53 protein-coding genes, 1 tRNA gene and 3 pseudogenes (2 of these 57 cut by a window edge) are annotated in these 57671 nt (G+C 55.7%); 22 read left to right on the top strand and 35 right to left on the bottom strand.

Translation table 11 applies throughout. The features are described 5' to 3' along the window. The 12 genes from AC0L6A_RS00550 to AC0L6A_RS00495 form a co-directional block, all read right to left on the bottom strand. Positions 1–427, bottom strand: the 5' portion of a protein-coding gene (locus AC0L6A_RS00550; protein ID WP_473291514.1) for a PP2C family protein-serine/threonine phosphatase. 359 nt of this gene lie to the left of the window's left edge; only the first 427 of its 786 coding nucleotides appear in the window; it begins with the start codon at positions 425–427; its stop codon lies off the left edge, out of view. A gap of 3 nt (positions 428–430) precedes the next feature. Continuing rightward, positions 431–1321 carry an FHA domain-containing protein gene (locus AC0L6A_RS00545; protein ID WP_473291512.1) on the bottom strand — a complete coding sequence of 297 codons (891 nt, stop codon included), beginning with the start codon at positions 1319–1321 and terminating at the stop codon, positions 431–433. Between the two features lie 197 nt (positions 1322–1518). Further along, complete coding sequence (locus AC0L6A_RS00540) at positions 1519–3579, bottom strand: serine/threonine protein kinase (RefSeq protein ID WP_473291511.1); 2061 nt, start codon at positions 3577–3579, stop codon at positions 1519–1521. 316 nt (positions 3580–3895) lie between these two features. Further along, on the bottom strand, positions 3896–5170 hold the full coding sequence (locus AC0L6A_RS00535) for a dynamin family protein (protein WP_473291510.1): 1275 nt from the start codon (positions 5168–5170) through the stop codon (positions 3896–3898). After that, positions 5167–6735 (bottom strand): P-loop NTPase family protein, encoded by a 1569-nt coding sequence (locus AC0L6A_RS00530; RefSeq protein WP_473291508.1) that lies wholly within the window; start codon positions 6733–6735, stop codon positions 5167–5169. The genes AC0L6A_RS00535 and AC0L6A_RS00530 overlap by 4 nt, the downstream gene beginning before the upstream one ends. After that, on the bottom strand, positions 6683–7159 hold the full coding sequence (locus tag AC0L6A_RS00525) for a dynamin family protein (protein ID WP_473291507.1): 477 nt from the start codon (positions 7157–7159) through the stop codon (positions 6683–6685). The genes AC0L6A_RS00530 and AC0L6A_RS00525 overlap by 53 nt, the downstream gene beginning before the upstream one ends. A gap of 133 nt (positions 7160–7292) precedes the next feature. Further along, the gene (locus tag AC0L6A_RS00520; RefSeq protein WP_473291506.1) at positions 7293–8108 is read right to left on the bottom strand and encodes a hypothetical protein; all 816 of its coding nucleotides are present in this window, start codon (positions 8106–8108) and stop codon (positions 7293–7295) included. 18 nt (positions 8109–8126) lie between these two features. Further along, positions 8127–8561, bottom strand: coding sequence for a hypothetical protein (locus tag AC0L6A_RS00515; RefSeq protein ID WP_473291504.1), 435 nt, complete (start codon positions 8559–8561; stop codon positions 8127–8129). Beyond that, positions 8561–9370 (bottom strand): hypothetical protein, encoded by an 810-nt coding sequence (locus AC0L6A_RS00510; protein WP_473291503.1) that lies wholly within the window; start codon positions 9368–9370, stop codon positions 8561–8563. The genes AC0L6A_RS00515 and AC0L6A_RS00510 overlap by 1 nt, the downstream gene beginning before the upstream one ends. Further along, positions 9315–10181, bottom strand: a complete 867-nt coding sequence (locus AC0L6A_RS00505; RefSeq protein ID WP_473291501.1) for a dynamin family protein — start codon at positions 10179–10181, stop codon at positions 9315–9317. Before AC0L6A_RS00505 ends, AC0L6A_RS00510 begins: the two co-directional genes overlap by 56 nt. Before the next feature lie 5 nt (positions 10182–10186). Beyond that, positions 10187–12199, bottom strand: coding sequence for a dynamin family protein (locus AC0L6A_RS00500; protein WP_473291500.1), 2013 nt, complete (start codon positions 12197–12199; stop codon positions 10187–10189). 3 nt (positions 12200–12202) lie between these two features. Then, complete coding sequence (locus AC0L6A_RS00495; RefSeq protein WP_473291499.1) at positions 12203–12589, bottom strand: hypothetical protein; 387 nt, start codon at positions 12587–12589, stop codon at positions 12203–12205. Between the two features lie 648 nt (positions 12590–13237). Between AC0L6A_RS00495 and AC0L6A_RS00490 the strand changes: the two genes are divergently transcribed. Beyond that, on the top strand, positions 13238–13681 hold the full coding sequence (locus tag AC0L6A_RS00490) for a c-type cytochrome (protein WP_473291497.1): 444 nt from the start codon (positions 13238–13240) through the stop codon (positions 13679–13681). 61 nt (positions 13682–13742) lie between these two features. Here the strand turns inward: AC0L6A_RS00490 and AC0L6A_RS00485 are convergent. Further along, positions 13743–13819: transfer RNA gene (locus AC0L6A_RS00485), tRNA-Pro, on the bottom strand. Between the two features lie 133 nt (positions 13820–13952). Between AC0L6A_RS00485 and AC0L6A_RS00480 the strand changes: the two genes are divergently transcribed. Continuing rightward, on the top strand, positions 13953–15548 hold the full coding sequence (locus tag AC0L6A_RS00480; protein ID WP_473291496.1) for a Na/Pi cotransporter family protein: 1596 nt from the start codon (positions 13953–13955) through the stop codon (positions 15546–15548). On the opposite strand, the gene leuB is transcribed toward AC0L6A_RS00480, so the two are convergent. From leuB to leuC, 6 genes are all read right to left on the bottom strand, one after another. Continuing rightward, entirely contained in the window at positions 15545–16648 is a 1104-nt protein-coding gene (gene leuB / locus AC0L6A_RS00475; RefSeq protein WP_473291494.1) for a 3-isopropylmalate dehydrogenase, read from the bottom strand. The genes AC0L6A_RS00480 and leuB overlap by 4 nt on opposite strands. Before the next feature lie 75 nt (positions 16649–16723). Further along, complete coding sequence (locus AC0L6A_RS00470; protein WP_473291493.1) at positions 16724–17800, bottom strand: endonuclease/exonuclease/phosphatase family protein; 1077 nt, start codon at positions 17798–17800, stop codon at positions 16724–16726. Beyond that, positions 17797–18675, bottom strand: a complete 879-nt coding sequence (locus tag AC0L6A_RS00465; RefSeq protein ID WP_473291491.1) for a hypothetical protein — start codon at positions 18673–18675, stop codon at positions 17797–17799. The genes AC0L6A_RS00470 and AC0L6A_RS00465 overlap by 4 nt, the downstream gene beginning before the upstream one ends. A gap of 217 nt (positions 18676–18892) precedes the next feature. Then, positions 18893–19498 (bottom strand): 3-isopropylmalate dehydratase small subunit, encoded by a 606-nt coding sequence (gene leuD, locus AC0L6A_RS00460; protein ID WP_473291490.1) that lies wholly within the window; start codon positions 19496–19498, stop codon positions 18893–18895. Continuing rightward, positions 19485–19949, bottom strand: coding sequence for a hypothetical protein (locus AC0L6A_RS00455; RefSeq protein WP_473291489.1), 465 nt, complete (start codon positions 19947–19949; stop codon positions 19485–19487). The genes leuD and AC0L6A_RS00455 overlap by 14 nt, the downstream gene beginning before the upstream one ends. Before the next feature lie 22 nt (positions 19950–19971). Further along, on the bottom strand, positions 19972–21381 hold the full coding sequence (leuC, locus tag AC0L6A_RS00450; protein ID WP_473291488.1) for a 3-isopropylmalate dehydratase large subunit: 1410 nt from the start codon (positions 21379–21381) through the stop codon (positions 19972–19974). A 256-nt stretch (positions 21382–21637) separates the two neighbouring features. On the opposite strand from leuC, the gene AC0L6A_RS00445 reads away from it, so the two are divergent. From AC0L6A_RS00445 to AC0L6A_RS00400, 10 genes and pseudogenes are all read left to right on the top strand, one after another. After that, positions 21638–22996, top strand: coding sequence for a mechanosensitive ion channel family protein (locus AC0L6A_RS00445; protein WP_473291486.1), 1359 nt, complete (start codon positions 21638–21640; stop codon positions 22994–22996). A gap of 176 nt (positions 22997–23172) precedes the next feature. Continuing rightward, positions 23173–23538: a ribosome silencing factor gene (rsfS, locus tag AC0L6A_RS00440; protein WP_473291484.1), complete on the top strand. Its 366-nt coding sequence runs from the start codon at positions 23173–23175 to the stop codon at positions 23536–23538. A gap of 14 nt (positions 23539–23552) precedes the next feature. Then, on the top strand, positions 23553–24023 hold the full coding sequence (rlmH, locus tag AC0L6A_RS00435; protein ID WP_473291483.1) for a 23S rRNA (pseudouridine(1915)-N(3))-methyltransferase RlmH: 471 nt from the start codon (positions 23553–23555) through the stop codon (positions 24021–24023). 73 nt (positions 24024–24096) lie between these two features. Beyond that, a pseudogene (gpmI, locus tag AC0L6A_RS00430) lies at positions 24097–25618 on the top strand (2,3-bisphosphoglycerate-independent phosphoglycerate mutase). A 2-nt stretch (positions 25619–25620) separates the two neighbouring features. Beyond that, positions 25621–26784: a murein hydrolase activator EnvC family protein gene (locus AC0L6A_RS00425; protein ID WP_473291481.1), complete on the top strand. Its 1164-nt coding sequence runs from the start codon at positions 25621–25623 to the stop codon at positions 26782–26784. A gap of 4 nt (positions 26785–26788) precedes the next feature. Continuing rightward, positions 26789–28123, top strand: coding sequence for a S41 family peptidase (locus AC0L6A_RS00420; RefSeq protein WP_473291479.1), 1335 nt, complete (start codon positions 26789–26791; stop codon positions 28121–28123). Positions 28124–28232: 109 nt separating this feature from the next. Further along, a complete protein-coding gene (locus AC0L6A_RS00415; RefSeq protein ID WP_473291477.1) occupies positions 28233–28727 on the top strand; it encodes an RNA pyrophosphohydrolase in 495 nt (164 codons plus the stop codon). Next, on the top strand, positions 28727–29218 hold the full coding sequence (locus tag AC0L6A_RS00410) for a hypothetical protein (RefSeq protein WP_473291475.1): 492 nt from the start codon (positions 28727–28729) through the stop codon (positions 29216–29218). Before AC0L6A_RS00415 ends, AC0L6A_RS00410 begins: the two co-directional genes overlap by 1 nt. An 80-nt stretch (positions 29219–29298) precedes the next feature. Beyond that, positions 29299–29991, top strand: coding sequence for a ribulose-phosphate 3-epimerase (rpe, locus tag AC0L6A_RS00405; protein WP_473291473.1), 693 nt, complete (start codon positions 29299–29301; stop codon positions 29989–29991). Between the two features lie 72 nt (positions 29992–30063). Next, positions 30064–31012 (top strand): annotated as a pseudogene (locus AC0L6A_RS00400) (MBL fold metallo-hydrolase). A 6-nt stretch (positions 31013–31018) separates the two neighbouring features. On the opposite strand, the gene AC0L6A_RS00395 reads toward AC0L6A_RS00400, so the two are convergent. The 3 genes from AC0L6A_RS00395 to dapE are packed head-to-tail and all read right to left on the bottom strand — an operon-like array spanning position 31019 to position 35607. Next, positions 31019–32170 carry a lytic murein transglycosylase gene (locus AC0L6A_RS00395; protein WP_473291472.1) on the bottom strand — a complete coding sequence of 384 codons (1152 nt, stop codon included), beginning with the start codon at positions 32168–32170 and terminating at the stop codon, positions 31019–31021. Between the two features lie 27 nt (positions 32171–32197). Further along, positions 32198–34453, bottom strand: a complete 2256-nt coding sequence (rnr, locus tag AC0L6A_RS00390) for a ribonuclease R (RefSeq protein ID WP_473291470.1) — start codon at positions 34451–34453, stop codon at positions 32198–32200. Next, positions 34450–35607, bottom strand: coding sequence for a succinyl-diaminopimelate desuccinylase (gene dapE, locus AC0L6A_RS00385; RefSeq protein ID WP_473291469.1), 1158 nt, complete (start codon positions 35605–35607; stop codon positions 34450–34452). The genes rnr and dapE overlap by 4 nt, the downstream gene beginning before the upstream one ends. A gap of 163 nt (positions 35608–35770) precedes the next feature. Between dapE and AC0L6A_RS00380 the strand changes: the two genes are divergently transcribed. After that, positions 35771–36352, top strand: a complete 582-nt coding sequence (locus AC0L6A_RS00380; protein WP_473291467.1) for a hypothetical protein — start codon at positions 35771–35773, stop codon at positions 36350–36352. 5 nt (positions 36353–36357) lie between these two features. Here the strand turns inward: AC0L6A_RS00380 and AC0L6A_RS00375 are convergent, their stop codons facing one another. Next, positions 36358–36993: an HAD hydrolase-like protein gene (locus AC0L6A_RS00375; protein WP_473291466.1), complete on the bottom strand. Its 636-nt coding sequence runs from the start codon at positions 36991–36993 to the stop codon at positions 36358–36360. A gap of 2 nt (positions 36994–36995) precedes the next feature. Further along, complete coding sequence (locus AC0L6A_RS00370; RefSeq protein WP_246928314.1) at positions 36996–37334, bottom strand: hypothetical protein; 339 nt, start codon at positions 37332–37334, stop codon at positions 36996–36998. 109 nt (positions 37335–37443) lie between these two features. Here AC0L6A_RS00370 and AC0L6A_RS00365 point away from each other — a divergent pair, with 109 nt between their 5' ends. Together AC0L6A_RS00365 and AC0L6A_RS00360 are read left to right on the top strand one after the other, a co-directional pair. Continuing rightward, on the top strand, positions 37444–38514 hold the full coding sequence (locus AC0L6A_RS00365; RefSeq protein WP_473291464.1) for a transporter substrate-binding domain-containing protein: 1071 nt from the start codon (positions 37444–37446) through the stop codon (positions 38512–38514). 102 nt (positions 38515–38616) lie between these two features. After that, a complete protein-coding gene (locus tag AC0L6A_RS00360; RefSeq protein ID WP_473291463.1) occupies positions 38617–38904 on the top strand; it encodes a DUF6525 family protein in 288 nt (95 codons plus the stop codon). Here the strand turns inward: AC0L6A_RS00360 and dapD are convergent. After that, complete coding sequence (dapD, locus tag AC0L6A_RS00355; RefSeq protein ID WP_473291462.1) at positions 38882–39709, bottom strand: 2,3,4,5-tetrahydropyridine-2,6-dicarboxylate N-succinyltransferase; 828 nt, start codon at positions 39707–39709, stop codon at positions 38882–38884. The genes AC0L6A_RS00360 and dapD overlap by 23 nt on opposite strands. 215 nt (positions 39710–39924) lie before the next feature. Here dapD and AC0L6A_RS00350 point away from each other — a divergent pair, with 215 nt between their 5' ends. Continuing rightward, complete coding sequence (locus AC0L6A_RS00350) at positions 39925–40767, top strand: LOG family protein (protein WP_246928310.1); 843 nt, start codon at positions 39925–39927, stop codon at positions 40765–40767. A gap of 55 nt (positions 40768–40822) precedes the next feature. Here the strand turns inward: AC0L6A_RS00350 and AC0L6A_RS00345 are convergent, their stop codons facing one another. The 3 genes from AC0L6A_RS00345 to AC0L6A_RS00335 all read right to left on the bottom strand — a co-directional run bounded on the left by AC0L6A_RS00345 (position 40823) and on the right by AC0L6A_RS00335 (position 43870). Then, positions 40823–41773: a Hint domain-containing protein gene (locus tag AC0L6A_RS00345; RefSeq protein WP_473291460.1), complete on the bottom strand. Its 951-nt coding sequence runs from the start codon at positions 41771–41773 to the stop codon at positions 40823–40825. Positions 41774–42044: 271 nt separating this feature from the next. Further along, positions 42045–43235, bottom strand: a complete 1191-nt coding sequence (gene rlmN / locus AC0L6A_RS00340) for a dual-specificity RNA methyltransferase RlmN (protein ID WP_473291458.1) — start codon at positions 43233–43235, stop codon at positions 42045–42047. Positions 43236–43342: 107 nt separating this feature from the next. Continuing rightward, a complete protein-coding gene (locus AC0L6A_RS00335) occupies positions 43343–43870 on the bottom strand; it encodes an invasion associated locus B family protein (protein ID WP_473291457.1) in 528 nt (175 codons plus the stop codon). A 183-nt stretch (positions 43871–44053) separates the two neighbouring features. On the opposite strand from AC0L6A_RS00335, the gene AC0L6A_RS00330 reads away from it, so the two are divergent. Beyond that, a complete protein-coding gene (locus tag AC0L6A_RS00330) occupies positions 44054–45058 on the top strand; it encodes an asparaginase (protein ID WP_473291455.1) in 1005 nt (334 codons plus the stop codon). Between the two features lie 6 nt (positions 45059–45064). Here AC0L6A_RS00330 and AC0L6A_RS00325 read toward each other — a convergent pair whose 3' ends face one another. Next, entirely contained in the window at positions 45065–45823 is a 759-nt protein-coding gene (locus tag AC0L6A_RS00325; RefSeq protein WP_473291454.1) for a TSUP family transporter, read from the bottom strand. Beyond that, positions 45816–46694 (bottom strand): phosphoserine phosphatase SerB, encoded by an 879-nt coding sequence (serB, locus tag AC0L6A_RS00320; protein WP_473291452.1) that lies wholly within the window; start codon positions 46692–46694, stop codon positions 45816–45818. The genes AC0L6A_RS00325 and serB overlap by 8 nt, the downstream gene beginning before the upstream one ends. A gap of 263 nt (positions 46695–46957) precedes the next feature. On the opposite strand from serB, the gene AC0L6A_RS00315 reads away from it, so the two are divergent. From AC0L6A_RS00315 to AC0L6A_RS00305, 3 genes are all read left to right on the top strand, one after another. Continuing rightward, entirely contained in the window at positions 46958–48103 is a 1146-nt protein-coding gene (locus AC0L6A_RS00315; RefSeq protein ID WP_473291450.1) for a phosphoserine transaminase, read from the top strand. A gap of 63 nt (positions 48104–48166) precedes the next feature. After that, entirely contained in the window at positions 48167–49759 is a 1593-nt protein-coding gene (gene serA, locus AC0L6A_RS00310; protein WP_473291449.1) for a phosphoglycerate dehydrogenase, read from the top strand. A 95-nt stretch (positions 49760–49854) separates the two neighbouring features. After that, complete coding sequence (locus tag AC0L6A_RS00305; protein ID WP_473291448.1) at positions 49855–50610, top strand: metallophosphoesterase; 756 nt, start codon at positions 49855–49857, stop codon at positions 50608–50610. A gap of 26 nt (positions 50611–50636) precedes the next feature. Here the strand turns inward: AC0L6A_RS00305 and AC0L6A_RS00300 are convergent, their stop codons facing one another. The 3 genes and pseudogenes from AC0L6A_RS00300 to AC0L6A_RS00290 all read right to left on the bottom strand — a co-directional run bounded on the left by AC0L6A_RS00300 (position 50637) and on the right by AC0L6A_RS00290 (position 54987). Then, entirely contained in the window at positions 50637–51641 is a 1005-nt protein-coding gene (locus tag AC0L6A_RS00300) for a sterol desaturase family protein (RefSeq protein WP_473291447.1), read from the bottom strand. Positions 51642–51945: 304 nt separating this feature from the next. Next, positions 51946–54091 (bottom strand): annotated as a pseudogene (gene pnp, locus AC0L6A_RS00295) (polyribonucleotide nucleotidyltransferase). A 179-nt stretch (positions 54092–54270) separates the two neighbouring features. Next, positions 54271–54987: a sterol desaturase family protein gene (locus tag AC0L6A_RS00290; RefSeq protein ID WP_473291446.1), complete on the bottom strand. Its 717-nt coding sequence runs from the start codon at positions 54985–54987 to the stop codon at positions 54271–54273. Between the two features lie 211 nt (positions 54988–55198). Here AC0L6A_RS00290 and AC0L6A_RS00285 point away from each other — a divergent pair, with 211 nt between their 5' ends. Beyond that, a complete protein-coding gene (locus AC0L6A_RS00285; RefSeq protein WP_473291445.1) occupies positions 55199–55885 on the top strand; it encodes an SGNH/GDSL hydrolase family protein in 687 nt (228 codons plus the stop codon). Between the two features lie 64 nt (positions 55886–55949). Here AC0L6A_RS00285 and rpsO read toward each other — a convergent pair whose 3' ends face one another. After that, positions 55950–56219 (bottom strand): 30S ribosomal protein S15, encoded by a 270-nt coding sequence (rpsO, locus tag AC0L6A_RS00280; RefSeq protein WP_246928466.1) that lies wholly within the window; start codon positions 56217–56219, stop codon positions 55950–55952. Between the two features lie 130 nt (positions 56220–56349). Then, entirely contained in the window at positions 56350–56667 is a 318-nt protein-coding gene (locus AC0L6A_RS00275; RefSeq protein ID WP_473291443.1) for a DUF5665 domain-containing protein, read from the bottom strand. A gap of 182 nt (positions 56668–56849) precedes the next feature. On the opposite strand from AC0L6A_RS00275, the gene AC0L6A_RS00270 reads away from it, so the two are divergent. Next, positions 56850–57671 carry the 5' portion of a calcium-binding protein gene (locus AC0L6A_RS00270; RefSeq protein ID WP_473291441.1) on the top strand. Its footprint extends 231 nt past the window's final position, so 822 of the gene's 1053 nt are visible here — the first part of the coding sequence; the start codon lies at positions 56850–56852; its stop codon lies beyond the right edge, outside the window.

Raw genomic sequence — 57671 nt, 5'->3', positions numbered from 1 at the left:
TGATCCGCATCATGAAACCATTGCGGCACAGGTAAAGCGGGGAATCCCCGACCGACACCCAATGAAGGTGCTTACCGCGCAATAGGACACCCAGCAATGTTGACCCCATTTGAAGGTCGGTCCCATTCTTATGAAGATAATCAGCAACTGCATCATTCGCGCGCAGAGCCACTTGGGTCAGATTCTCGGCCGCATTGCTGTCATCGAGATCTGGGCTTTCAAGTATTTCATCCAACTCAGATTGCCACGTGGCCTTCACGAGTCCCGAGGCAACATCGCCCGCGTCGTGACCGCCCATGCCATCTGCAATAACGACATACCCCGCATCAATCGCATCAAAGAAACGCGCTGCAATGGCGTCTTCTTGCGTGTCGCGCTTGCCCTGATCGGCCACCAAGGCGATGTCATATGCAGGATTGGCTAACATCTATCAGCCGTTCTGCCAGTCGAAGTTTTCGTCGCAGAACGAAACGAAACGCAGGGTCGTATCGCTGATGCGAATTTTGTCACCGGTCGAAAGGGCAACGGTGCTGAGGACGGGTCCGCCATTCAGACGCACAAGGTTGGCTTTACCACCATGTCCCAGATAACAGCTCTGATCTTCCGAATTATATGCCACCACAGCATGACCCGCACGAGAGATGCCGTTATCCCCGAAATCTAGCTGAACCGCTTGATCATCGTTGCGGCCGATCTGGGCAAGACCCTCGGCCAGAGAGAAACTTGTGCCGCGACCCGGTCCATCGGTGATCACCAACCATCCAACGGGGAACGTATTCTGGGCGACCACCTGTTTGGAAGCGGGTGCTGCTTCCATGCTGTCTTGAGCAAGGTTTTCGGGGCGTTCGAAGCCAAGGAAGGTGGTTTTCACACGTTCGCTGCGGTTCTGAGAGGCCTCGGCGGGTGCAGCTTCGGGTGCTGGGTCTTCGTCCACCTTGGGCGCTTCGGTCAGGGCGATGTCTGCGTCAACATCGGGCAGATCTTCTATCTGAACGGTTTTGACGACCTCGTTCATTACGGCCACGTCAGCGTCTTCTGATTTGACTGTGTTAAGCTGCTCAGCTTCGTCGGCCATTTCGATCGGGGCAATGTCTTCAACGCTGATTTCTTCGACCGGAATTTCGTCTTCGACCGGTACTTCAAGCTCCGTTTCAGTGTCGGAGGTTTGGTTGCCGCCGGCTAGAACTTGACGCAGTGCAGTCAGATCCGCGATGGGCTCTTCTGCGACTTCATCACGCTCTTCTTCATGAGTCTCGTCTTTGTTCGCGTGTTTAGCGCTACCTTCGAGAAGCCGACTTAACGGACTTTTATACTTAAACATGGCAACTTCACCTTTCACTACACGCCAAGACACTTGCCTTGGCACATGACCGATCATTCCATCCGGGCCATTCGCCCGGGTAGAGTTTGATTTGGATACTCAGTTACTTGCTACTTTCTGCGGCGGGTCCAACGACCGCCCGAACCGAACAAAGGTTCACAGAATACGCTTTCTGGCAGATGGACTTTTGAACAGTGTCAGGATCCCCCAGCGAGTTGCATGGTGGTCTGAACCTCTTTGCCGTTCCGCAACACGGTCAGGCGGGCTTGGGACACGCCATCAGCAACAAGGGTTTCAAGAATACGATCAAGGCTTTCAGCCTCGTTGATTGATTGCTCGGTCACGGCTTCAGCAAGCAGAACATCGCCTAGCTGCAACCCATCTGTCATTTCTGCCGGGACGCGGGTGACTTCTACATTCCACCCATCATTTGCGTTCTTACGCGCAGAAAGACCGACGCCATTTTCAAGCCCAGAAATGCGCACCGCTGGCAGAGCCAGAAGGCCATTTTGCGCTCGTGTGGCGCCGTTGGGGCGATAGCGTGCGACGGCGCGGATGTGACCATCCGGTTCGACCTTAAGCTTTTCCAGCGCGCGTGCCGCAATGCTGGAGCTGTTGGAAACGGGCTGTCCGTTGACGGCGAAGATCACGGTGCCACGGCTTACCCAGTCGCCAATGATCGACATGTCGCGTTTGGGATCAACACCGGTGATCACGACCGCGCTGCCGGTGGACAGTCGACGAACGCTGGTGGCGAATGGAATTTCTACATCCCAGTGTGCGAATGAAACCTGCTTCTCTTGCAGATTTACCGGCTCCGATGACGTGACAACTACCGGGGCCTCGGTGACAACAGGTTCTGCTTCCACTTCGGGTGCGGCGGCGGCAGCTGATTCTGCGATTTCAACTTCAACTGGCGACTCTGTTGCCGTCACGGCGGGTTCTTCGGTTGGAGCGGGTTCGATCGTGGGCACAAGAGCAACCGGAGCGGTTTCTGCTGCGGCGATCTCGGTCGCAGGGGTGACCTCGACGTCGCCCGATCCCTTCATGGCGAAGTATCCACCTGCACCAAGTGCAAGCAAGGCAACCACGCCAATGATTGCTTTGCTACCACCGCCAGAACTGCTTTTCACAACAGTCACGGCCGGGTCGCGTTCTGGCTCTGGTTGAGTGAGGCCTTCGGATCGGGCGGCCGTTGTAAGGTCACCTTCGCTGGCCAACAGAGCAGATACGATTGCCTCGGCATCTTCGCCGCTTTTGTTGGTTTCATCCGGGCGTTCCAATGCCACGATGACCGAGCTGGGACGATAACCGAATTCTTCAAATACCACGGCCGGTCCGCGGAACATCCGAAGCCATTCAAGGGCTGATTGGACGCGGTTGACGACGTGAACTTCCATCGCCTTGTCCAGTGCTTCAAGGAAGCCATCTGGATAGTCTGCGAAGCGACCGGTCAGGGGTACATAAGGGTCTTCCTGGCCCGCATTGAATGCATCTTGCCGGGTTTTCCCGTCGATCGGACGTTCACCGCTGATCGCGTGATAAAGCGTTGCCGCCAACACATATAGGTCGCTGGTCGTGTCTTGATCTGCGCCGCGCGCATAGAACTCATGAGGTGAGTACCCGTCCTTGATCACACGCAACGTCAAAAGGGCAGCAGAACGGTTTGCAGCTTGTTCGCGTGCTGCACCAAAGTCGATTAAAATGGGCTCGCCGTATTCGTCGATCAGGATATTGTCCGGCGAAATATCGCGATGAAGCATCCCGTTGTCGTGAATGAATGACACCGCCGACAGCATCTTTTCGGTGACTTTTACGATGAAGTCCGGTGTTACGTTGTTCCGATTATCCTGAACATAATCAAGAAGATCGCCACCATTGATCAGATCCATCGCGATATAGGCGGTCTGGTTGTCCTCGAACACCTGATGCACGTTTACGATATTGGGATGCACCAGTCGGGCATGGTTGCGCGCTTCTTGAATGAACAAGTCGATGATCGAAAGAAGATCTTCTGCAAACGCAGGGTCCGAGGCTTCGACATTACCATCAACACGGTGGCACAAAGCGCCGGGAAAGCATTCTTTGATAACGACATTCCGATCCAGACTGTCGCGTGCAAGGTAGGTTATCCCGAACCCGCCATTGTTCAGGAAGCGAAGGATTTCATACTGACCACGCAGCAGTTTTTCACCCGGCTGCAATGCTGAAATCTGGGGATTTTCTATATCCCGTCCCGAGGCCTGATTCTGGCTCATTTGGTTTTACCTGCGTCTCACATTTCGACAGAGGGTCTTCTAACCAACGAACCAATTCAACACGGTAAACTCAACCTCTGATGCCCCTGAAGTTAGACTTAGGAATTGGGACCAAACTGTGGCACCCCCATGACTTACGTATGACTCCGGGCGACAAAGCGGCTGGTATGCTGGCTTTGTTGCTAAAACGAAGAAGATCAGCAGGAAAATCTGCGCAATATTTGGCTGAGAATCGGGTTAACTCTGAAATCGCTTGTTGGTGGACGGGCAGGAGTCACATAAGTGATTCTACAGGGTCATTCCCCTTTGGCGGGTGTTAAGTATCCGCCTTGTGTGTTCCTGCCCAAGACAGGTTGTCGCTGAGCTGTGCAAGAACATTCAAAACTGCCTCGGATGCGTTTGGCGTGTCTTCGAATTGCATAAGTGTCAGCAAGTCGGACGCGTTTTCGAACTCTCCCACGATCCAGTCGGCCGAGCCATCAATGTTCTGGCCGGGCTCCAATTTCATGGTGAACTCATCGACCATCTCCTGACAGACGCGTAACAGTTCCGTTGCTTCAAGTTTGGGCTCTTCTCGCAACTGCGCTTGAAGATCGCGCAACATGATCTTCCATTCGTCAAGAATGGGATTCTCTAAAACTGGATCGTCTTCTGACGCGATGGGCGACGGGACCGGCTTTGCCGCTTCAGGTTCTGGGGCATCCGTTTTCGTTCCACCCAACGCAGCAAGCGCCGGAGTCAGGGTTTCATCCAGATATTTACGGGCTTTCTCAATGTCCCGTGTTTTTCGCGTCGCAGCCAGATCCAAAATCCTATGCGCCAGGTCTTCGCCGCCGCAAGATGCCCATAATTCGAAATCTGGTTCAGGCTCCTGCTCCATCGCCTTCACAGCGACAGGGGTACCGATAGATACGACGGCCTGAAACATGTCTCCGCTATCGCTTTCCAGCTTCGGAAGTAAGCGGGGCAGGGTTTCCTCAACCACCGGCAAGTCCGAATGCGTCACGGCCAGTAAGCTGTTTTCCTGCAGCTCTTCCGAGACATGCGACCACAGGAAGCGTTCTGTCTCTCGCCAGGCATTCGTGCCGTTCGTACACCAGATTGCACAATCGACGAATTTCAGCAGATCGAGTGTTTGCTTGTAGCTTTCATCCAACGCGCCCGATCCAGGCAGGTCGAACAGAACCATTTCTTGCAAGGCTTCAGCGGGCAACCCGATCGAGATGAAGTCGGGTTCGTATTTGGCGGCTTTTTCAAGATCGATCCCGTCAAAAGTCGTCGGCTGTTTTGCCCACCAACCGACCGTGGTTTCCAATTCGGTCGCGTATTTCACGATGACCAAAGGAAGTTTCAGATGCTGTGGGCCAGTTGGCAACACGTCCGCGCCCGCCAGCATGTTTGCCAAGCTGGATTTTCCAGCACCAAATTCACCAGCAAACCCAATAGTCACGGCACTGGTCAACTGGTCGAGATGGCTTTGCGCCTGCGCCCGCATCGCGTCCAGCGGGGCGGATTTCGGCGCGGCCTCGGTCTGGGACAGAAACGTTTCCAACTGCTGTATGACAGCATCTGCTTCTGGGAAATTGATCACGTTGCCGCCTCGAGTCGCTGTTCTGGTTCGCTCCCCTCTTGGAACAACTCTTCCAGCTCATTTGCAACCCTCTTGGCGTTTTCCAGTGCATCATGCGCCGCGGGACGTGAGGCTTCGGCCCCCAAATCCATTTCCTCGAAGCGAACGGCAAGAACGGCAAGGTGGTGGTCAATGACCGAATCCAAGCGCTGCTTCAGATCAGAATGGAAACGCCCAGCCAGTTCTTCTGCGATGCTCAAAAACTCACGTGTGATCAGATTCGCGGCGCGTGCGACAACGGATTTTTGTTTCAGAAGGCGTGCCAACCATGACACGCGCAGTTCAACGGTTATCCCGCGTGTCAGGGCGCTTGTGTCAGGTCTGTACCAGCGTAGGGCGCTTGCATCTACGTTCAGCTCGCCGTCCGAATTTCCATCGCCAAGATTCTGAAGTGCCGTGTTGGATTGCAAATCGAGCGCATAAAGCTCGTTCAACATGCTTTGTCGTTGGTCATGTGCTGCATCCAGAAGCTGTTCGCGCATGGTTTGGCGCAACTGTCCAAACTCAAGTTCGGTTGCGCCACCGGGATTTAGCAACGGCGACTTTCCGTCTGGACCCTGAACTACTTTGGCAACCAAGGCCTGAACCGTTTCAACCAATTGCTCACGCAACTGTTCAGCGCAATGATCAGCATCGGCTGCCAGTTTATCCTGGGTGTCCAGAACCATTCTGGTCAGTTGGGAAAGTGCGCCACTGTCGGTCTGTTTGGCGAAGTGTTCATCAATCGTGTCGTCGTCGACGAGTTTTAGATGGACCCGGCGGCGTTCCAGCTCGCTTGTTGCGAAGTTGCGGAGTTGCTTTCCCGCGATCAAAAGGCGCTCATCTCGTGGTCCCTCGGACACTTCGCGAATAACATGACTGCGAAGATCCGGCAGGCCTGACGCAATCATCGCAGCAAGGCGCAATGCGCTTTCAGAGGCCCCCTTCTTCTGAGACTTCTTCAGTCTCTCGATCCCTTCAAGGAAACGCTGCATTTTGCGAGGGTGGGCTTTGAGCCATGCCAGAATCTGGTCGTGGTCAACACCGGTGCTGTCGCCGGTCAACGCATAATGCGCCCACTGAGCGCTGCCCATAATCACGGTCAGTTTGGTGCTATCCAAAGTGCGTTCAAGCCCTGCGCGGACTTCGGCATGCACGTTTGCGGCGTCTTCAATCCCGCGGTTCAGCTCGTCTACCCGGTTCACGAACACAACCATCTGTCCCAGTTCAAGCGCTTGCATCAACCGCAGAAGTTTCAGGTCGGCCTGAGACAAAGCCTGATGCGCGGACAGAACCACCACGAAGAAATCGGCATTGCGCAGAAACTGGAGCGAAATCTCTTCACGGATCAACAGCGGGTCGTTGATGCCGGGGGTGTCGGTGACAGTCAGCGGAAAGGGAAACAGACCTTGCTCGAAGAAGACCTCGGCCTTACGCGTCAGATCGCTGTAATAAGGGGCGTTTTTGTTGGCCTTCGCCGGAAGTTCGTCAGGATCAGTGCCAGCACTGACGTAACGGGCCAGATCGTCCTGCGTAAGATCGCTCAAAATCGTGCGCAGTTCCAAGCAGTTCTTCATATTGCGCACCAAGCCGCTTTTGGGCGCGCGTTTTCATGGCCTCGATCTGTTCTTCGATGATCTGCCGTTTATAATCGTCTTCGACATCCGGCAGCATGTCACGAATTTCGTCCCCTTCGGTCAGAAGCGCTTGCCATTGTGCATTGTCGAAGAAGTGAATAAGACCACCTGCTTCACGTCCCGAGGGGTGTCCGAAATGCATATCGGTTACGACGGTGGTCCAGGGATTAACATCAGATGGCAGAAAATTTGCTTGCCCGGTGAAGCCGTTGATCAACCGTGATTTCCCGGCCTTGATCTGACCAACAAAGGCGATGCCCGGTTTCAGCGATTTAAGGTCTGAAAGGATTCGCGCAATAAACGGCTGCGTTTCATCGCTAACCGATTCTATCATTCTTTCGGCTAACCGAATTAAATCCTGTCGACGGACCTCATCCATTAATTGGCTTCCACCCCTGATTCAAAGAATCTCCATCCCCGTGCGCCGTTCGTAATAATTTGAGGCGCTGAAGTATTCAGCTAAAATTCTACTTTGCAGTCAATGATTTCCACATCTGAACCACCGCTCCCAGCCTTCGTGTGTGATGTACTGCCATCGCCGTTGCATCAATATCACGGCAAATAGTCAAACTTGGCGTGTCTTCCCCCCAGGACCGCATGATCACCATCTGAGGTGAAGTCTCTGGACGTCCATTTTCAACGTCCCATGCGGCAAGATCGTCTATCAATTGCCCAACGGCATCCAGATTTTGGGTCAGCACGCCATCTGGCCCGCCAACGGCAGTGTTGTTATGGCCGATCAGAATTCTTTGATCGGTGATTTTTCTGACTTCCAAATGGAACTTGGCCGCCAGTCCACTTTCTTCAGTTGATGCGTGAGGTTCTTCGTCAACGGGATCAACGTCAGGCGCAGCCTCTTCGTGAAAAAGCTCCATCGCATCAAAGGCGGCTTCAATTTCGGTGGTTAGGATGCCGGTCGCGGCAACCTCGTCCGAGTTGTCGGGCGGGGTGCTGTGCAGTTTCAAACCAGTACCCGAGCAGATCATCGCCAGAATTTGCGAGACATGTTCTGCCGTGGTTTCTGGTGTGTTGGATTGCACCCCATCCATAGCCGTATCGGACATGGATGTGACACGCCCGTTGCTTACCAATAGCGTCACGGCGTCTTCTTCATCATTGCTGATGCGGATCACCCGGGGCAGGATGGTGGCGTGGACATTGCTGATGGCAGCCATACAACGGGTTTCAGTCGACCTTTGGATCAATTGGATGCTTTGATCGCCCCGCGCAACGGTGTTATCTGCGATGTCGCCTAGCCGAGAAAGAATATCGATCTGTTCCATTGCCATCCCCATCCGCGCCTAGACCGAAGCGGAAATTGCGTTCAGATTTGCCGCGGACTTGGCAAGCGCGAGCCCAACATTTGTGTCGCTTTCAGAAACGAAACAGACCACGTGATCAGGCTGATCCTGTCGTCTGAGAAGTAAGTAAAGCCGCCCACCCGAATAGATCGCGATCTCGCCAAACCCCGTTTTTGAGGTGCCGTCGCCGTCGGACAACAGCTCTTCAAATGTGCGCACACCTTGTCCCAAAATCAGGTTGGCGACCGATGTCGACAGGGTTTCAAGCGCATCCATGCTGTCCTGATCCCGCCCTTGAAGTCCCAACAGGAACCCAGTTTGCATGTCGACATAGCCCGCCGCCAAACAGTTCGGGACGGTTTGCATCGCGGCCAAAAGGGTTTCATCAAGCGAAAGCGCCTTGCCTGATGGGGTGTCATTGTGAAGCAATTGCATCACAGAACGTGCCAGACTGTATCGGCCTCTGCGGTTTCATCACCCAGGGCTTGAAGCCCGTCCTCTGATTGGCGCGCATGATGCTCGCGTGCCTTTTCATCGAAGGTCTTCAGGAAGGCCTGAAATGCGTCCAAAAGCTCCGAAGTGTCGCTGGTATCGTCCAGCGAAGTGAGATGTTCAGACCATGCATCGACAGCGCTCAAAGGTGTTGTCTCGGGCAAGCTGAACAAAGCTTGGCCCGCGGACCTCCCAATCGGTTCAACTACCGAACTTTCGTCTGGGGTTTCTTTCTGCTCGATCTCGGTTTCTGCCGGGAAATCGATGTCTTGTTCTTCTTCTGTCACAAGCCCACTGATTGATGCGATCAGGGCGTCAGAATCTTGTTCTTGGTCCGCTGCCGTATCTTCATCATTCGGGGCTTCATGGGCAGTCGCAATGGTTTCGTCTACTTCAGCGTCAGCCTCAATGGGCGCTTCGTCTGCTACGCCTTCAAGGATGTCAGCCGTTTCTTCGTGCTCTGGGATTTCGGCGATCTCGGCCTCATCCATCTCTGGCTCATCGGAAACGTCAAAGACCGATTTCAGATCCCGCGCATCATCGTCAATTTGACTGTCCTCGTGAACCTGCGCACGCAGTTTGTTTGCCTCATCCGCGTCGATCCTTTCTCGGGGCTCTTGGTCATCGCGGCGACTGACATCACGACGAGGACGCGCTGGGCGAATGCGGATCACATTGGTATCGTCCTCGGGCGTTTCACCATCCGTGACAGACAGGACCGGCGGAACTCCAGACTCGGGCGGAAGCGTCATCGCCGCCAAGCTGCAATGCATCTGAACTTGTTTCCAGACTTGTTCCGTCCTTTTGATAACGCGACAGCATTCCAGCGCGCGCGTCCATTATGTCGGCTGTGATGGCCAAGAAACTGTCCACCAGCTTGTCGCCGCCACTGCTGGCCCAAAGACCTGCGTGCTCCGGTTTGTCCCGCGCAGTGATTGCATCCCGGGCGGAAATCATGATGGCATTGCGGAACAGATCGCCAGCTTCGCGATCAATGCGGCGCAGGACCTTGGCTTGATCGTTCTGATTTAGCGCATCCGAGCGTGTGACCAACAAAAGGGAGTTCTGGCGAAGCCGCTCTGGCAGTGAAACCCAGGTCGCGCGTTCTGTTTCGCGCCAAGCTTGGGTCGAATGTGTGCACCACAAAACGCCATTGGCCTGACCCACAGCGCGTCGCCAAACATCGGTCGAGATCTTTGGATCTGAAATGCCGGGCGTATCGATCAGGTCAACCGCCTCAAGAATGTCAGCTTCAAGATAGACGCGCACGAAATGCGCACCTTGGACGCCAACATCACCGATCCGGTCCAACTCAATGGGTTCGCGACTGCCGTCCAGCATTTGCACATATGAGGGCTTGCTGCCCCACGAAAACCAAATGGGTGGTAACTGTGTCGCCGTAACCTGAGTGGGCAGCGTGTTATTCTTCAGTAGAAAGTTCAGAAGCGTCGATTTGCCCGCACTGAATTCCCCCATCAAAGCGAAGACGGGTTTGCGATGTGACCATCGCTTCAAGCGTGTCCATTGATCAGCAGAGACGATACGTGAGTTGGTTTCAGTCATACGAGTTACGCAGCCTCGGTTCCCAGATCTTTCAAGATATCACCCAACAGTTCGTCCGGCGATTTGGTGGATTGCTGACCTGCTGTTTTAATGGCGTCATCGTCCAGCTGCGCCTTCGCAGATTTCGAGATGCCCAATAGGGTTTCTTGCTGTTCCACCATGAATTCAGCCAAAGCTGCGCGGACATTTTCAAGCACCGCTGCAATCTGATTTTCTTCGATGTCTTTGGTGATCGAACTTGCTTCAGATGCGACAAGACGCGTGTAGTCTGCCGCATAACTCGCGACGCCTTTTCGGCGCTGCCACCAACGACGCCACCATGTGCTTTGCAAATCCAATGCAATCGTCCGACCGATTGCGAGGGGCGGTGGTACGTTTGGGACAATCGGGGGTTCTATGGCGAACTCGCCCAGATGCTGGCCCAAAAGCTTGCGATATACGGTTTCAATGTCATGAGCCGCGGACTGATACAGCGCGCCGACTTCTTTGCGCATGGATCGCGCAAAGTTGAAATATGCAGATTTCTGAAGGGCACGGAACCCGGCGGGGTCGTATTGCCACGTACCCTCTTCGCCATTCTTTTCCAGATGCTCAATCAACGATGCAGTTGCGCGTTTCACGAAGTTCTCTTCGGTCCGCGCCAGTCGTTGCATAACCGTATCCCGTAGCGATGCAGTCAGTTCTGCAGCGCGGCTTTCGTAGTCTGCTGCGACCGTCTTGATAGCATCCTCTGGGGTTTTGCCATCAAGGTCATAGACCATTGTTCCCGTATCGGTCAGCGTTTTCGCCACCGAGGTCGCGCGGATTTGGCTGGCCATGTTGCGGGCGCGGTTGCGAACACGGTTGCACAGGCGGGTACCTGCTCCTTCGGCGATCCGCTCGTTCATTGCAAGCAGCAGATCTGGAAGGCCAGACAGGGCCCAAATTTTCTCTAGCGAAACATCCTCCGGGTCGAAACCGGCTGCGACGTATAGCTTGTTCAGGGATAGTGCAGCATCTTCGGACAGAAGATCAGAATTGCCTGTAAGGGCGGCTTCGGCCCAGATGGCGCTTCCGAAGATCACGCTGGCATCGGAGCCAATGCTGCTTTGCTTCAGCATTTCGTTTACGCGATCGCGGATCTCGGGAACTTCGTTGACCGGGTCATGCAGTTCGTCGATGCGGTTGATGAATAGAATGATCTGGCGGTTCTCAAACTGAGAGATCATGCGCATCAACGCAAGGTCCATTGTGGTCAGTGCCTGACTTGCCGCCATGACAACCACGCAGACTTCCGACCCGCGCAGACTGCGCAGAGTAATCTGCTCGCGCACCATGAAGGTATCGTTCACCCCGGGCGTGTCGCTTAGGTTCAACGAAATCGGATACTCGGGAATGTCCAAATACAGCTCAGCGGTTTTGGTCACATCTGCGAACCGTCCGCTTTCCGCACTGATATCTGGATCATCCTCGTCGCCCATGCAGACATAGCGCTGCACCAGATCGTCGTCGAAATAGTCATACGAGTGGCTCTGGCCCATGATCAGATCGAAATGCTTGCCCAGCCGTTCTTCGGACCGGGCCTTCATTGTTTCGACCTGACGGCGGATGTCGTCCATTTCGTCATCCGCCCCAGCACGATTGGCCAGTTCACCTAGACGTCCGCCCCCGGCTGTCAGGTTCTGCCACTCGTCATGATCGAAGAAAGTAAATTTTGCTTTGGTGTCGCCTGGCGTGCGCGTGTTGACGTGCAGCGTTGTGGCAACGGATGTCCACGGGTTCACATCGGATGGCAACAGCCCCGGTCGTCCCGCCAGAACATTAACAAGCGAGGATTTCCCCGCCTTCACCTGTCCAACGAAAGTAACGTTGGCCGTAAACTCTTCCATCCGCGTGGTCAGTTTGGCAAGTCGGGCCGAACTGCGCGCATCCGCAATGGCTGTCAGTTGATCAATGGTCGCGTTCAGGCTGCTGAACGCATCGTTCAACGGCTCAAGCGCCTCATTGCCAGTGGCAAGGAGATGGACGTTTCGGGTCACGTCTTAGCCCTCCGTACCGTTCAGGGCCACCATCAGGTTGAATTCGTCATCAACGGGTCCCGTCGGCAATGTCGAAGGTGCGTCGATTAGCTCGATCAATTCGATCACGTCACGGATCAGTTTCGTCTCGGGCAGCGTCCGTTCAAGAAGAACTTCCGGGACATCAGCAAAGACACAAACGGATTGAAACCGTTCGCCGTTCTCAAGCTTCGCGACCTGCTCGCCATTTGGGAAGCCATCAGCTTTGTCTTCTGGCAACTGCATGTGGGCGTTTGCAAGCATGTAGTGCTCGTCGCCCTTTGTCATCAGAGAGATGCCAAAGCCGATCCCTGGATAGGCTGAACTTAGATACTGTAAGCGTTCACTAAGTTCACGTCTCAGGACGAACACAGCGTGTTTTTGAATATCTACAATATTGGACAAAGCGTTCACGGTTAGGGCCTTTGGTTTGGGTAGAGTGGGATACCGGACAGACCTCTGAAACAGAGAGGACAAGGACTCATTAACGCAACACCTAACGAACTTGACCCAGAACGGGGCGGTAATTAGACCCAAATGAGGGTTCTTGGTGTCTCAAGTGTGGCGCAAATGAGGCAGCCCAATAATCGCTTACATTTCCACTGTTAAGAGAAATTAACGATTTTGCATATGAACAAAGAAATTTACGCTTTTGTCGGCGTTTCGCGTCCTGCGACCTCGATTCCCGTTCGATTTCTTGTGCGCCCGGTGATTCTTTCCGGGGCATTCGAATCGCATGCCAACGCAATAGGTATCAAGAATATATAGATAAATTCCGAACTATCTTAGCGGCCTGTGTCAGTCTTCACCGAACGGGGTGCCGCCATGAGCGAAACGAACGATGTATAGTGAACGAAAAACCCACGTAGGATTCATCACCGAAAGCGTTCCGCAAAGGTCGGCTCTCGGAGAGATAAACAACCTATAGATGCGTAAATTTTCGCCATTTGATCTGTGACAAACGAGGCGGTTTAAACCTCGGGTAGGTATCTCGGGAATCTTACAATCGAGGTCTTCCCAATGACAAAGATGCTCCGCTTTTTGGCTGCTTTTCTTCTGGCCCCCACGTTTGCCCTCGCGCAAGGCGATCCGGTTCGGGGTGCGAAGATGTTCAACCGATGCTCTTCTTGCCACGCTATCATAAGCCCCGAAGGTGAGGTGTTGATGAAAGGCGGGATTACTGGACCAAACTTGTATGGAGTCATCGGGCGTAAGGCTGGTACCGAAGGTGACTACCTAAATGGGAGCGCGCGTTTGCCAATTGGAATGTTCACGGATGACATGATCCGCGCGGGCGAACAGGGCTTGGTTTGGACGCCAGAAAACCTGATCGAATACACAAAAGACCCAATCGGTTTCATTCGCGTTTATCTGAATGACCCCAAAGCGCGACCAAACATGTCAGTCAAACTTCGCAAAGGTGCGGATGATATCATTGCCTTCATTGCGACGTTCTCGGGATAGAAATCACGAAGGCACCCGTGTGTCCGAAACAACAAAAGGCCCCGTTTGGGGCCTTTGCATTTGGTCGGGCTGAGAGGATTCGAACCTCCGACCCCCTGCTCCCGAAGCAGGTGCGCTACCAGGCTGCGCTACAGCCCGACCGTGGCGGGTGAACTATACCTCGAGGGGCCAGTTTGCAAGCGCCTTTTCCCATGCTGGGGGCAATCCCGTACCGCTTGTGAAGCGCATCGTATTGCGACAAACTAGGGCAGAATTGAGCTGGGGCAAAAGCGTGCAGATCTACTATGCCATCGGTGGCATCGGAATGTTTCTGGTCGGGATGGAAATCCTGACGAATGCCCTTCGCGATGCGGCAGGTTCTAACCTGCGCCGTTTGCTTGCCCAGTTTACCACCACACCCTTGCGCGGCGTCATCACCGGAGCACTGGGCACAGCAGTGATTCAATCGTCCAGCGCGACAACTGTGTTGACGGTTGGGTTCGTCGGGGCCGGGTTGCTGACCATGGTTCAAGCGCTGGGCATTATCTACGGTGCCAACATCGGAACAACGGCAACTGGCTGGCTGGTGTCGCTGGTCGGGTTCAAGCTTGATCTGGAAATTGCGGCGATGGTGCTTCTTTTGCCCGCGAGCCTTCTGGATCTGCTGGGCAAAAGCATGTGGAAACGCGTCGGGCGCGGGCTTGCAGGGCTCTGTCTTTTGATCATCGGGCTTGAACTGATGCAGACCGGCCTTGGCGGGTTCAAAGAAACAGTCACACCGGACATTTTACCGGGCAATGGAATATGGGGGCTGCTGTTTCTGGTAGGGGTCGGGTTGGTGATGACCATCGTCATGCAATCTTCCAGTGCCGCTATGGCTTTGGCCTTGGTCCTTCTGCAAGGCGGCGCGATCGAGCTGGTTCAAGCCGCGGCCCTTGTGATCGGGATGAATATTGGCACAACCTTTACGGCCATTCTGGCGTCGGTCGGGGGCTCTCTGCCAATGCGCCAAACGGCCATCGCCAACCTGATCTTCAACTGTGTGACTGCCGCGTTTGCTTTTCCCTTTCTTCTGCTCATCCTCCCATTGTTGGGCTGGGTGGCTGAAAGCTTTGATGCGCTGACCGCACTGTTGGTTTTTCACACCGGATTCAACCTGATTGGTGCGGCGGCTTTCCTGCCCATGACCAAACGGTTTGCCGCCATGGTTTCATATCTGGTGCCCGACAAGGGCGAAGGCAGGCTTATCGCTTTGGATCGCAGTTTGCTTGCGGATACGGACGCAGCGCTGGTGGCGGCTCAGGGGGCAAGCGACAAGATTGCTGCCCGGCTGTTCTCGGCTCTAGGGCGTGCGATGCAGGTTGAACCCGACTACCGCGGCATATCCGCTTTGGTGCCCTACCAAGAAGCACTGGCCGAGCTTTCCGAGTTTCTGTCCCACATCCATCCCGAACTGGACAATCGGGTCGAGGAAGAGACCTATTCAGCGCTGTTGCATCAGACCGATCACATGTCACGACTGATCAATCGCGCAAGCCAGACCACACATGTTGGTGAGCTGCTGGAAGATCACGTCCTGCGGCGTCCCACTTTGGCTGTTGGGGCCGCGCTTAGGCGATTTACGGAAGAAACCCAAAGCACAGCCGATGCCGAACGTCTTTCACGGCTTCACGCGGTTGTTCGTCACAGAAAAGATAAGCACCGTCGCGGACTATTGCTGGGCGAACATGCTGGGATTTATGATCTGCAAGAGGTCTTTGCGCATACAGATGCGATGCGTTGGCTTGATCGAAGCCTGCATCATGCCGAACGCGTGGCGCATTATCAGTCGGTCGCGCGGCAGGGGTTCCCCTCGGCCCCCGAAAAGGCCGAAGGGGAAAATTCTTAAAGGCTGGCGTCCAGCGCCGCGATCACCGCATCACCCATTTCCGATGTCGTCGCAGGGGTCGCACCCGGTTCGTTCAGAAGGTCACCTGTGCGGGTGCCATCGGCCAGAACCTTCTCAACCGCAGTTTCCAGGCGGTCGGCTTCCGCGCCCATGTCGAAGCTGTAACGCAGCGCCATGGCGAAGCTTAGGATACAGGCGCAGGGGTTGGCTTTGCCTTGGCCTGTGATGTCCGGCGCTGAACCGTGTACGGGTTCATACATGGCTTTCGGGCGACCATTTGCCATCGGAGCCCCAAGCGAGGCCGAAGGCAGCATACCGAGCGATCCGGTCAGCATGGCGGCACAATCCGAAAGGATGTCGCCAAACAGGTTGTCGGTATAGATCACGTCAAACTGTTTGGGTGCGCGTACCAACTGCATAGCGCCGTTGTCGGCATACATGTGGGACAGCTCAACCTCGGGGTATTCCTTGCCTACACGTTCAACAACTTCACGCCAGAGGATGCCCGATTCCATCACGTTGGCTTTTTCCATCGAGCACAATTTCTTGCCGCGCTTCATCGCCAGTTCGAAGGCGGCTCGTGCGCCGCGTTCAATCTCGCTTTCGGTGTAGCGCTGGGTGTTGATGCCCACACGCTCGTTACCTTCTTCAAAGATGCCGCGCGGCTCTCCAAAGTAAACGCCCGAGGTCAGCTCGCGTACGATCATGATGTCCAGACCGGACACGATGTCTTTCTTCAGGGAAGAAAAGTCGGCCAGCGCGTCAAAACACTGGGCTGGGCGCAGGTTGGCAAACAGGTCCATTTCCTTGCGCAGGCGCAAAAGGCCGCGTTCCGGCTTTACCGAGAAGTCCAGATCGTCGTATTTCGGGCCGCCAACAGCACCCAACAAAACGGCGTCAACTTCTTGGGCTTTCGCCATCGTCTCGTCCGCCAAAGGCACGCCGTGTTTGTCATAGGCTGCACCGCCGACAAGATCCTCGCTTACGTCGAAGGTCACGCCACGCTTGTCACCGATCCAGTCGATTACTTTACGCACTTCGGCCATCACTTCCTGGCCGATACCGTCACCGGGCAGAATTAGCAGAGAGGGGTTTGTCATAGGGGCATTCCTTGCACTGAATTCGTCGCAAATGGGCCTAGCCTGCCGGGCGCTCAGGGTCAAGAAAACAACGGTCTAAAAGTCGATATCGACCCAGACAAGCCGGTGGCGCGATGCAGTTTCCACAGTTTGTGCGAAAGGGTCGTCTGGTGCGGGCCAGATCACACCGCTGTCAGTCACGTGGAAACGAGCGTCTGGCAAAACATAGCTGACCCGCAAATTGCCCGGTTTGCCATCAGGCCAGTCGACAGTATCAAGCGATGGGTCGGCCAAATGATCCTGATCGGCCGCCGCAGCACCCCCGGCGCTTTGTGGAGTTGGGTCTTGAAGCTGCGGGTAAGTCAGAAGTGCTTTGATCGCTTCATGTCGCCCATCGCCATCCATCGGGTCCAGATTGGAATTGCCTGCAGTGATCACTGGAGCTGTGGGGGCTGCGAACGGCAGTGCTCCATCCAGATACTTGGCCCAGAACGTAACCTCGTCATGGTTCCGGCGACCGTTGCGGTCTGCGGGCCCATCGAAAACCGGTGTGTTGGCGTGGAAGGTAAGCAGATGAAACTTAGGGCCGTTTTCGGGGATTAGTTCGATGTCCCAATGCGCCACACTGCTCAAACGCAGTACTGAAAGTGAATCAGGTGCGGGCAGTTGCTCTTCGCCCGGTTCGGGAAAAAGCGCGTTGGGCATGTCCTTCCACAACAGGTCCGAGAAGTTGCGCACCTGCCCAATCGGAACACGGGACAGGACCGCCATACCGCCTTGCCCGGTGTAGCGCCCGAAGCTCTGCGCATCCTCGGGTTCGGCAAGTCGTCCGTCGCCATCAAGGTCATAGCCAGTGGCGATCCCGGTGTTCGGAGCGGCGGCAAAACTGTGGGGCATAGGATAGCCGATATGATCCAGATGGGCCTGAAATGCCGCCAACGCGTGCCCCTGAAGATCATAATCGAACCCCTGAAGCGCAAGAACATCAGGTCGCGCATAAGAAATCACCTGCGCCAGTGCTGCGATCTGCGGGTCCACTTTCAAGATGTCGCGCAATAGAAGCCCCGGCCCCTTTTTGCGCAGATCAGCGTGGTAGGTCGCGATACGCAAACTGTCGGACAGGGCCGTGCAAGGAACAAGTACCAACCACAGCGCCAGAAGGGGTCGTATCATGCGGTTACAAGCTGTCCATTGCGGGCGGGAGAGCCGTTGCGCTCGCGCTCATCACGGATCATCACTGCGACACGCTGCATCGCAATCCCGCGCATAAACAAGCTGGCAGGCAAGAACGCCCAAGCGGTGACGGTCCAAATCATGGTCTGAAGATCGATGACATCGAACGTGTTGAATAGGGCTGCCGTTTCGACGACCAGAATTGGGGTCAGGAAGGGCAACAGGAAACCTAGGGCGATGTTCCAACGTGCATCGCGTTTCAAGCGGCGAACGATGTCGCCCCCGCTGGTTGGGTCAAATGTTGGTAGGTTTACCCAGACGTTGAAACTGGTTTTGCGATAGAAGGGCCAATTGGTCAGACGAAGTGCGATGAGAAAAATCGCAACGGACACCAGTGAGATCAAGTAGCTCATTCCTGCAAAAGCACGCAGCTGCACAAGATCCGCAAAAGGTGCGTCGGCTGGTAAAATCGATACCACTGCACGAACCGGGCTGTAGGGGAAATCAATCGCTTGCCCGACAAGAATGCCGATCGCGGTCAGAAACTCGACTGAAAGCGATGGATCGATTGGCGAACGGGCGATGATGGACAAGCACAGAACTGACGCGAAAAGCGATAAGAAACGGATGCGATTGAAAGGGCGGGCATCGCGGAATTCGACAATGCTGGGATAGGTGGATGCATATTCAAACGTGGTCAGCGCTGCTGCGGCAAGGGCAAGTACAGCTACAGTTTGACCACCCTCTTGGCTGACCCCTGGAACCAGGATCGAGGGTGTCGCAATCAATATCACTACGAGACAAGCACGCACAATGGCGCCTATCAGTCGTTTCACCAATGCCTCTTCCTCCGCTATACGGACGGTGCGATTCATGCCGCATCCTTGTTCCGTCGCTTGCCCCTTTTGGATTCAAGCCAGGGTGGTTGAGCAGATACTGCGCGGGATCAGTTGATTTCGCAAGTTTTGCACGCATTGGGTGCCAAATCGTATCCAAAAACAGCGAGAATGATGCCGGTTTGCACCAAGTCGGTACGAAAAAAGGGGCTAACAGCACCTGTCAGCCCCTAAACTATAGTGTAATTTTTTTAAATCAGACCCAAGGACGCGCGGCAGATGCCTTGGCTTCAAAAGCATCGATTGATGCTTTTTTCCCCATCGTCAGACCGATGTCATCCAGACCTTCCAGCAAACAATGCTTCTTGAAGGCATCCACTTCGAACGCGATGGTTTCGCCGTCCGAGGTGGTGATCTCTTGCGCTTCCAGATCAACGGTCATGCGTGCGTTAGCGCCTTTTTCTGCGTCTGCCATCAACGTGTCGACCTGTTCTTGCGGCAGGACGATCGGCAGGATGCCGTTCTTGAAGCAGTTGTTGAAAAAGATGTCGGCGAAGCTGGTCGAAACCACGCATTTGATGCCGAAATCTGCAATCGCCCAAGGCGCATGTTCGCGTGACGAGCCACAGCCGAAGTTGTCGCCAGCGATCAGAATCTCGGCGTCGCGATATTGCGGCTTGTTCAGTACGAAATCAGGTATTTCGGTGCCATCTCGGTTGAACCGCATTTCGTCAAACAGGTTTTTGCCAAAGCCCGTGCGTTGGATCGACTTCAGGAACACTTTCGGAATGATCATGTCCGTATCGATATTCACCAGCGGCATAGGCGCCGCGATGCCGTGAAGTTTTTCAAACTTTTCCATTTTCGGTCTCCTGCGCAGCCGTTTCAGGCGCGCTTTCCATATATGTCTGGTCTTCGGGGGCGGCTTCGTCCCCGGATTTTGTCAGTGCAGAGCGCATCATGTTCCCGGCCTTTTCCGCAATCCGTTCAGCGGCTGATCTGGGATCAACGCTGTTGGGCTTGATTGCGCGCATCGCGCCTGCGGCAGAGTTCAGAACGGGGGTGATAACACCCGAGGCTTTCATTTCCGCCATCATGGCTTGGGCGGTTGCGCCCGAGACATTCAGGCGGGACATCAAATCCGCGACACCAACGGATACGCGGGTGCGGGCATGAAAAACTGCCAGCCCATATTGATACCGATTGTAACCAACAGCCGCCGTTGGGGCAGCCGCCAATACAGGGGCTGGGATCAGGGGCGCCGTTGCGGCGGCCCCCAGCATCGTCAGAAAATTGCGTCGTTTGATCGTCATGAAAACCTCTTCACTCTCTACTTTAGATCAGCTCCCGAACGTCGGTCAGCTTGCCAGTCAAAGCAGCGGCGGCTGCCATGGCGGGCGACACAAGATGCGTGCGGCCTTTATAGCCCTGACGACCCTCGAAGTTACGGTTCGAGGTTGAGGCACAGCGCTCGTTTTCCGCCAGCTGATCGGGGTTCATGGCAAGGCACATGGAACATCCCGCCAGACGCCATTCGAAACCGGCATCTTCAAAGATTTCGGACAGTCCTTCTTCTTCGGCCTGAGCGCGGACCAGACCCGATCCGGGAACGATCATGGCGCGAATGCCGTCCTTGATCTTCTTGCCTTTGACCACATCAGCCACGGCGCGAAGGTCTTCGATACGACCATTGGTGCACGACCCGATGAAGACTGTATCGATCTCGATATCGGTCAGTTTTTGACCCGGTGTCAGACCCATATAGTCAAGCGAACGTGCAGCCGCGTCGACCTTACCGCCTTCGAAATCCGAAGGGCTGGGCACTACGCCAGAAATCGGCAGAACATCCTCGGGCGAGGTGCCCCAGGTCACAACGGGTTCGATCTCTTCGCCTTTCAGCGTGACGACCTTGTCGAAATGCGCGCCTTCGTCGGTGAAGAGCGTCTTCCAGTAGTCCAAAGCCTGCTCGAACTGCCCGCCCTTCGGTGCGTGGGGACGGCCTTTGACATATTCAAAGGTGGTCTCATCGGGGGCAATCAGGCCAGCGCGGGCGCCGCCTTCGATGGCCATGTTGCAGACAGTCATGCGACCTTCCATCGACAGATCGCGGATCGCTTCACCGCAATATTCGATGACATAGCCGGTGCCGCCACCGGTGCCAGTTTCGCCGATAACGGCCAGCGTGATGTCCTTGGCAGTTACGCCCGGTTTCAGCTTGCCGGTGATCTCGACCTTCATGTTTTTGGATTTCTTCTGGATCAGCGTTTGCGTGGCCAGAACGTGTTCAACTTCGGATGTGCCGATCCCATGGGCCAGTGCGCCGAACGCACCATGGGTGGCGGTGTGGCTGTCGCCGCAGACGACGGTCATGCCGGGCAGGGTCCAGCCTTGCTCGGGACCAACGATGTGCACGATGCCCTGACGGACGTCCGATACTGGATAGTAATGCACGCCGAATTCTTTGGCATTCGTGTCCAGTGCTTGAACCTGAATGCGGCTTTCTTCGGTCATCTGCGCGGGATCTTCACGACCCGCTGTGGTCGGCACATTGTGATCAGGCACAGCGATCGTCTTGTCCGGGGCGTGCACCTTGCGGCCTGCCATGCGCAAACCTTCAAAGGCCTGTGCGCTGGTTACTTCGTGAACCAGATGGCGGTCGATATACAACAAAGTTGTGCCGTCTTCGGCTTCGTGGGCCACATGGGCGTCCCAGATTTTATCATAGAGTGTCTTCGGGGCGGTCATTTCGCTCTCCGTGGATGGTCAGGAAAAAGGGTAGGGCAACAGGGATCGGGCGCCCGACTGAACGGGCGTTAAGGCTTATAGGCAGGCAAGCACCGCGTTCCGGGCGCCGAAAAAGCGCCACGGCAGAAACGCGTGGTCATCCATGTCAAAAATCCGAGTCATGGCGCTGAGATAACCCGTCACGGTCTTAAGGGCAAGGGGAGAGCCTATGGACCTTTCGCATCCGCCCGTGTCATGTTGCCAAAAAGGAGGTGGAATGGAGCAGGATCCCGCAGCCGAAGTCAAACCTGAACCGCCGGCCGAAGCCGCCGGGCAAAACCTGACCGAACAGCTAAAATCGCTGTGGGAAGACGGGGGTGACTTCATTCTCAGCCTTGGCCAGACTTGGCGGCTCTATCAGGTCCTGATCATTCTGGGACTTATGGCGGCGGCGTTTATCGCCTCGCGCCTTCTTCGTCCAAGGGTCGAGGACTGGCTACGCGGACGTGAAGGCTGGTCCAAACGGAAGCTACGTTTCGCCATCCATCTTCGCAATCGCATAGCGATGATGATCTACATTGTGCTGTCTTGGGGCACGGTTTCAGTGATGCGTGAGGTCACATGGCCCTCGCGCAGCTATTTGATTGCGCTGGTGGCCACCATCGTCACGGCTTGGCTGTTGGTGGGTTTAGTTGCCTTTGTAATCGAAAACCGCCCCATCCGTCGAACGGCAATGTGGGGCATGTGGATCTACGTAACACTGTATTTCCTGGGCATAACGCAGGAAGCCGCCAGCGTGCTGGACAACCTTGCGCTTGAGGTCGGGGATTTCCGAATTTCCCTGTGGACCATCCTAAGAGTGGCCGTAATTCTCGGTATCCTGTTTGCGTTGGCGAGAATGCTCAGTCGCGGCTCGGCAGCCCGCATTCAGGAAAACGAGGATATCTCGCCCTCGATGAAGGTTCTTGCCGTCAAGTTCCTGCAGATGGGCCTTTATGGCGCGGCTTTCTTCATTGCGCTGAAGGCGGTGGGTGTGGACCTGACCGGTCTTGCCTTCCTGTCAGGTGCCATCGGTCTGGGTCTTGGTTTTGGTCTTCAGAAGGTTGTGTCGAACCTTGTTTCTGGTGTGATCATCCTTTTGGACAAATCGATCAAGCCGGGCGACGTGATCAGCCTTGGCGACACGTTTGGCTGGATCGAACAACTGGGCGCGCGCTACGTGTCTGTGGTGACGCGGGACGGACGCGAATACCTGATCCCGAACGAAGACCTGATCACCGGGCAGGTGGTGAACTGGTCGCACACCAATTCGTTTGTGCGTTTGGATATCTTCTTTGGGACCGCCTATGGCGATGATCCCCACCAAGTGCGCCGAATCGCGATCGACGCCGCCCGCAGTGTGGATCGCGTGCTAAGCTTTCGGCCCCCGGTCTGCCATATCGTCGGATTTGGCGACAGCTCTGTCGATTACATCCTTAGGTTCTGGATCGACGATCCGTCGGGCGGGCTGACCAACATTCGCGGCAACGTGTATCTGGCGCTTTGGGATGCGTTCCAAGAAAACGGGATCTCAATCCCATTCCCGCAGCGTGAGATTAAGATGCTTGAGGATGCGGGTCCGAAAATCGATCCGTGACCTGTTTACATCCCCTTCACGCGGGCTTGATACAGGATGGATTGAGCTTATGTGAAAGCAGTGGTACGATTCTTCACTGCCCAGCACCGGGGCGTATCGGTGCGCAGCGTTAGGAGGACAATGTCCTGTCTTTGCCAACAGAAGCCGCAACAGGTGCGGCTGCAGGGAAACCCGAAATGACGGCTAACCCCGGAAAATCCGCCAGTGAACAGACGCTGGCCCTTATCCTGAAATCCCTTGAAGATGACAAAGCCGAAGACGTCGTGGTGATCAGCCTCAACGGCAAGTCGCAGATTGCCGATAACATGGTGGTTTGTTCGGGCCGTTCGACACGTCAAGTTGCTGCCATTTCTGAGAAGCTGAATGAACGGCTGAAGCAAGAGATGGGCGTCTTCTCAAAAGTCGAAGGTAAAGGTCAGGGCGATTGGGTTCTGATCGACGCGGGCGATGTAATCGTTCACGTGTTCCGCCCAGAAGTGCGCGAGTTCTATCAGCTTGAAAAAATGTGGATGGAACCCGGCGCCGTTGACGCCGCAACCTGACGGGGGGCGGATGAATGCGTGTTCATCTCTGCGCAGTCGGACGGCTGCGCAAATCCCCCGAACTTGACCTGATTGATGACTATGTCACCCGGTTTGATCGAACTGGGCGTGCATTGGGTCTTGGCCCGCTTTCCATACATGAAGTCGAAGACAAAAAAGGTGGCGGCATGTCCGCCGAAGCGCCCTTGTTGGAACGCGCTATTCCAAAGGGCGCGTTGATCTGCACATTGGATGAGCGCGGTAAGGTGATGTCGTCACCCGATTTTGCAAATCTGTTAGGCCGTTGGCGTGACGACGGGCGCAGCGATGTGGCTTTTGTCATTGGTGGTGCGGACGGTATTGACCCGTCGCTGCGCGCCAAGGCGGATGCCAGTATTTCATTCGGCAAAATGGTCTGGCCCCACATGCTGGTCCGCGTAATGCTGACCGAACAGCTTTACCGTGCGGCCTCGATTCTGGCAGGCAGTCCCTATCATCGGGTCTAGGGTGGCACCTCAAACGTTGCACACGCCCCTCTGACCCCATAGATATACGCGAGAGCAGCCAGAGGACCCCGCGATGACCACCCCAAAACCTGTTGTTTTGTGCATTCTTGATGGATGGGGTCTGCGCGAGGACAGCGCCTTTAATGCGCCCGCTTTAGCGAACACGCCGAATTTTAATCGGCTGGTGGCGACCTGTCCCAACAACACTCTGATTACGCATGGCCCTGATGTTGGCCTGCCCACTGGTCAGATGGGGAATTCCGAGGTTGGTCACACCAACATCGGCGCAGGCCGTGTTGTGGCGATGGATTCTGGGTCAAATTGATTTGGCGATCGAGGATGGCAGCTTTTTCAAGAACAAAGCGCTTCTGGAATTCGCCGCCAAAGTCAAAGCCGCTGGTGGCACTGCCCATATCGCGGGCCTTGTCAGCCCGGGCGGAGTTCACAGCCATCAAAATCATATGGTTGCCGCTGCGAAAGCGCTGACCGATGCCGGACTGAAGATCGCAATCCATGCCATCACTGATGGGCGCGACGTGGCGCCGGCCTCTGCCCGCGAACAGCTGGCTGCGTTTCAGTCTGACCTGCCTGACGGTGCGCGTATTGTCACCCTGTCGGGCCGCTATTTCGCCATGGATCGCGACAACCGGTGGGAGCGCGTTTCGCTGGCTTACAAAGCCATTGCGCAGGGCGATAGCAAAGTGTTCAGCACGGTCGATGCGGCGATTTCCTCGGCCTATAACAACGAGACGACGGATGAGTTCATCCGCCCGGTCATCATCGACGAACATGCCGGATTGCAGGAGGGCGACGGCCTTTTCTTCATCAACTTCCGCGCCGACCGGACTCGTGAAATCCTGCGCGCCATTGGCGAGCCGGGATTTGATGAATTTGACGTTGGCACCCGTCCGACCCTGTCCGCCCTTCTGGGCATGGTCGAATACTCCGACGCGCATAACGCCTATATGACCACCTGTTTCCCAAAGCGGGATATTGTAAACACGCTGGCCGAATGGGTTGCAAAGCACGGCAAGACCCAGTTCCACATCGCTGAAACCGAGAAGTATCCCCATGTCACCTTCTTCCTGAACGGCGGCAAAGAGGATCCGGTAGAGGGTGAGACACGCTATATGGCCGCAAGCCCGAAAGTTGCGACCTATGACTTGCAGCCCGAGATGTCGGCCCCCGACGTGACCGAACATTTCGTGGAGGCGATCCATGAAGGTTATGACCTGATCGTCACCAACTATGCCAACCCGGATATGGTCGGGCACACCGGTGATCTGGACGCTGCGATCGCCGCCTGTGAAGCCGTTGATGACGGGCTGGGTCGTGTGATCGCTGCGCTGGAAAAGGTCGGAGGCGCGATGATCGTCACGGCTGACCACGGCAATTGCGAAACCATGTGGGATGATGCGACGAACGGGCCACATACAGCCCACACGACAAACCCTGTGCCAGTGGTCCTTTATGGTGGGCCAAGCAGCATTTCGTTGAACCATGGCCGTCTCGCCGATTTGGCCCCAACTTTGTTGGAGTTAATGGCGCTGCCGAAACCCGACGAGATGACTGGCGAAAGTCTGATCAGCCGGTGAGGTTGCGGCGTACCCTCCAGCCCCTGATTGCGGGCCTTGGTTTGGCGCTTTGCGCCGGGCTTCCGGTTGTGGCGCAATCCGATCCAAGTCACACAGCCCGCGCGGCCATGACGATGCTGGAAGACGCGACCCAAGCCTTGCAAGAAGCAGAAAAATCCGGGGATAGGATCGCAGCCCTAACCCAGACCGTACAAGCCTATGAAGAGGGCCTGTCCTCGCTACGGACCGGCTTACGCCGGATCAGTCTGCGTGAAGCTGCGCTGCAAGCGGCATTTGATGCGGAAAGTGATCGATTGGGTCAGCTACTGGGTGTTTTGCAAACAATTGGTAAAGCGCCAGAACCCGCCCTTCTTGTGCACCCTTCTGGCCCCGTCGGCACCGCGCGTTCCGGCATGATCTTGTCCGACGTGACCCCGGCGCTACAAGCGCAGGCCGAAGACCTGCGTGCCCGTTTGGAAGAGCAACGCACGCTACGCGCGCTTCAGGAAAATGCGGTCACCACTTTGCAAGCTGGCCTGACAGGCGTTCAGGAAGCTCGGTTCGAACTTAGCCTTGCCATTGCGCGCCGCACGGAATTGCCGCGTCGCTTCATCGCGGATGAGGCGCGCATGAAAACTCTGCTTGAAAGTGCGGATACACTGGCAAGTTTTGCGCAAGGCCTGATGTCAGACCCGGACGCGACGGCCAGTGCAACGTCCTTGCCCAGCTTCCAATCGGTGCGCGGACGTTTGGCGATGCCTGTTCTTGGGCGCGTGATCCGCGGGTTTGGCGAACGTGATGCAGCTGGCATCCAGCGCCCCGGCCTGATCGTCGCGACCCGCCCTTTGTCGATTGTTACGACCCCTTGGCCCGCCACGATTCGCTATCTTGGCCCGCTTCTGGATTATGGGAATGTTGCAATTCTTGAGCCCGGCGACGGTTACCTGTTGGTTCTGGCCGGGCTTGGGCAGCTTTATGGAGATGTGGGCGAAGTATTGGCCCAAGGTGCCCCGGTTGGGCTTATGGACGGGGCCGAACCTTCTGGCGATGCTGAAGGTGATCAAGCATTTTTGATCGCAGCGGAGGAAGGAACTGGCGCAGAACGCACAGAAACGCTCTATATAGAGCTAAGAAAAGATGGTACGCCCGTGGATCCCACGAACTGGTTCGCGGCAGGCAAGGATTGATGGTATGAAGAAATTCGTGATGGCGGCACTGGGCGGAACCTTGGCAGGCGCCATTCTGACCACTCAGATCGCAGGACCCTTGGTGGCACAAGACGCAAGCGAGAATGCAAGCGTCTATGAGCAGCTTGATCTGTTTGGCGATATCTTTGAGCGTATTCGCGCGCAGTATGTGGAAGAAGTTGATTCCGCCGATCTGATTGAAGCAGCGATTGACGGAATGCTGTCGTCGCTCGATCCGCACTCCAGCTATCTTTCACCCAAAGACGCCGCGGATATGCGCGTTCAGACCCGTGGGTCTTTCGGCGGCCTTGGTATCGAAGTGACGCAGGAAGAAGGCTTCGTGCGCGTTGTGTCCCCGATGGACGGCACCCCCGCGGATGATGCTGGGATGGAAACCGGTGACTATATCACCCATGTGGACAACGAAAGCCTGCTGGGCCTGACACTGGACGAAGCTGTGAACAAACTGCGCGGTCCAGTTGGGTCCGAAATCATCATCACTGTGGTGCGCGAAGGCGTGGATGAGCCATTCGATGTGTCGATCATTCGTGACACGATCAAGCTGACCGCCGCCACCGCCCGTTCCGTTGGGAACACCATCGTACTGCGTGTCACCACATTTAACGATCAGACCTATTCCAACATGGCTGAAGGTCTGTCGCGCGAAGTCGAAACCCTTGGCGGGTTCGAGAATGTTGATGGCGTGGTATTGGATTTGCGCAACAATCCCGGCGGCCTGCTGAACCAAGCAATCGCAGTGTCCGATGCCTTCCTAGAGACAGGCGAAATTGTGTCGACCCGTGGGCGCACGCCTGAAGAAAGCGAACGTGTAAACGCAGAAGCCGGTGATCTGGCCGAAGACAAACCGATGGTTGTTTTGATCAACGGCGGTTCGGCTTCAGCGTCTGAGATTGTGGCCGGTGCCCTTCAAGACCACCGCCGTGCCATCGTCGTAGGTACCAAAAGCTTCGGTAAAGGCTCGGTGCAAACTGTGATGCCGGTTGCGTCCGAAGGTGCTATGCGCCTGACCACTGCGCGTTACTACACGCCGTCGGGTCGTTCGATCCAAGCGCTGGGCGTATCGCCTGACATCGTTGTAGAGCAGCCTCCACGTCAGCCCGAAAGTGAAGATGGTGAAGAAGAGAACGGTCGCCAACGGAGCGAGGCCGATCTGCGCGGTAGTCTGAACAATGACAGCCTGTCTGATGACGAACGCCGTCAGATTGAAGAAGAACGCGAAGCCGCAGAGGAAGCCGCAAAGCTGCGCGATGACGACTTCCAGCTGTCTTATGCAGTTGATCTAATCAAGGGTCTGTCGACCATCGCTTTGGCCGATTGATCTGTAATGATTGTGTTGAAAGGGCCTCCTTCGGGTGGCCCTTTTGCGTTTCCAGCTCTGGTCATTTTCGCCCTGATCCGTAGGATCACGCTGAAAGTAAGAGGTCCCAATGACACCCGAAGAAATCAACCGCCTTCCTTACCGCCCTTGCGTGGGCATCATGATCCTGAACAGCGAGGGCAAAGCCTTTGTCGGTCAGCGTCTGGATGCACCGAAACTGGGCACCCAGACCGCGTGGCAAATGCCGCAAGGCGGGGTGGATGAAGGCGAGGCCCCACGCGATGCCGCGCTTCGTGAGTTGTGGGAAGAAACAGGCATTACCGCCGATCTTGTCACCATCCAAGCCGAACTGGACGACTGGCTGCCTTATGATCTGCCGCATGACATTGTGCCGAAGATCTGGAAGGGGCGTTATCGTGGTCAGGAACAGCTTTGGTTTTTGATGCGCTTCCATGGTGAAGATGCTCAGGTGAACATCGAAACCGACCACCAAGAGTTTAGCCGTTGGCAATGGATGGCCACAAATGAGGTGGTCGAAAATATCGTGCCGTTCAAACGTGCGCTTTATGCCAAAGTGATGGAAGGTTTTCAGGAGTTTCTGTAATGCGTGCTTTGTTCGTCGCCCTGTTACTGGCTTTTCCAAGCGAGGGGTTCGCCCTGTCATGTATGCCCTATAACGCCATCGCGGCCTTTAATGACGCGGCGAAGTCGGACGACAGCTATGTCGTGGCGCTTGGCAAGTTGACCTTCGACGAAAGCAAGCTGCCTCAAGTAGACTGGGATCGTCAGGAAGAGGTCAAACCAGACAATCATCTGACGGGCCGGATCGATGGCCAAAGCCTGACCAAAGCCGGTTTCACCGCGCAGTTCGTGCATGACATCAACATCAATGTGCAATGTTTTGGCCCGTGGTGCGGTGGCCTTTCGAATGGTGTCGAGCACCTCGTTTTTCTGAAGCGTGACGGTGGCCGTTACTTGCTGGAAACCAATCCTTGCGGCGGGTTTGCGTTTGATGAACCTGATCGTGAAACTCTTCAGAAAGTGACCGCTTGCATCCAAGGCAAACGTTGTGATCCAGAGCTGCCAGAGCGGTAGCAACCACCGCGCTTTCTCTCTTCGCAAATGCGCGAAACTCTCTATAAGGGCGGCAACGCACTGCTGCCCGGAGACCTGCCATGTCCTTTGATCGTTCCATCAAGATCGCACCGTCGATCCTTTCTGCCGATTTCGCCAACTTTGGGCAGGAAATTCAGGCCATCGAAGCGCAGGGCGCCGATTGGGTGCATGTGGACGTGATGGACGGACATTTCGTGCCGAATCTGACGTTTGGTCCACCCGCCGTGAAAGCCTTCCGCCCGCATGTGAAGACCTTCATGGACGTACATCTGATGATCGCGCCCGTTGACCCGTATATCGAGGCATATGCCGAGGCCGGTGCAGATATGATCGTCGCCCATTACGAGGCTGGCCCGCACCCGCATCGCACGCTTCAGGCCATCAAAGCCACCGGCACCAAAGCTGGCATCAGCCTGAACCCCGGCACGCCTGCTTCGGTGATCGGACACCTGCTGCCGCTGTGTGACATGGTTCTGGTGATGAGTGTGAACCCCGGTTTTGGCGGGCAGAAATTCATCCCGTCCTCGGTCGATAAAGTACGTCAGGTGCGCGAGATGATCGGGGATCGTGAAATTCACATCCAAGTCGATGGTGGCGTAGATACCACCACTGTGGGCCCGCTGGTCGCCGCAGGGGCAGATTGTTTTGTCGCCGGCTCTGCTGTGTTCAAAGGCGGCTCTGTCGACAAGCCCGAGGTCTATGGCAACAACATCCGCGCGATCCGCGACGCCGCCGAGGCCGCACAAAGCTAAACGCTCGCTTTCCACTAGAACAACACATGCGAATGTGACAATCTATCCGGAGCTGATTTTCGGAGGATACACATGTTTCGCATTACGACCGCCTTTCTGACCTGCCTTGCCCTGCCAGCGCTTGCAGATGAAGACATCGCAGATCAGTATCCCGAACTCGGTGCTTTACGAGAAACCGGTCGAAGTGATCCCGGATGTCTGGTCCGCGATCGGCGCTACTGCCCCCCCGACCTATGAGAACTCTGGCCACAACAACAACCTCAGTTTCATCGTGACCGGGGATGGCGTGATCGTTGTGAATGCAGGCGCGAATTACAAGCTTGCGGAAGCCTTACATACCGAGATCAAAGCGGTGACCGATCAGCCCGTGAAACTGGTGATCAACGAGAACGGTCAAGGTCACGCGATGCTTGGCAACAACTACTGGATCGGGCAGGGGGTCGAAGTTCTGGCCCATGTGGATGCTGCCCATGAATTCGAGGAATATGCTGGTCAGCTTTTTGAAGGCATGAAGCGCTACGCTCAGGAGAACTGGGAAGGCACCGACCCGATGGGTCCGACCCGCACGTTTGAGGAAAAAGAGGTCATCACGATGGGTGAAAAAACCATCGAGGTGCTTTACTCCGGCCCCGCCCACAGCCCCGGTGACATACAGGTTTGGATTCCCGAAGAAGGCCTGATGATCGCGGGTGATATGGCTTTCCATAACCGCATCCCGCCAATCTTTGAGGACACCTGCACAAGCTGCTGGATCGAAACTTGGGAAACTGTGTTTGCCCCTATTGGTGCGACCTATGTGATCCCCGGCCACGGCTACCCCACCAACATGGCGCAGCTCGAAGATCACACAATTGGATACCTCAAGCATCTGCGTGGCGAAGTTGGCAAGCTATTGGAAGAGGGCGGAACGCTGGACGAAGCCTACTATGTCGACCAGTCGCCATTCGCCCATCATGATACGTTTGAAGAGCTGGCCACCAAAAACGCTGGCCAAGTCTATGCCGAGATGGAGTTCGAATAAGACCGATCAGGTCTTCGCGCGCAACTGATCCAAAAGCGTTTCGGATGCAAACCCGTCGGGCACCAGCCCGGCATGCTTTTGATACGCTCGCAAAGCAGACCTTGTATTGGGACCGGTGAAACCATCGGCCCCTTGCGTGTCAAATCCGGCTTTCGTTATTCGGGTTTGAAGTTCCATCATCAGGCTGCGGGTTAGGGGCGTCAGGCCCTCTGGGCAGCGCGAAATTGCTGCACGTGACCCAGCCAGCCTATCCGACAAATGCCCAACGGCGATACCGTAAGCCTCGGCCCGATTATAGGTCAGGATCACATGGAAATTGTGATTAACCACGAAAACGGGGCCAGTCGCACCAGACGGGCAGAGGACGGAAGCCTCGCCATAATCCGGCAAGCTCGAATCGTCCCGCGTGCGCAGGCCCATGCCATTCAGATCACTGATGGAGTGTCTGTGTTCGGGCCCGGTTAGCGTAAAGTCGAACCCATCGGGCAAGGTAACTTCGATGCCCCAAGGCTGGCTTTCGCGCCAGCCGTGTTTGGCCAGATAGTTTGCAATCGACGCAAGCCCATCGGTTGGGTCATTCGACCAGATGTCTCGCTTGCCATCCTGATCGTGGTCTACGGAAAATTCCAGAAAGCTTGAGGGCATAAACTGCCCGTGCCCCATGGCGCCGGCCCATGATCCAAGCATGTCTTTTGGTTTGATGTCGCCGTTCTGAAGAATGGTCAGTGCGGCGGTCAATTCGCCTTCGAAGAACGCGGCGCGATGGCCCGAATGCGCCAAAGTCGAAAGTGCGGACAGAACTGAATAGTCCCCCCGAACCCGACCATAATCTGTTTCAACACCCCAGATCGCCAAAATGGCCTGCGCATCTACGTGATAGGTTTCGGCAATCTCGTTCAGCATCTGGCGTTGATTTCTGAAGGTTGCGCGGCCTTTGCTGACCCGCTCAGGCGTTACGGATCGATCCAGATAGTCTGTGATGGTCAGGACAAATTCTGATTGGTTGGACTGCTTTTCGTGAACCTTGGGGTCCAGCACCATGAACTTTCGGCTGTTTCTGGCGACATTTGGGGAAATGCCGTCATCTGAAACACGCTCGATATAGTCAGATAGCCATGTATCAAAGCCGTCCTTTGCCGCCTCAAGTGCTTCCGTCACGATTGCCCTCGCATCCCCATTCCGGCGTTACCGCCGGGTTCGTTTCACCTTTCGTTTGATTTTGGCGTTCTTCTTGGCATTGGTCATGGGTTTTCGTCGGCCAGATTTCCCCCCTTTGCGTCCTGAGTTTCTGGGCAGTTTCCGCCCTTCAACTTCTAGCAGTTCAAGCGCCAATCCGCCGGTGGTTGGAACCGCTTCCGTCAGGCGCACAACAACGCGTTGCCCCAGACCAAGGGTGAGGTTCGATCGCTCTCCGGTCAGGGTTTGATCGTCTGCATTGAAGCGGAAGTATTCGTTGCCCAAAGTGCTTAGCGGGACCAGTCCATCTGCACCGCTTTCGTCCAGCTTTACAAACATCCCAAACCGGGCAATGCCGGAAATACGGCCCGTGAATTCGCCGCCAATGCGTTCAGACAGATACGACGCCAGATAGCGGTCCGTCGTGTCACGCTCGGCCAGCATCGAACGACGCTCTGTTTCCGAGATATGCTTTGCCGTGGCTTCCAGTGTTTCAACGTCAGCAGGTGACAATCCGTCATCCCCCCAGCCGTGACCGGACACCAAAGCGCGATGCACGATCAGGTCGGAGTAGCGACGGATAGGCGAGGTGAAGTGGGCGTAAGATTTAAGCGACAGTCCGAAATGCCCGAAGTTCTGAGGATAGTAATAGGCCTGCGTCATCGACCGCAGGGTCGAGATGTTGACTAGCTCGTCAAACTCGGTGCCCTCGGCCTGCGCCAAAAGGTGGTTCAGATGGCGTGTTTGTAGGACCTGCCCCTTGGCCAGCGTAAACCCTGACGCCTGAGCAACTTCGCGCAAAGCTTCCAGCTTTTCGGGGCTGGGTTCTTCATGCACTCGGAACAGAAGCGGGCGTTGAAGGTGCATAAGCTCTTCGGCGGCCGAGACATTCGCCAAAATCATGAACTCTTCGATCAGACGATGTGCATCGAACCGTTCGGCAAACGCAATCGAAGACACTTTGCCATCTTCACCCAAGATGATTTTGCGTTCGGGAAGGTCCAAATCCAACGGCTGCCGCGCTTCTCGTCCCATCTTGGCAGACCGATAAGCTGCGTAAAGCGGAGCGATTACCTCGTCCATCAACGGCGCGCATTTGTCGTTCGGTTGTCCATCTTGTGCGGCTTGAACTTCGGCATAGTTCAGCGAAGCATGGGACTTCATCAGCCCTCGGATAAAGCTATGGCTTTTCTTGTTACCTTGGGCGTCCAGCACCATTCGCACGGCTAGACAGGCGCGCGGGACACCTTCGTGCAAGCTGCACAGGTCCCCGGACAGACGGTCCGGAAGCATGGGTACAACGCGGTCAGGGAAATAGCTGGAGTTGCCGCGTTTGCGCGCCTCGTGATCCAGCGCCGATCCGGGTGTCACGTAATGCGCGACGTCAGCAATTGCGACCCAAACCACATGGCCGCCGGGGTTCTTGGGATTGTCATCGGGATGGGCGTAAACGGCGTCATCGTGGTCGCGCGCATCTGCTGGGTCGATGGTGATCAAAGGAAGGTTGGTCAAATCCTCGCGGTTCTTCAACCCTGCGGGTTTTTGCGCGTCTGCTTCTTCGATCACCTTGTCAGGGAAGGCATCAGGAATGCCATGCTGGTGGATTGCGATCAAGCTGACCGCTTTGGGGGCGGTTGGATCACCAAGGCGGGCGACAATGCGTGCGCGGGGCAGGCCCATGCGGGACTTCGGGCCGGATTGCTGAGCCTCGACCAGCTCGCCATCCTTGGCGCCTTCATCTTCGCCGGGGTCAACCTGCCATTCCTTGTCTGCGCCTTTGTCGATGGGCACAATGCGTCCACCCTCGGACCCCTTGCGGAAGATCTCCAAGATGCGGATGGGGTTTGATCCGATGCGACGGATCAGACGGCCTTCATAGGCGTGAGTGTCATCTTTCACTTCGGTCAATCGGGCTAAGATACGCTCGCCCTGGGCCAAGGCTGGGTCGCCGTCCTTCGTGACCAAAAGAACACGAGGCGCAGGGCCTTCGCCTTCCCATTCAGTTGGAGTGGCAAACAGATCACCATCCGTGTCAGGGGCTTCAACGCGCAGCACCGACACCGGGGGCAGCTTGTCCTTTTCGCGGTAAGTCTTCTTGCGTTTTTGCAGATGACCTTCGGCTTCAAGCTCTTTCAGGATGCGCTTCAGATCAATTCGGGCAGCACCTCGGATGCCGAACGCGCGCGCAATGTCGCGTTTTCCGGTTTGGGTCGGATGTTCCGCGATCCAGTCCAGAATGTCTTTCTTGGTGGGCAGTTTGCTCATGCGAAGTAATCCTGAATGATACGGCTGTAGATGGATTTAAGCTGCGGGATCAGGGCGACTTCGACCCGTTCATCCACCGCATGCATGGTTTTCCCGACAAGGCCAAATTCGACCACGGGACAATGATGTTGGACGAAGCGGGCATCCGATGTCCCGCCAGATGTCGACGCTTCGGGCACCCGGCCCGTTTCAGACTGAACTGCATCCGCGATCAACTGCGACAGCGCACCCGGAGGCGTCACAAAGCTTTCACCTGAAACCTTCACATCCATCTCGATATCCACGCCGGTGTCCTTGCCGACCCGTTCGGCCTGAGCCTGCAGCCATTTGGTCAAACTGTCCGAGCTATGGGCGTCGTTGAATCGGATATTCACCGTCGCACGGCTTTCGGCGGGGATCACGTTGGTGGCGGGATTGCCCGTGTCGATGGTGGTCACAGCCAGAGTGGAGGCGTCGAAGTGATCCGTGCCCTGATCCAATTCATGCGCGGCCAGATCAGCCATCAGACGTGCCAAGGCAGGCACTGGGTTCAAAGCACGATGCGGATAGGCTGCATGGCCCTGTACGCCACGTGCGGTGAAATAAGCAGTCATCGATCCGCGACGCCCGATCTTCATCATCTCGCCCATGTCATTGGGGCAGGTGGGTTCACCGACGACGCAATCGGTCATCTGCTCACCCTGCTTGGCCATCCAGTCCAGAATGGCCACAGTGCCATCTGTGGCCGGGCCTTCTTCGTCGCCGGTGATGGTGATGACAAGCGATGCATCCTCGGGCGCATTTCGGGTGAAATCCACTGCCGCAGCAACCCAAGCCGCCACGCCTGATTTCATGTCCGTCGCACCGCGGCCATACAAATAGCCATCTCGAATTTCTGCGCCAAACGGATCGACGCTCCATGCGTTGGCATCCCCTACGGGCACCACATCGGTGTGACCGTTGAAACCCAATGTGCGGGCATTCTTCGACCCCCAGCGCGCATACAGATTTGACACCTCGCCCCGATCAATGCGGGTGCAGGCAAATCCGGCATCCGTCAGGATTTTCTCAAGAAGCACAAGCGCACCCCCTTCATCAGGCGTGATCGACGCGCAGCGTACAAGCTGTTGGGTCAGGTCCACGGGATCAAGAGGCGCAAAAGGGGTGTCGGTCATCAAATTCTCCATTCATCCCTTCTGTAACAGGTGCTGGACGCGGTGCAAACGGGCGTTGCCCGCGAAAGCCTGCGCATTGGGGAATTGCACCGAGTTGCGCTGGACCCCATGCCATCCGGCGGCTAACCTGTTCGCAAAATTCAACGTATGATCGGAGCGCCCAATGCGTAAACTCCTGTTCCTTTTGTTTCTTTTACCCCTGACGGCTTGTATTGATGCCGATATGAAGCTGAGCATCAAAGACGACACGGCCACCGTGTCTTCGGTGGTGACTGCAGGTCCTGATGCCTATCAGATGATGCTTTCAAGCGGTCAGGATCTGTGTGAGGACGGCGTTGGAACGCTGCTTAAAGATGGTGGCTACAAATGTGAAGTCGAGCAAACCGGCACAATTGATGAGATGATTGCCGAGCTTGAAGACGCAAAAGCAAGGTCCGAAGGCATGGCCCCCGATCAGTCCGCAAAGATCGAGCGTTTGCCCGACGGTAACGTCCGGGTTTCGATGGATCTGGCCGCGCTGAAAAGTCAGATTTCGGAAGGCGGTATGGACCCGGCAATGATCGCCATGATGCAGCAAGCCTTTGTGGGGCGTCGGATCAAGATGGAGATCGTCGGCAACATCATCGAGACAAACGGCGTGAAAGCCATGAATGGCCGCGCTGCGTCAATCACGATCCCGCTGGATAAGCTGTTGATGCAAGACCCGTCCGTTCCCGACAGCTTTGTCACGATCGTGAAGCCCTAGAGGGTTCAGTCCAAAATCGAGTTAATAGCGCCCGGCAATTCGTCGGGCGTTGTTACATGGGCATCCGCATCAGACAGGTCGTCATCTTTGCCATAGCCCCACGCAACAGACACAAAGCCCATACCGTTGGCGCGGGCGGCTTTCATATCGTAGTGCCGGTCCCCGATCATGACGCAACGCGCCGGGTCATCGCCGGTGACGTCTAACGCATGTGCCAAAAGCTCGGCCTTGTCGTTTCGGGTGCCATCCAGCTCTGGTCCGAATTCATGTGTCATGTGTTTCGACAGTCCGAAATGCTCAGTGATCTTTCGCGCATAGGCATGCGGCTTGGCCGTTGCGATGTGCATCGCGCGTGATTGTGAAAGTTGCTCCAGAACCTCAGGGATGCGGTCATAGACCATGCAGTCATACATCCCGCCACCCGTGGTGTAGTGCCGGCGATAAGCAGCCAACGCGGCTTCAGGGTCGGGGGCGCCAAGCCTCTCGAAGCTCCACAACAATGCGGGGCCAATCACCCATTCAAGATCGTCTGCCTTTGGTGCCGTTATGCCCAAATCTTCCAGCGCCTTGATCACGCTGCCTGTAATGCCGGGCTTAGGGTCGGTCAGGGTTCCATCCAGGTCCCAAAAGATGGTTCCCATCTTCAGTCCTCGTCGAAGAATGGCGTCATCTGCGCGACGATCACGCTGTTTTCGGCTAATGCACGCCCCATCAGCTTTCGCTCTTCTGGCGGGATGTCATGACCCTCGGCCAAACGATCATCCAGCGACCCATAGCCGCTGACGTCCAGCGGGGCCAAATCTGCTTGTTTCAGGATTGCGACGGTTTCACGCACCGCTTCCGCTTCATCAATTCCCGAGGCATAGCAAACCAACGCCGCACCGGTCGCGCCTTCGGGCAACCCGTCGTCGTCCTTGCGGCCCACTTCAACCAGAAGTGTGTACACCTTGTGGGATTTCTTGGTTTTGGTTGTCTTGGTCATGAAAAGAGGCGTGGCAGAACGTTACGGAAAGCACAAGAGACAAACGCAAACAGTTGGCAGTTCGCACTGGTCAGGGTATTGGGGGAATGTAGTTTGGGGAAAAAGCGCAATGATTGCACAAAGGCTTCGCCACTTGGCCGCTGTGTGTCTGGCATGGATATGTGCGACCACGGCACTCTATGCTCAGGCATCTGATCTGGAATTTGTAACAGTCGAACGACCGCCCTTTGCCATCAGTGATGGCGATGAAGTTTCTGGCTTTGCCATCGATCTGATGACCGCCATTGCCGAAGAAATGGGCCAGACTGTCAGCTTTGAAGTGGCTGAAAGCTTTCCTGACATGCTGGGGCGCGTCGAAAACATTACGGTTGATGGAGCAATTGCCAATATTTCTATCACTCGTGATCGCGAAGCACGCATGGATTTCTCGCAACCGATCTATCACGGTGGCTTAAGGATCATGGTGCCCCGCAATCAAGACGGAATAAGCATTTGGTCAACACTGCTTAGCCTCGACCTTGCCTTAGCCATCTTGGCAGCCTTTGCGTTGCTTCTGGGTGGCGGCATGCTGATGTGGTTCTTTGAACGCGACAAACAGCCTTACTTCGAAGGAAGTGCCCGCCAAGCCATGTTCCCGTCTTTCTGGTGGGCACTTAATCTAGTTGTGAACGGCGGCTTCGAAGAACGCCTGCCACGCTCAACATTTGGGCGTTTGTTCGGCACGTTCCTTGTGATCTCAAGCTTGTTTGTTGTGTCGGTTTTTGTGGCCCATATCACTGCGTCCATCACGGTCAGCGCGATCTCGGGCTCGATCCATTCGGTTTCTGATCTTGACGGGAAGCGCGTTGGCACGACTGAAGGGTCGACTGCATCCATATTCTTAGAAGAACGCAGCATGGTTTACGCGGGCTACGACTCGCTTGATGCGCTATTAGGTGACTTTGAACAGGGTGAACTGGACGCCGTGATTTTTGACGGGCCTATCTTGGCGCACTACGCGCAAAATGAAGGCGCGAGATATGGCGAGGTTCTGGACAGCGTGTCCCGTCCCGAAAGCTACGGCATTGCCCTACCCACAGGCAGCCCTCTGCGCGAAGAGATCAACGTCGCACTGCTGCGTTTGATCGAAACGGGCGCGTATTCAGATCTGTCTGCAAAATGGTTTGGCGGTCCGCGGTAAATCAGACCCCTTCGGTTTTCACGAGGAGGGGTGAGGCCGCTTGAAGTTGAGGTCAGTTATTGTTATGAAATAACATAACTTACTCCAGATAAACTAATCCCGATGAACAATCTTCGATCTTCCCTAAAGGCGCGAAAGCGGGCGGCCAGCCCAATGCGGGAATATGACGGTCTGCCGTTGGCCCTGCGCCGCTGGCTTCAAGGCGCAGCCTTGCCATGGTCAGCACCTTCGGCAAAACGCGCGTGGCGAAACGCTATGAAATCGGCTGGCGGATGTGAAAAGCGCGCCATGCATCACATGGCGCGCATCGAGACGAAATCTCTGCAAAAGGACGCACCGAATGTCTGGGGCGACCACTATCCTGAAATTAGTCGCGCAGCAGCTCGTTGATACCGGTTTTCGAACGGGTCTTGGCGTCAACACGCTTCACGATTACGGCGCAATAGAGGTTGATGTTGTTCTTTGATGGCATCGAGCCAGCAACCACGACCGAATAAGGTGGCACTTCGCCGTACATGACTTCGCCGGTTTCGCGATCAACGATCTTGGTTGATTGGCCGATGAACACGCCCATGCCCAAAACCGCGCCTTCGCGAACGATACAGCCTTCCACGACTTCCGAGCGTGCGCCGATGAAGCAATTGTCTTCGATGATGGTCGGGCCGGCCTGCATGGGTTCCAGAACGCCGCCGATGCCAACGCCACCCGACAGGTGTACGTTTTTGCCGATCTGCGCACATGAACCAACGGTGGCCCATGTATCAACCATGGTGCCTTCGTCCACGTGGGCGCCAAGGTTTACAAAGCTAGGCATCAGAACCACGCCCGGTGCGATGTAGGCTGATTTGCGCACAACGGCGTTCGGCACGGCGCGGAAGCCAGCGGCTTTCCACTGGTTGTCGCCCCAGCCTTTGAACTTGCTGTCGACCTTATCCCACCAGCCGCCGCCTTGCGGACCGCCGGATTGCTCTTCCATGTCCTTGATGCGGAAACCCAGCAGCACGGCTTTCTTGGCCCACTGGTTTACATGCCAGTCGCCATTGTCCTGACGTTCCGCCACACGCAGCTTGCCGCTATCGAGCGCATTCAGCGTATCTTCGATCGCTTCGCGGGTTTCGCCCGTAGTTGCGGGTGTGATTGTGTCGCGCGCCTCCCAGGCGGCTTCAATGGCAGCTTCGAGTTGTGCGTTTGACATTTCTGATACTCCGTGGGCGCGTGTTGTTTGCAAAGGCCTATAAGCCTCAAAGCTCTTTTTCGCAATGCAGATCGCGGCAGGTGCGCCCATCTGCGGCGGCAAGAGACGCCCAAGCGACGTTTTCATCGCGCAACAGTGAGCATGTTGCACTGGTCCTTTAGCGCTAAAGCCGCTACGCCTTGGGGAAGAAACGCTAATGTGACAGGACCAGTTCTATGAAAGACGACCGCAACCATCCGCTTCGCGACAGCCATCAAGACCGCGAGGCAGCACACCATATTCCGGACACCCCCCAAACGCGGGCGCCGGCCTATAAGCTGGCTTTCGATGATCCGGAATTTCTGTGTCGCGATGAGCTGCGCCCGGTTCGCTTACAGTTAGAGCTATTGAAGCCTGAACTGATGATGCAGGAATACGGTGTTGAATCGACGGTTGTTCTGTTCGGCGGCGCGCGCATCCCCGAACCTTCTAAGAAGGACGGCGCCCGCACGAAGACTCTTGCCGATCTTTCGAAGTTTTATGATGAAGCACGCGAATTTGCTCGCCTTCTGACCTTGCGATCAAAGGTGAACAATCACCGCGAAAACGTCGTTGTCACCGGCGGCGGCCCCGGCGTGATGGAAGCCGGAAACCGCGGCGCAGAGGATGCGGGTGGCGTATCCATCGGTCTGAACATCGTGCTGCCGCACGAGCAAGCGCCCAACGAATACGTAACGCCGGACCTGTGCTTCAACTTCCACTACTTCGCCATCCGCAAGATGCACTTCCTGATGCGCGCAGAAGCCATCGCCATCTTCCCCGGCGGCTTTGGCACCTTGGACGAGCTTTTTGAAAGTCTGACCCTGATTCAGACCGGCCGCATGAAGAAAGTTCCGATCCTGCTTTTCGGCAAAGATTTCTGGACCACGATCGTGAATTGGGAAGCGCTGTCAGATGCGGGCACCATCAGCGCCGAGGATCTGGACTTGTTCCGTTTCGTCGAAACCGCTCAGGAAGCTGTTGATGCGATGGACAACTGGCCAAATCAAGATGCACGGGATGCTTTGCCGGGGCGGTGATCAGCAAGGTTGAATCAAAGAGCTAAGAAATTTTCGGGCGCAGAAGAAGGCAAGCCTAGACGCTGATCAAGTCTTTGCTGTTCTTTCTGTGCCGCTTGAGCATTCGATTTATCTTCTTGTTTGAAGGGACAAAAGCTGCGGGGCCCTGTAGGGCGATCCGTTCAAGCACCTCCGGGAATAGGGTCGAGATTTCTTCGACAGCCTCTGGCGATAACGACTTCATCGCTTCCGGACCTGTGAACAGGCTTTCTGCGGGGGCGCCATTTGCCAGCAGGATTTCATGGTCATCAAGAAGGATGTGAAAGTACGCGAGTGATCGGGGGCGTTCATCAAGGTCGATGCCCGAGCATCTAACAAGCTTGATGGCAGGTATCAAAACCTCTTTCGAGCCAAACATGCGTTCAGCGACTTTGGACTTAATCAAGATTCGGTGTTGGCGGCTTACCAGTAGATCCTGATGGGGAAGTTGATTTCCCAAGGCACCGGCACGAATGCGCACAGGGCAAAGCTTTGGTGCGTGATGCATTTCAAACGCGGATACCTCACGGCGACCGATCCAACGTATCGTGTGGATATCACCATTGATTGTCAGAACTTGGTCCCCTTCGTTCAGGGTCTCTATCGACTTCTGACCATGCGGCGTTGCGATCCTTGTGCCTTTGACAAAACAGATAACGGCCGAGACATCCGCCTCGAAATGGTTCGACATAGCTGCGCGAATTGCGGTGACATCGTCACCAACCGTGAATGTGGTGGTGCCGTTGGTAGCATAGAGAAAGCCCGAGGTGCCTCCGCCCGAATACATGAAGCCCGTATCGCCAATGTCATTGCCGTTACCCGATACGGCAGCGTCCCATTCATCGTTTGAAATTGTTCCGTCGTTGTCAAAATCATCAACAACAATGACCACATCAGTGGTGTTGACAGAGTTGACTATCCAGTCGCCCCTCGACTTGGAAACGGATGCAACGGTTCCAGGTGGGAAGGTAAGCGTCAGCAACGCCATTGATCAAACTCTCGCTTCCACTCTCGCTGGGGTTGAGCCTGCCTCTCCCCATTCATTAAGAAAGCGTTAATATTTAGCCATGTTGAGCGTTAACTGTCAATTTTCACGGCATACGGGGTGCGTTGCGACGAAGTCTTCGAAAGAATATTTGGCGCATCCCGAAACTTGAGGACGCGGATTATCCGGTTCGATTGATCGTTAAAAGAGACGAGGCGCAGGGAGCGGCCTGGCTTCATTCATTGCCGTCGACGTACTGATTAAAGTATCTGGATCAGCTCAACCTAGCTTCAGCCTCGATCTGGCGCTTCGATTTACGCGCTCGTTCAGTTTCGGACTTTAGCTGACCACAAGCCGCCATGATATCCTCGCCGCGTGGTTTGCGGATAGGGCTGGCAAAGCCGGCCTGATGGATGATCTCGGCAAAGGCGCGGATGCGATTGTTCGACGACCTTTTGTAGGGCGCGCCGGGCCATTCGTTGAACGGGATCAGGTTGATCTTGGCTGGGATGCTGTGGCGTTTGATATGTTTTACCAGGCGGTGGGCGTCTTCATCGCTGTCGTTCACACCGTTCAGCATCACGTATTCAAAGGTGATCCGTTCGCTGTTCGACACCTTCGGATAAGCGGCGAGAGAGCTTAAAAGCTCTTCGATATTCCAGCGCTTGTTGATCGGGACCAGCATGTCGCGCACGTCGTCGGTGGTTGCGTGGAAGCTGATGGCCAGAAGACAGCCGATTTCTTGGGCCGTGCGGGCGATCTCGGGCACGACGCCTGATGTCGACAGGGTGATACGACGGCGTGACAGCTGAATGCCTTCGGGGTCCATCGCGATGTTCATCGCGTCGCGCACGTTGTCAAAGTTATAAAGCGGCTCTCCCATGCCCATCAGAACGATGTTGGACAAAAGACGGGCTTCGTCTTGGTTCCGCGTGCCGGGTTCTGGCCATTCGTCCAGATCATCGCGTGCCATCATGACTTGGCCAATGATTTCGCCCGCAGTCAGATTGCGCACCAGCTTCTGGGTGCCTGTGTGGCAGAAGGAACAGGTCAGTGTGCAGCCCACTTGCGAGCTGATGCAGAGCGTGCCGCGACCCTCTTCGGGGATATACACGACCTCGACTTCATGTCCGCCTGCGATGCGGACAAGGTATTTGCGGGTTCCGTCTTCGGAAACCTGACGGCTGACAACTTCGGGGGTTTCGATCACAAATTGCTCGGCCAGTTCGGCACGATAATTCTTGGAAAGGTTTGTCATGTCGGCAAAGTCGCGTTTGCCCCACTGGTAAATCCACTGCCAGATCTGGCCGGTCCGCATCTTGGCCTGCTTTTCCGGCGTGCCCATTTCGATCAACGCATCACGCATCTGATCACGCGTCATACCAACAAGGTTGCGTTTGCCACCTTCGTCGATCTTGCGCGGGATGGTCATCACATCCTGAGTAATCGGGGCCTTGGGGTCCATGTCAGGTTCCTTACAGTGCAGGGCGGCAGTCTATAGAGGCACAAACATAGTTTGTCACGCCACGGATTACACCATGGCGTGTTCAAAAAGAATTCTGATCAAGTGGATCAGTTCGTGCAGCGCTTGCCGGCTTCGTCGACTGCGGCGGTAAAGCCAAGCAGGCTGAACGTGTCCTGCGTTTTAGTACCACGCGCACTTTGTGCTGACGCAACGGCTTTGGCGCCGCCCTTCATCGCCTTGATGATCTTTGCATCATCAGCAGGGCTTGCTGCCCACGCCCATTCGCCATCGGTGAACAATTGGAAGCTCTTACCGCCAATGTCCAACCCTACCGTAGAGCCTGGGGCGAACGGATAGCCGCCAGTGAACGACACTTCGCCCTTCACGTTTTTGCCTGGGCGATAGCTGACAAACAGCAGAATATCACTGCGTTTCACCGCAACCGCACGGCCGTTTTTCGTGTTTACGGTTTCTTTCGGGCTGGAAACGCTCCAGCACTCAGTTGGGTTTTTCTCGACGAAAACGCTCCAATCGGTGCTCGCGGCCACCCGGTTCGAACTTTCTTGCGCCAAGACACCTGTCGCTGCCACCGACAAGCCGAAGGCGCCAATTGCGCCCAAGATCAAACGATTCATGTCTAATACAGCCTCCGCTGCCTCTGCCTCGGACCGTTGCGTTGTCCCTGCCATCTTAAGTGGCCCTTGACCAGACCGCTCAGGTCGTTTCCATGTCTGCAAGCGCAGTTTAGCGTGAAAAGACAGGGTAATGAAAGCCCCGGCAGCGGATTTTCGCGTGTTTCCGGGCAGAAGGAGAAAAGAATGGGTAAGGCAGAGCGGCTGGTCGAGGTCTGGCGCGGTGATATCCTTGAAAGCCAACACCGTGGGCATGCGGTCGTAGTGGATAAGACAGGTGGGATTGTGCACGCGTGGGGTGACCCGGATCAGGTTATTCTACCGCGATCCTCGGCGAAGATGTTGCAAGCGCTTCCTCTTGTAGAAAGTGGGGCGGCGGACGCTGCAGGCCTGACGACCGAGCAGCTTGCGTTATCTTGTGCAAGTCATCAGGGCGCTGCCATTCACACCGATCGCGTGTCACGTTGGTTGGCGGATATGGGGCTGGGCAATGATGATCTGCGCTGCGGCCCACAATGGCCTGCCGACAAACCTGCAAAGGTTGGGTTGATCAAAACAGATGACAGCCCTTGCCGCATTCACAACAACTGTTCGGGCAAACATGCCGGGTTCCTGACGCTTAGCCGGCATATGGGCGTGTCCGATCCAAACTATGTAGAAGTGGATCACCCGATTCAGGTGGCAATCAAACAAGCCTTCGAAGAAGTGACGGACGAGAAAAGCCCCGGTTTCGGGATTGATGGTTGTTCAGCCCCCAATCACGCCAGCACGCTTCTGGGCATGGGGCGGGCCATGGCTGGTTTTGCTTCTGCGAAAGAAGGTGGGGATGCGCGCGCGAGGGCCTCGGTCCGGTTGCGCGAAGCGATGATGCTTCACCCCGATCTGGTGGCCGGCGAAACCCGCGCCTGTACCGAGCTGATGCGCACCGCGCCGGGCAAAGTCGCCTTGAAAACGGGTGCCGAAGCCTTCTTCATCGCCATCATCCCCGAGCTTGAGATGGGTGTCGCGCTGAAGATCGAAGACGGATCAACCCGCGCATCGGAATGTGCCATCGCGGCCATTCTTGTGAAGCTGGGTGTGTTGGACCCGTCGCATCCAGATGTGAAGAAACGCCTTAACCCGGACGTTCTGAATTTTGCCGGGCTGAATACGGGCTTTATTCGCCCGTCTGAGGCCGTGCTGACCTTGTAATAGGCTCTACAGCAAATCCGCGATTAGCTTCACGGCCATCGCGGATGATGCAATGACAAGCAGGGGTTTGATCAGCTTCGAACCTATCCGCGACGCAAGGCTGGAGCCGACATAGGCTCCGGCAATTTGCGCGGCCCCCATCGCAAGCCCGATTGCCCAAAGCGGAGACAACACGATCAGAAAGCCTGCCAGCCCACCAACATTTGATGCGAAGTTCAGAAGCTTCGTATGGGCGGTGGCCTTTAGGATGCCATGTCCCGCCATGGCAACGAATGCCAGCATGTAAAAAGCGCCGGCACCCGGGCCAAGCAGCCCATCGTAAAAGCCGATCAGCGGAGCGAAGGTCAACGTAAAGACAGCGGGCGAAAGTCGCTGGTGGCGATCAGTGTCGTCCAACCCCGGTTTCACGGCAAAGAAAATGGCAATCCCAACCAGAAGCACGGGCAAGACCCAGCGGATCAGATCAACAGGCAGGGCATTGACCGACAGCGCGCCAAGCAATGCCGCGATGAAAGAAAAGGCTGCGGGTTTCAGCTGCTTGCGCAGGTTCACATGGCCTTTGCGTGCATAGGTGATTGCCGCCATGCCCGCGCCAAAAAGCCCTTGCACTTTGTTGGTGGCAAGCGCTGTGACAGGTGGCACGCCTGCCAGCAAAAGTGCAGGGACCGTGATCAACCCGCCCCCGCCTGCGATGCTATCAATGAACCCGGCAACAAAACCTGCCGCCAGAAGGAACAACAGGATTTCGGTTGAAAACTCAGCCATTTACGAAGTCAGTCGACGCATAGCCCTGAATGTACAGCAGGGCGGTCAGGTCACCGTGGTTGATGCGGATATCACATTCAGCCGCGACAGAAGGCTTCGCGTGAAGTGCAACACCAGCGCCAGCAAGCCCAAGCATGCCAAGGTCATTTGCACCATCACCCACGGCCATCACGTCCGCATGATCCAACCCAAGACGCGCCGAGATATCTTTCAGCGCCGAGACCTTGGCCTCGCGCCCCAGAATGGGCATGCCAACGGTGCCGGTTAATACGCCGTCTTCCACGTTCAGAGTGTTCGCACGGTTTTCGTCAAAGCCAAGCGTCTCGGCCACATGGGCGGTGAAGGCGGTGAACCCGCCGGACACCAGCGCGGCATAAGCTCCGTTTGCCTTCATCGTTGCCAGAAGCGCGCGACCACCTGGCATCAGGGTGATGCGGTTTGCCAGCACGTCGGCAATGACGCCCTCTGACAGACCCTTCAGCAGCCCAACACGTTCGATCAGCGCACCTTCGAAATCCAGCTCTCCGTTCATAGCGCGTGCTGTGATGTCTTTCACCCTCTCTCCAACGCCAGCCTCGTCCGCCAGTTCGTCGATGCATTCTTGCTGGATCATGGTCGAATCCATGTCGGCCAGCAGCATCCTTTTACGGCGATCTTTGGCGGGTAGCACAATCAGGTCGATACCCATCTTTTGAAGATCGCCCCAAATTTCCCAACGGTTGTCGGGCATCACGTCCAGTGAGAGCTCTGCGGCTTCGTCTGGGGCCAGCCATTGTTCATCGCCACCGCCCCACGCATTGCGCAAGTTCTCGACAAGGGCGGGGTCGAGATTGCGGGCCAAGGGGGATGCGATCAGTGTGGCGATGAACATGGATGGGCCTTTGTCTGGGCAATTTAACTAGGCGTTTCATGCGGCAGATCACGTCCGGATCACAAGCTCTAATCAGCAATTTACAGGTAATTGCGGCGTTTCCAGCTGGGGCGCAAGTTTCCGATAGTGGTCTTTCAGCGTCTGAATTCGACCTATCGCGGGTAATATCCGACGCTTTTGTGCTTGTGCAGAATAGTCCCGCGCCTTACCTCGGTCAGTGGGACACCCTTCCCCAACGAAGGGCACATATCTGCGAGGGTATCATGACTGATATTGCAAAACCGGCTACGCGGCCGGCAAATCCGCGTTTTTCTTCTGGCCCCTGTGCCAAACCCCCCACATGGAATCTGGATGCTTTGTCGGACGCTGCCCTTGGCCGTTCGCACCGTGCTGCCATTGGCAAGGACAAGCTGAAAGCGGCTATCGAGGGCACGCGTGAGGTGCTGGGCATCCCTGCGGATTATAAAATCGGCATCGTTCCTGCGTCGGATACTGGCGCAGTTGAAATGGCGCTGTGGTCGCTTCTGGGCGCACGTGGGGTCGAGATGTTAGCTTGGGAAAGCTTCGGCGCTGGATGGGTCACGGATGTGAACAAGCAGCTGAAACTGGATGCTGTGGCAAAAACCGCTGACTATGGCGAGCTACCTGATCTGGCGTCGGTCGATTTCACCAACGATGTTGTCTTTACCTGGAACGGCACGACCTCGGGCGTGCGTGTTCCGAACGGCGACTGGATTCCATCTAACCGCGAAAGTCTGACGATCTGCGATGCGACCTCGGCTGCGTTTGCGATGGACCTGCCTTGGGACAAACTGGATGTGACTACGTTCAGCTGGCAGAAAGTGCTGGGCGGCGAAGCTGCACACGGCATTCTGATCTTGTCGCCCCGCGCCGTTGAGCGTCTGGAAAGCTACACACCAGCATGGCCGCTGCCGAAAATCTTCCGCCTGACCAAGGGCGGCAAGTTGATCGAAGGCATCTTTACCGGTGCGACGATCAACACGCCGTCGATGCTGGCGGTCGAGGACTATCTTTTCGCACTTGATTGGGCGCGGTCTGTTGGCGGGCTTGAGGGTCTGATCCATCGTGCGGATGCCAACACCAAGGCTGTCGCTGATTTCGTCGAGATGCGCGATTGGGTTGATTTCCTGGCTCACGATCCGGCGACGCTGTCGAATACCTCGGTCTGTTTGAAGTTCACTGACGACCGCATCAAAGACGGGGCCGCGTTTGCCAAAGCCGTTGCCAAACGGCTGGAAGCCGAAGGTGTAGCGCTGGATGTTGGTGCATACCGCGACGCGCCTGCCGGTCTTCGCATTTGGTGTGGCGGCACGGTCGAAACGTCGGACGTGGCAGCGTTGATGCCGTGGCTCGACTGGGCGTTCAACGCCGAGATCGCAGCACAATAAGCATACCGTCCCGCGCAAGAACGCGCGGGACTTCCCCTACATCTTTGAAGAAGGACCAACACCATGGCCCCCAAAGTACTCGTATCCGATAAGCTTTCGGAAACCGCCGTTCAGATTTTCCGTGACCGCGGTATCGAAGTCGATTTCGAACCTACACTCGGCAAAGACAAAGACGCGCTGGCCGCCAAGATTGGAGACTATGATGGTCTGGCGATCCGCTCGGCCACGAAAGTTACCGACAAAATCCTTGAAGCGGCAACCAATCTGAAAGTGGTTGCTCGTGCTGGGATCGGTACCGACAACGTCGACAAGGTCGCCGCGTCGAAAGCCGGTGTGATCGTTATGAACACGCCCTTTGGCAACATGATCACTACTGCCGAACACGCGATCGCGATGATGTTCGCCGTGGCGCGTCAGATTCCGGAGGCCTCGGCCTCGACCCACGCAGGCAAGTGGGAAAAGTCGAAGTTCATGGGGGTCGAACTGACCAACAAGACGCTCGGCGTCATCGGTGCAGGCAATATCGGTGGCATCGTGTGCGACCGTGCGCTGGGATTGAAGATGAAAGTGGTCGCCTTTGATCCCTTCCTGTCGGACGAAAAAGCCGACAGCATGGGCGTTGAGAAGGTCGAGCTTGACGAGCTTCTGGCGCGCGCTGACTTCATCACGCTTCACGTGCCACTGATCGACGCGACCAAGAACATCCTAAGCCGTGAAAATCTGCTGAAAACAAAAGCAGGTGTTCGCATCATCAACTGTGCCCGTGGTGGTTTGGTCGATGAAGAAGCACTGGCTGACCTTTTGAAGTCGGGTCACGTTGCCGGCGCAGCTTTCGACGTGTTCGCCGAAGAACCCGCCACCGAGAACCCATTGTTCAACCTACCCAACGTGGTCTGCACCCCGCACCTAGGTGCTGCAACGACCGAAGCGCAGGAAAACGTGGCGCTGCAAGTGGCTGAGCAGATGTCAGACTATCTTCTGACCGGAGCCGTACAGAACGCGCTGAACATGCCGTCTGTCACTGCCGAGGAAGCCAAGGTCATGGGTCCGTGGATCAAACTGGCCGAGCATTTGGGTGCCTTTGTTGGTCAGATGACCGACGAACCAGTGAAGGCCGTGAACATCCTTTACGATGGTGTGGCGTCAGAGATGAACCTGAAGGCGCTGGACTGCGCTGTGATTGCGGGTCTGATGAAGCCGCAAACCCCTGATGTGAACATGGTCTCGGCGCCTGTTATCGCGGCGGATCGTGGGATCAAAACCTCGACCACCACGCAGGCCAAAGGCGGCACGTTTGACGGCTACATCAAGGTGACTGTGGTAACAGAAAATCGCGAGCGTTCGATCGCTGGTACTGTGTTCTCGGATGGCAAACCGCGCTTCATCCAGATCAAAGGCATCAACATCGACGCCGAGATCGGGAACCATATGCTTTACACCACCAACAATGACGTGCCGGGCATTATTGGTGCGCTGGGTAAAACCATGGGTGAGAATGGCGTGAACATTGCCAACTTTACTTTGGGCCGCAAGGATACAGGTGGTGACGCTATCGCCTTGCTGTACGTGGACAATCCCATCCCGGAACCTGTGATGAAAATCCTGTGTGAAACGGGTCTGTTCAACACTGTCAGCCCGCTTGAGTTCGACGTTTAAGACCACTTCGAAGACAAGAAAGCCCTGGTCCTGCGCCGGGGCTTTTCTTTTTGGGCCGGATGCTTAGGGTGGCCGCAGAAGAAGGAACACTGCTTATGCGCGCCTATGCGATCGGAGACATTCACGGCCATCTCGACAAGCTGAAGGCTGCACATGCGCTGATCGCGGAAGACCGCGTAGGTTGCGGTGGCGATGACGCGCCAATCATCCACATCGGGGACCTTGTTGATCGCGGCCCTGACAGCAAAGGCGTGATTCAGTATCTGATCGAAGGTCAGGCGCGCGGTGAAAATTGGGTGGTGCTGAAAGGCAATCACGACCGCATGATGGAGATGTTTCTGCGCGAACACCCCATGGTCGATACACAGCTTCTGTATAACTACAACTGGCTGCATGAGCGCCTTGGTGGAGTTGAAACTCTGGCCAGCTACGGTGTGGACGTGCCCGAAGGTATCCGTACTTATCAGTTACATCCCAAGGCGCGAGCTGCCGTACCCCAGGCGCATCGCGACTATCTGGCGAACTTGCAGACCAATTACCGACTGGGGGATCTGTATTTCGCCCATGCGGGCATCCGCCCCGGAATAGCGCTTGAAGACCAGACCGAAGACGACCTGTGCTGGATTCGCCAGGAGTTTCACCACTCAGACGCAGATCACGGCCCGCTGATCGTGCATGGTCATACGCCCGTGTCCGAAGTCACGCACTATGGCAATCGATTGAACATCGACACTGGGGCGGGGCATGGGAAGGCCCTGTCTGCCATCGTCATGGAAGGGCGCGATGTGTGGTTGCTGGGGCCAGATGGCCGACAATCCGTTCTGCCAACAGACACAAAAGCACCGATCTAAAAACCAGCTCTGCGCAAACCAAGACGCTACCCACTGGTTTTCTGATACATGGCTTTCTTTCGCTGACGAGTGTCCTGCGTGGCTTCGTCGCTTCCATCATGGAACGTCCCGAACCAACGGTCCCAAGGCATTTCTTGGTTGCCGTAGTTACACTCGTAATAGCGGTGATGAAGCTGGTGATAGAAGGTGCCAAGCGCCAGTCGGCGTTTGTCCTTGATCAGCAAATCTTCATAACCCGTATGGGTCATCGCAGCCCCTGGCCCAAGGTAGATCACGTGGAAATACAGATGGATTGGATGAGTTGGAACGATCCAGTGAATCAGTAGGGATGTCAGGTAGATGAAATGCTCGATTGGGTGCATCGAGAACCCGGACCACGGCCCAACATTGACGTTGCGGTGATGCAAGGAATGTACGTGCTTATAAAGGATCGGCATGTGCAACAGCCTGTGCACCCAATAGAAATGAAAAGCTGACCAGATCGGCAACAGCAACAAAGCCAGTATGAACCAGACTGGATTTTCGGCGAAGGTAAGTGTCGGGATATATCCGTTGGCCATCATCCACATGGTCAGCACTTGAAACGCCGAAATCTGTGTCACACCGCTGGCCAGTGACCAGAACAGATTGTCATGGACCTGATTTGAGAAATTCCAAAGTCGATTGCCTTTTGCCATGTCGCGGCGGTCAAACTTCAACGTCTTCCCTTGCCCGCGCAGCATGTAGAAATACCAGTGCAGCCCGCCCGCGATCACCAACATGGTCACCAAGTTGACGGCCCAAACCTGCGTCACCCAACCGATCCCGAAATGTGTAGCCTGATCGAGCGATGGGTAGGCGAACACCCAAAGCAGAACCGCAAGGATGATCATCATCACGCGTTCGCTTAGCATCAGCCAGTTGCGCGCAAACCAAGTAGCCAAATATCTGGGTTGTGGCGGCCATCTAAAGACCGAGGTATCTGCAAGCGGAAGGTCTGGGTGGTAGTTCCACTCCCGGCTCATTGGTGCGTCTTCTGGCTTATCTTGCATCCGTGTCTCTCTTGTTTGCGACTACATTCACAGCCAAACCCTTTGGGCGGAGATTTCTATCACAAAAACGACCTTGAAGGCGTTTCTTGAATTCTGCCCGTTGTTCGCATGCGAAATGCCATCGCTGGTCGAAGCCGTGCCTTGCAGCGAGGTTTGCAGTGAACTTGCTTAATGAGATTTAGGAAATCCACATTGCTACCCTGTATAAAAAAGCCCCGGTGTTTCCACCGGGGCTTTCTTTTATTTGAAAACGAGCGACCGACCGAAGCCGGGTGCCGGTTCGGGTGACCCCGAACCGTTTGACTTAGTCTTCGTCTTTTTTCTTTGGCTCAGGAGCAATCTCTTCGCCAGTTTCCTGATCAACGATTTTCATCGACAGGCGAACTTTGCCGCGATCGTCAAAGCCAAGCAGTTTGACTTTCACTTCCTGGCCTTCTTTCAGAACGTCCGAAGGATGGTTCAGGCGACGGTTTTCGATCTGGCTGACATGCACAAGGCCGTCGCGCTTGCCGAAGAAGTTCACGAAGGCGCCGAAGTCGACGATCTTCACAACTTTACCGGTGTAAATCGCGCCTTCTTCAGGCTCTGCAACGATCGCGTGGATCATTTCGTAAGCCTTGGCGATTGCGTCGCCGTTTGGCGATGCGATCTTGATCACGCCGTCGTCGTTGATGTCGACCTTAGCGCCCGACACTTCCACGATTTCGCGGATGACTTTACCGCCCGAGCCGATCACTTCACGGATCTTGTCGGTTGGAACGTTCATCGTTTCGATGCGCGGTGCGTGAGCCGAGAACTCTTCGCGGCCCGAAGACAGTGCTTTGTTCATTTCACCCAGGATATGCAGACGGCCTTCTTTGGCTTGTGCCAAGGCTTTCTCCATGATCTCGGGCGTGATGCCTGCAACCTTGATGTCCATCTGCAGCGACGTGATGCCGTCTTCGGTACCTGCCACTTTGAAGTCCATATCGCCCAGGTGATCTTCGTCACCCAGAATGTCGGTCAGAACAGCGTACGAACCGTCATCTTCCAAGATCAGACCCATGGCAACACCAGCAACTGGTGCTTTCAGAGGCACAGCCGCGTCCATCATGGACAGCGAGCCACCACAGACCGATGCCATCGAGGACGAGCCGTTCGAACTCGGTGATCTCGGACACAACGCGGATGGTGTAGGGGAAGTCGGTTGCCGACGGCAGAACCGCCTGCAGCGCACGCCAAGCCAGCTTGCCGTGACCGATTTCGCGACGGCCAGTGAAGCCGAAGCGACCCACTTCGCCGACCGAGTAGGGCGGGAAGTTGTAGTGCAACATGAAGTTCGACTTGTAGGTGCCGGTCAGCGCATCGATCATCTGTTCGTCGTCGCCGGTGCCCAGAGTGGTCACAACCAGACCCTGAGTTTCGCCACGTGTGAACAAAGCCGAACCGTGTGTACGGGGCAGGATGCCTGCTTCCGAAACGATCGGGCGCACTGTGTCCAGCGCACGGCCATCGATACGTTTGCCGGTTTTCACCACGTCACCGCGGACAACCGAGCTTTCCAGCTTCTTCAGTGCCGAACCAAGGTTCTCGTCTGCTTGCTGATCTTCTGTCAGGGCAGCGACGATTTCTTCCTTGGCAACAGACAGGGCGCCAACGCGTTCCTGTTTGTCAGTGTTGCCGTAAGCCGCACGGATTTTGTCTTCGCCAGCAGCTTTCACTGCAGCGTAGAGGTCCGAGTAATCAGCAGGCTGATAGTCAAACGGCTCTTTCGCAGCGCTTTCGGCCAGATCAATGATCATGTCGATCACAGGCTGGATTTCTTGGTGCGCGAAGTTCACGGCACCCAGCATTTCAGCTTCGGTCAGTTCGTAAGCTTCTGATTCCACCATCATCACGGCGTCTTTTGTACCGGCTACAACAAGGTCCAGACGCTGGTCTGGGTTGTTGCGCAGCTGGTGCATGTCGTCGCAAGTCGGGTTCAGGATGTATTCGCCATCTTCAAAGCCAACGCGAGCCGCAGCAATCGGACCCATGAACGGTGCGCCCGAAATGGTCAGAGCCGCCGAGGCAGCGATCATCGCAACGATGTCGGGATCGTTAACAAGGTCGTGGCTCAGCACGGTGCAGATCACCAGAACTTCGTTTTTGAAGCCGGGGACGAACAGCGGGCGGATCGGACGGTCGATCAGACGCGATGTCAGCGTCTCTTTTTCCGTCGGACGCGCTTCGCGCTTGAAAAAGCCGCCTGGGATTTTACCGGCGGCGTAGTATTTCTCGTTGTAGTGAACTGTCAGCGGGAAGAAGTCCTGACCGGGCTTCTGTGCCTTCGCGAAGGTCACGTTAGCCATGACGGATGTTTCGCCCAGAGTGGCGATCACAGTACCGTCGGCCTGACGGGCAACTTTGCCCGTTTCCAGAGTGAGGGTTTCTTCGCCCCACTCGATCGATTTTTTAGTTACGTCAAACATTATGTTTTCCTAGTTGGAAGCACTCCCGGCCCTCCGGGTCTTCCGTTGTCATGGTGGCCCCATTGCCACCGACCCCTTTATCGTTTCATGCGCCGGGGTCGAAGCGCACGTCTCAGATGCGTGCGCCTTACAGGAAAACAAGGGGTTTGGAAAGCAAAACCGTTTGAACGGTCACAGGTCTAGCTGTGGCGACGGCGCGGATGTTTGGTTATGCCGAAGGCCTTGCGGGCGGTGACCAGCCGCAGATCTTCCGGGTCCATGCCCATGGACAGGATGGTTTCCCGATCAAAACGTTCCCGCGCGGCCTCTGGATCATGTTTTGTACCAAACAATTTGTCGATCCAGTTCATACCGAAACTGACATGATATGTTGCTTCATGGTCCTGAAAGTGGTGCGCTAAATGGGTGCGGGTGACGCGCCGTCCGAACCAACCTTTCGGCACGTTCACATGGGCCAGTGTGTGGCAGTATTCATAGAATGTGTATGCACTGACAGACCCGACATACAGCGCAACATAGGCTGTCAGAACGGCGGGCCCAAAGCCAAGGAATGGCCACAGGATCACAGAATGGGCGACAAACGAGATCGTACCAAATCGCAGCGGATACCAATGATCCCCTCCGGTGAAGAACTCGGGATCGCCAGGAAATTCGTGGTGTCCGATATGGCTTCGGTAAAGCTCATTAAAGACACCTTGGTCGGTCGGAGGCTCGCGATGCAGAAGGAAGCGATGCATGGCGTATTCGACAAAGAACTGCGCCGTTACGCCGTAGGCGACGGCCAGAAGCAGCCACGGATTGAACCAATTTACCAGCGCGAAAACGCCCAGAAGCCAGAACGGAAACAGCCTGTGAAGGGTGCCCATATTCATCAAAACGCGGATTGCTTCTTTCATCGTCTTTCTCCTCACCTTGCCACAGGCTGGGCGATGAAGGCGGATGATTTCAAGCAAAACCAAACGTCAATTGGTTGATTGTATCCGGCAGAGGATAGGTTTGTTGACGCAATCTTAAGTTGACTCACGGCTTTGGATTACTTCACAGTTAAGGTGTTTCGCCCGGTGTAAAGCGCTGCGGGGCATGAATTTTAAGCCCGGAAACTATATAATGATTAAGTATCTGACACTCTCATTTTGCCTTTTCTTCATGGCGAACCCAACTTTGGCAGAAACCCGATCTGCACGCATCCTTGTGATGGGTGACAGTTTGATGGCGTGGCATAAAGCCACGAACCGATCTATCGGGGACATGTTGGGCCGCTACCTGCATGAACCCGTGGTTAATCGTTCGATCGGGGGCGCGCGCATCATGTATGGCCTGCCAATTTCAGGCAGCTTGGGTATGAAAATCAGTCGCCAGTTTCACGGAGGGCGCTGGGATTGGGTAATCCTGAATGGGGGCGGCAATGACCTTTGGTTCGGGTGTGGATGCAAAAAATGCGGTCGAAAAATCAATCTGATGGTTACGATCAACGGGCAGTACGGGCATGTGCCCAATCTGATCAACAGAATTCGATCCACCGGCGCAAAGGTGATTGTAATTGGCTATCTGCGCACGCCCGGAGTGGATTCTACGATCGAGCATTGCCGCGACGATGGGGACGCCTATGAAGCGCGGCTTCAGAAGATGACCCGTCAGATGAAGGATGTCTATTTCCTGTCCAACAAAGATCTGGTGCCACATGGCGATACATCATTTCACACAAAGGATATGATCCATCCGTCCTTCAAAGGCAGTGCCGTTATCGCCAAACGCCTGGCGTTGATGATCAAGAAATTGGATCGCGGCAGGTAGGAAAAGCGCAAAAGAAAACGCCCGCCTCTTTCGAGACGGGCGTAACTGTCTAACAGGGCGGGTCTTAGCGACGCAGGCCCAGACGCTTGATCAGGTCTTGGTAACGTGTTTCGTCTTTACCACGCACATAGTCCAGCAGCTTACGGCGCAGGGCTACCATCTTCAAAAGGCCACGGCGACCGTGGTTGTCTTTCTTGTGGGTTTTGAAGTGCTCGGTCAGGGTCGCGATACGCGACGAAAGAATTGCGATCTGAACTTCGGGCGAACCGGTGTCGCCTTCTTTGGTTCCGAATTCTTTGATCAGGCGGTTCTTTTCTTCAGTAGTAATCGACATCGGGGTCTCCTTCATAGGTTGGAGTGGATGGCGCAAGCCGGGACGTCGTCCAGCAGGGCCCGTGGAGAATTCCGCAGTTTTCATGCGGATGTGGGCGTATAGAAGGAATCTACGCCGAACGCAAAGGAAATCATTGCTCGGACGGTAGGACCCGAATTTCATCGATGATTTGGTTGGCCCAGTCGCCCAGCACCGGGATGAAATCAATGGAACCCAGCATGTAGATTACCCAAGAAACAAGAATGGTTGCCCCAAGAACGGACCCAAGACCGAAGGCCAATCCGCGATACAACTGGAAAAGGCCCAGCTTGTACAGGCTGTCATGCAGGCGGATGAAACGATGATTGTTCATGCGCTCGACTTCGGATCGTAAGGCGCGAACCTCTTGCGCAAGTTGTTCTTCGCGCTGGGTCAACTGATCAGAGGTTTCACTGTCTGAATCTGACATCTTATGGTCCCTAACTGGGCGGCAAGCCGGGTTGTTAACACATTGTTAACTTATGGATTTGATTAAACTTGTCGACATTATCCTGACGAAGAATGCGCGCTGTTTCATACATTCGCAAGCGGTGAACGGCATCATCGGAATTGATGACATGTGAACTGAGTATAAAACGGGCGGCCTTTTGAATGCTATTTGGATTGTTGATTCTAAGCCTTTTGCCAGTGGCCTTCATGACCGAAAGCTTCACCGAATTACTGGGTGATGACACTGAAGGGAATGGCGGTGGGGGCGACATGTATGGCGAAGGCAACAAGATCCCAGTTGGTGGTGGCTCCACCGGGATTTTGACGCCAAATTCGGGCCTTGGGGATGGCGATAGCCCTGAGAAAGAACAGACCTTACTGGACCAACTTCTGGGAACTGAAACCGATTCGCATTACGGGCGTGAAGATCTGGATCATTTTGTGCCGGACATGAATGAGCATATTCTTACCGATGGCGATGATGACGTGATCCTTGACCCATCAGGCGATGACGCAGACCCAGGCCAGATCTCGTCCTTTCATGGGACGGCTGTCGTGTCGGGTGATGGCGCTGTCGACGTTTACGATGCAGGCGCGGGCAATGACACCATCGTCGCAGGGGATGAGGCGGCCTATCTGTTCGGCAATTTAGGCGATGATACGATCATTGCTGGCGAAGGTGCCTTGGCTGCGTTTGGCGGGCAAGGTGCGGACACGTTGGATGCTGCGGACAGCGCCGACAGTTACCTTGATGGTGGTTCGGGAAATGACGTTCTTATCGGTGGCGAAGGGGACGACCAGCTTTTCGGCGGCAGTCATGAAGATGACCTGTCAGGATCGCTGGATTCAACGGACGATGATGTTCTGAGCGGCGGCGCTGGGAATGACGTTTTGAAGGGCGGGTTGGGCGCTGATTTGCTTTTCGGTGGCGAAGGGGATGACGTGATTGACCATTTCGGCCACGCGATGGAGGAAAGCAGAGCC

Source organism: Aliiroseovarius sp. D2-2 (assembly GCF_055809455.1).
The sequence above is the reverse complement of the archived record's forward strand: the minus strand, read 5'-3'. Positions and strand labels throughout refer to the sequence as shown.

Coding starts and splice junctions, on each gene's coding strand:
- rnr (WP_473291470.1), bottom strand. CDS start 34,453: ATGAGCAAACTGCCCACCAAGAAAGACATTCTGGACTGGATCGCGGAA.
- AC0L6A_RS00315 (WP_473291450.1), top strand. CDS start 46,958: ATGACTGATATTGCAAAACCGGCTACGCGGCCGGCAAATCCGCGTTTT.
- AC0L6A_RS00345 (WP_473291460.1), bottom strand. CDS start 41,773: ATGGCGTTGCTGACGCTTACCTTCCCACCTGGAACCGTTGCATCCGTT.
- serA (WP_473291449.1), top strand. CDS start 48,167: ATGGCCCCCAAAGTACTCGTATCCGATAAGCTTTCGGAAACCGCCGTT.
- AC0L6A_RS00470 (WP_473291493.1), bottom strand. CDS start 17,800: ATGATACGACCCCTTCTGGCGCTGTGGTTGGTACTTGTTCCTTGCACG.
- AC0L6A_RS00305 (WP_473291448.1), top strand. CDS start 49,855: ATGCGCGCCTATGCGATCGGAGACATTCACGGCCATCTCGACAAGCTG.
- AC0L6A_RS00375 (WP_473291466.1), bottom strand. CDS start 36,993: ATGGGAACCATCTTTTGGGACCTGGATGGAACCCTGACCGACCCTAAG.
- leuD (WP_473291490.1), bottom strand. CDS start 19,498: ATGGAAAAGTTTGAAAAACTTCACGGCATCGCGGCGCCTATGCCGCTG.
- AC0L6A_RS00410 (WP_473291475.1), top strand. CDS start 28,727: ATGCGTGCTTTGTTCGTCGCCCTGTTACTGGCTTTTCCAAGCGAGGGG.
- AC0L6A_RS00455 (WP_473291489.1), bottom strand. CDS start 19,949: ATGACGATCAAACGACGCAATTTTCTGACGATGCTGGGGGCCGCCGCA.
- AC0L6A_RS00420 (WP_473291479.1), top strand. CDS start 26,789: ATGAAGAAATTCGTGATGGCGGCACTGGGCGGAACCTTGGCAGGCGCC.
- AC0L6A_RS00415 (WP_473291477.1), top strand. CDS start 28,233: ATGACACCCGAAGAAATCAACCGCCTTCCTTACCGCCCTTGCGTGGGC.
- AC0L6A_RS00330 (WP_473291455.1), top strand. CDS start 44,054: ATGGGTAAGGCAGAGCGGCTGGTCGAGGTCTGGCGCGGTGATATCCTT.
- rpe (WP_473291473.1), top strand. CDS start 29,299: ATGTCCTTTGATCGTTCCATCAAGATCGCACCGTCGATCCTTTCTGCC.
- AC0L6A_RS00335 (WP_473291457.1), bottom strand. CDS start 43,870: ATGAATCGTTTGATCTTGGGCGCAATTGGCGCCTTCGGCTTGTCGGTG.
- AC0L6A_RS00490 (WP_473291497.1), top strand. CDS start 13,238: ATGACAAAGATGCTCCGCTTTTTGGCTGCTTTTCTTCTGGCCCCCACG.
- AC0L6A_RS00370 (WP_246928314.1), bottom strand. CDS start 37,334: ATGACCAAGACAACCAAAACCAAGAAATCCCACAAGGTGTACACACTT.
- AC0L6A_RS00325 (WP_473291454.1), bottom strand. CDS start 45,823: ATGGCTGAGTTTTCAACCGAAATCCTGTTGTTCCTTCTGGCGGCAGGT.
- serB (WP_473291452.1), bottom strand. CDS start 46,694: ATGTTCATCGCCACACTGATCGCATCCCCCTTGGCCCGCAATCTCGAC.
- AC0L6A_RS00445 (WP_473291486.1), top strand. CDS start 21,638: ATGGAGCAGGATCCCGCAGCCGAAGTCAAACCTGAACCGCCGGCCGAA.
- rpsO (WP_246928466.1), bottom strand. CDS start 56,219: ATGTCGATTACTACTGAAGAAAAGAACCGCCTGATCAAAGAATTCGGA.
- AC0L6A_RS00465 (WP_473291491.1), bottom strand. CDS start 18,675: ATGAATCGCACCGTCCGTATAGCGGAGGAAGAGGCATTGGTGAAACGA.
- AC0L6A_RS00365 (WP_473291464.1), top strand. CDS start 37,444: ATGATTGCACAAAGGCTTCGCCACTTGGCCGCTGTGTGTCTGGCATGG.
- AC0L6A_RS00515 (WP_473291504.1), bottom strand. CDS start 8,561: ATGCAATTGCTTCACAATGACACCCCATCAGGCAAGGCGCTTTCGCTT.
- dapD (WP_473291462.1), bottom strand. CDS start 39,709: ATGTCAAACGCACAACTCGAAGCTGCCATTGAAGCCGCCTGGGAGGCG.
- AC0L6A_RS00360 (WP_473291463.1), top strand. CDS start 38,617: ATGAACAATCTTCGATCTTCCCTAAAGGCGCGAAAGCGGGCGGCCAGC.
- AC0L6A_RS00520 (WP_473291506.1), bottom strand. CDS start 8,108: ATGGAACAGATCGATATTCTTTCTCGGCTAGGCGACATCGCAGATAAC.
- AC0L6A_RS00285 (WP_473291445.1), top strand. CDS start 55,199: ATGATTAAGTATCTGACACTCTCATTTTGCCTTTTCTTCATGGCGAAC.
- AC0L6A_RS00275 (WP_473291443.1), bottom strand. CDS start 56,667: ATGTCAGATTCAGACAGTGAAACCTCTGATCAGTTGACCCAGCGCGAA.
- AC0L6A_RS00300 (WP_473291447.1), bottom strand. CDS start 51,641: ATGCAAGATAAGCCAGAAGACGCACCAATGAGCCGGGAGTGGAACTAC.
- AC0L6A_RS00380 (WP_473291467.1), top strand. CDS start 35,771: ATGCGTAAACTCCTGTTCCTTTTGTTTCTTTTACCCCTGACGGCTTGT.
- AC0L6A_RS00540 (WP_473291511.1), bottom strand. CDS start 3,579: ATGAGCCAGAATCAGGCCTCGGGACGGGATATAGAAAATCCCCAGATT.
- AC0L6A_RS00545 (WP_473291512.1), bottom strand. CDS start 1,321: ATGTTTAAGTATAAAAGTCCGTTAAGTCGGCTTCTCGAAGGTAGCGCT.
- dapE (WP_473291469.1), bottom strand. CDS start 35,607: ATGACCGACACCCCTTTTGCGCCTCTTGATCCCGTGGACCTGACCCAA.
- rlmH (WP_473291483.1), top strand. CDS start 23,553: ATGCGTGTTCATCTCTGCGCAGTCGGACGGCTGCGCAAATCCCCCGAA.
- leuC (WP_473291488.1), bottom strand. CDS start 21,381: ATGACCGCCCCGAAGACACTCTATGATAAAATCTGGGACGCCCATGTG.
- AC0L6A_RS00525 (WP_473291507.1), bottom strand. CDS start 7,159: ATGATAGAATCGGTTAGCGATGAAACGCAGCCGTTTATTGCGCGAATC.
- AC0L6A_RS00505 (WP_473291501.1), bottom strand. CDS start 10,181: ATGACTGAAACCAACTCACGTATCGTCTCTGCTGATCAATGGACACGC.
- rlmN (WP_473291458.1), bottom strand. CDS start 43,235: ATGGACCCCAAGGCCCCGATTACTCAGGATGTGATGACCATCCCGCGC.
- AC0L6A_RS00350 (WP_246928310.1), top strand. CDS start 39,925: ATGAAAGACGACCGCAACCATCCGCTTCGCGACAGCCATCAAGACCGC.
- AC0L6A_RS00510 (WP_473291503.1), bottom strand. CDS start 9,370: ATGACGCTTCCGCCCGAGTCTGGAGTTCCGCCGGTCCTGTCTGTCACG.
- leuB (WP_473291494.1), bottom strand. CDS start 16,648: ATGACAAACCCCTCTCTGCTAATTCTGCCCGGTGACGGTATCGGCCAG.
- rsfS (WP_473291484.1), top strand. CDS start 23,173: ATGACGGCTAACCCCGGAAAATCCGCCAGTGAACAGACGCTGGCCCTT.
- AC0L6A_RS00290 (WP_473291446.1), bottom strand. CDS start 54,987: ATGAAAGAAGCAATCCGCGTTTTGATGAATATGGGCACCCTTCACAGG.